Raw genomic sequence first — 57,671 nt, 5'->3', positions numbered from 1 at the left:
GACGATCTCCGCCTCCAGCAGCTCCATCTGAACGGAGTGCGAGGCGTAGTCCACGTTCACCCGACGGGCATCCACACCCGCCGCAGCACACACCGCCATGAACTCGTCCAGCCCGGCGGCCTCACCCGAAACCACCACCGACTCGGGCCCGTTGACGGCCGCGACACCCACCCGGCCCTCGAACCCGGCCAGCAGCTCCTGAGCAGCCGAAGCCGAAGCGAACAGCGAGACCATCCCGCCCGAACCCGCCACCCGCGCCAGCGCCTTCGCCCGCAACGCAACCACCCGCGCCGCATCCTCCAACGACAACGCCCCGGCGACACAAGCGGCGGCGATCTCACCCTGCGAGTGACCCACCACCGCCGACACCGTGACACCCATCGAACGCCACAACGCCGCCAGCGACACCATCACCGAGAACAACACCGGCTGCACGACATCCACCCGCTCCAACAGCGCCGCATCAGCCAGCGCCTCCTCAAGCTCCCAGTCCACAAACGGCCGCAACGCAGCCGAACACGCAGCGATCGACTCCGCGAACACCGGCGAAGCCGCCAGCAACCCCGAAGCCATCCCCACCCACTGCGACCCCTGCCCCGGGAAGACCAACACCACCCCACCATCACCGACCGCCCGCCCGGTCAGCTGCCGGTCACCGAGCAGTACGGCCCGGTCCTCCAGCACCGCCCGACCGCGCACCAGCGCGGCCGCGACCGCCTTGTCGCCCGCCACCCCGGAGAACCGCGCCACCTGCGCGGCCAGCGCCGCCTCGCCGCGCCCGGACACCACCAGCGGCAGCACCGAGGCCTCGACCACCGGCGGCACCGCCTCGGCCGGCTCGCCGTCGAGGACCGGCGCCTGCTCCAGGATCACGTGGGCGTTGGTCCCGCTGATCCCGAAGGAGGACACCCCCGCCCGGCGCGGCCGCCCGGTCTCCGGCCAGGCCACGGACTCCGTCAGCAGCTCGACCGCGCCCGCCGCCCAGTCCACGTGCGAGGAGGGCTCGTCCACGTGCAGCGTCTTCGGCAGCAGGCCGTTCCGCAGCGCCAGCACCATCTTGATCACACCGGCCACCCCGGCGGCGGCCGCCGTGTGCCCGATGTTGGACTTCACCGACCCCAGCCGCAACGGCTGATCAGCCGAACGCCTCTGCCCGTACGTGGCGAGCAGCGCCTGGGCCTCGATCGGGTCGCCCAGCGGCGTGCCGGTGCCGTGCGCCTCCACCGCGTCGACCTCGCTCGCCGCCAGTCCGGCGTTGAGCAGGGCGCGGCGGATCATCCGCTGCTGCGACGGGCCGTTGGGCGCGGTCAGGCCGTTGGACGCACCGTCCTGGTTGACCGCCGAACCGCGCACCACCGCGAGCACCCGGTGCCCGAGCCGCTGCGCGTCGCTCAGCCGCTCCACGAGCAGCATGCCGACGCCCTCCGCCGGGCCGAAGCCGTCGGCCCCGGCGGCGAAGGCCTTGCAGCGGCCGTCCTCGGCCAGGCCGCGCTGGCGGCCCAGGTCGACGAAGATGCCGGGCTGGGACATCACGGTGACACCGCCGGCCAGCGCCATCGAGCACTCGCCGCGCCGCAGCGACTGGACGGCCAGGTGCAGCGCGACCAGCGAGGAGGAGCAGGCCGTGTCGATGGTCACCGCCGGGCCCTCCAGGCCCAGGCTGTAGGCGATCCGGCCGCTGGCCACGCTCAGCTGGTTGCCGGTCAGCAGGTAGCCCTCGTGCTCGCCGGGGGCGGCGTGCATCGGCGGGCCGTAGTCGGGGGCGAGGGAGCCGATGAAGGTGCCGATCTGCTCGCCGCGCACCGAGTCCGGCGCGATGCCGGCCCGCTCCAGGCTCTCCCAGGCCGTCTCCAGGAGCAGCCGCTGCTGCGGGTCCATCGCGACGGCCTCGCGCGGCGCGATGCCGAACAGCCCGGCGTCGAACTCGCCGGCCTCGTACAGGAATCCACCGGCCCGGACGTAGCTGGCCCCGGCCCGCTCGGGGTCGGCGTGCTGCAGGGTGGCGAGGTCCCAGCCACGGTCGGTCGGGAAGGCCGAGACGGCGTCCCGCCCGCCCGCGACCAGCTCCCAGAACTCCTCGGGTGTGCGGACCCCGCCGGGGAACCGGCAGGCCATCCCGACGATGGCGATCGGCTCGCTGCCGCTCTCCTCCAGCTCCTGCAGCCGGCGCCGGGCCTGCCGCAGGTCCGCAGTCGCCCGCTTGAGGTAGTCGCGCAGCTTCTGCTCGGTGGTCATCTGTCAGCTCCTCGGGAGTCGCCGGAACGGCGGGGCGGCACGGTGGGCCAGGGCATGGGGTCGGCGAACGGGTTCAGGAGAGCCCGAGGTCGTTGTCGAGCAGTTCGAAGAGCTCTTCGTCGCTCGCGTCGTCGAGGTCGTCCGAGGGGGCGGTGGCCGGGCCGGCGGCGGTGTCGGGGCCGGAGCCCCAGCCGGCCAGGAAGGCGTACAGCCGGGCGGCGATCGCGCCGCGCTGCTCTGCTCCCTCCGGAACCGCCCGCAGGGCGCGCTCCAGGCGCTCCAGCTCCGCGAACAGGTCACCGGCGGGCGAGCCCGTCTCCGGGGCGGCCGTGACGGGGGCCGCCGGGGCGGTGGCCTCGACCAGGTACTGGACGAGCGCCGCGACGGTCGGGTGGTCGAAGATCACCGTGACCGGCAGCCGGACGCCGGTCGCCGCGCCCAGCCTGTTGCGCAGCTCGACGGCGGTCAGCGAGTCGAAGCCCAGCTCGGTGAAGGCCCGCTCCAGGCCGATGCCGTCCGGGGAGCTGTGGCCGAGCACCGCCGCCGTGTGCTCCCGCACCAGCGAGCCCAGCACCCGCTGCCGCTCGACGGCGGGCAGCGTGGCCAGCCGCTCGGCCTGCGAGGCCTCGGTCCGGGCGGCCGGCTCCGCCGGGGTGCGGCGGGCGGGCACCCGGACCAGTCCGCGCAGCAGCGGGTTGAGCGTACCGGCGCCGGCCCGGGCCCGCAGGGCGGGCAGGTCGAGCCGGACAGGGGCGAGCACGGCCTCCTCGTGGCCGAGCGCGGCGTCGAACAGGGCCATGCCCTCGGCCTCGCCGAGCAGCGGCAGGCCGGAGCGGGCCAGCCGGTCCAGGTCGGCGGCGGCCAGGTGCTCGGTCATCCCGCCGTCCTGGGCCCACGGGCCCCAGGCGAGCGAGACGGCGGGCAGCCCGAGCGAGCGCCGGTGCTGGGCGAGAGCGTCCAGGAAGGCGTTGGCGGCGGCGTAGTTGGCCTGGCCGGGGCCGCCGAGCAGGCCCATCACGGAGGAGTACGTGACGAAGTGGGCCAGGCCCGCGTCCTTGGTCAGCTCGTGCAGGTGCCAGGCGGCGTCCGCCTTGGGCCGCAGCACGGCGTCCAGCCGCTCGGGGGTGAGCGAGGTGACGACGGTGTCGTCCAGCGCCCCGGCGGTGTGCACCACGGCGGTCAGCGGACGGGCCGACCCGGCCAGCAGGGCGGCCAGTTGCTCGCGGTCGGCGACGTCGCAGGCGGCGAGCGTCACCTCGGCCCCGGCGGCGGCCAGCTCCTCCCGCAGCTCTGCGGCGCCCGGTGCCTCGGCGCCCCGGCGGCTGACCAGCAGCAGGTGCCGGGCGCCGTGCCGGGCGACCAGGTGGCGGGCGGTCAGGGCGCCCAGCGAGCCGGTGCCGCCGGTGATCAGCACGGTGCCATCCGGGTCGAGGGCGGGCCGCTCGGCGGCGGCCGTGGCCCGGGCCAGCCTGGGCGCGAGAGCCTGCTCGCCGCGCAGCGCGAGCTGGGCTTCGCCGGAGCCCAGGGCGGCGGCCAGCCCGGCGGGCGCGGGCGCGTCGGCCCCGAGGTCGAGCAGCACGATCCGGCCGGGGTGCTCGGACTGCGCGGAGCGCAGCAGGCCCCAGACGGCGGCGGCGGCCAGGTCGACCCTGGTGTCCTCGGTGCCGGTGCTCAGCGCGCCCTGGGTGACCACGACCAGGCGGGCGGCGTCGAGGCGGTCCTCGGCGAGCCAGCTCTGGACGAGTTCGAGGGCCCGGTACGCGGCCGAGCGGACCTCCTGCGGCGGCCGGGCGCCGGGGGCGGCGGCCAGCGCGTAGGCGATCACGGTGCGCTCGGTGGCCGCCCGCTCGCCGTCGGGGGCGAGGGACTGCGCGAAGGTGTCGAAGTCCGGGTAGTGGTCGGCGTGCAGGCCGACCTGGGCCAGGGCCGGGACGAGCGCGAAGCGGTCGGCGCCGAGCAGCGTCCAGGAGTCGGCGGGCAACGTCCGGCCCGGCCGGGCGGACGGTACGGGCTGCCAGTCGAGGCGGTGCAGCGGCAGCCGCGCGGTGCCGGCGGCGGCCAGCGCACCGGCGGCGACCTGGCGGAAGGTCAGCGACCGCACCTGGGCGACCGGGTCGCCCAGGCCGTCGGCGAGCAGCAGTGCGACGCTGTCCGGTCCGTCGGGGGTGATCCGCACCCGCAGCGAGGCGGCGCCCGGGGCCTCGACGGTGAAGCCGGTGAAGGCGAAGGGCAGCAGCAGGCTGTCCGAGCCGTTGGTGGCGAGCAGCGCGGCGTGCAGGGCCGCGTCCAGCAGAGCCGGGTGCAGCGCGTAGTCGGCCGCGCCGGCCCGGTGTTCGGCGGGCAGCGCGACCTCGGCGTAGATCTCCTCGCCCAACTGCCAGGCTGCTCGCAGGCCTTGGAAGGCGGGGCCGTACTCGTAGCCCCGGGCGGCCAGTGCCGCGTACCCGGCCTCGACGTCCAGCGGCGCGGCCTCGGCGGGCGGCCACTCGGCCAGGGCGCCGGGGGCGGCGAGCGGTGCGGGGGTGGCGGTGATCAGCCCGGTGGCGTGCCTGGTCCAGGCGGCGGTGAGCTCGCCACCGTCCGGACGCTCGGCCGAGGAGTGCACCTCGACGGTCCGTTCGCCCTGCACGCCGTGGGCGCCGACCCGGACCTGGACGCGGACCTCGCCCTCTTCGGGGATCAGCAGCGGTGCCTCCAGGGCGAGTTCCTCGACGGCCTGGCCGCCGAGCAACTGCGACGCCTGCTGGATGAGTTCGAGCAGCCCGGTGCCGGGCAGCAGCACCGTCCCGGCGGCGGCGTGGTCGGCCAGCCAGGGGTGGGTGCGCAGCGACAGCCGGCCGCTCAGCAGGGCGCCGTCCCCGGCCGCGAACGGCACGGCGGCGCTCAGCAGCGGGTGACCGAGGGCGACCAGGCCGAGGTCGGCGGGGTCACCGGCAGCGGACTGCCGCAGCGGCGGCCAGTGGTCCTGCCGCTGGAAGGCGTAGGTCGGCAGCTCGACGTGCTGACGGTCCGTCACCAGACGTCCCCAGTCGACGTCGGCGCCGCTCACGTAGGCCTGGGCGAGCGAGCGGAGGAAGCGGTCGGTGCCGCCTTCGTCGCGCCGCAGGGTGCCCACGGCCGTGCCGGGCAGGCCGAGTTCGGCCAGGGTGTCCTCGATGGCGGGGACGACCACGGGGTGGGCACTGACCTCGATGAAGGTCCGGTGCCCGGCCTTCGCCAGCTTCTCCACCGCGTCCTGGAACAGCACCGGGTACCGCAGGTTCTCGTACCAGTACTCCGCGTCCAGCTCCGGCCCGGAGAACCACTCACCCCGGATCGTCGACAGCAACGGCACCGAACCCGTCCGCGGCGTCACACACGCCAGCGCCGCCTTCACCTCCGCCTCCACCGGCTCCACCTCCGGCGAGTGCGACGGGAACGCCGCCGCGATCCGCCGCGCCCGCACCCCCTCCACCTCGCACAACGCCAACAACTCGTCCAGCTTCCCGAACTCGCCCGACACCGCCACCGTCGCCGGACCGTTCACCGCCGCCACGTACAACCGCCCCCCGACCCGGGCCACCAACTCCTCCGCCTCGGCCCGGGAGGCGAACAACGACACCATGCTGCCCACATGCACGATCTGGTCCATCACCCGCGCCCGCAGCACACTGATCCGCGCCGCGTCCTCCAACGACAGCACACCCGCCACATGCGCCGCCGCCACCTCACCCTGCGAATGCCCGATCACCGCCGCCGGCTCCACCCCCACCGACCGCCACAACGCCGCCAGCGACACCATCACCGCGAACAGCACCGGCTGCAGCACCTGCACCCCGGCGAACTCCGCACCATCCCCCGCCAGCACCTCCGCCAGCGACCAGTCCACCAACCCGCCCAGCGCCGCCTCGCACGCCGCGATCGACCCCGCGAACACCGGCGAGGAAGCCATCAACTCCCGCGCCATCCCCACCCACTGCGTCCCCTGACCCGGGAACACGAACACCGGACGCCCGCCACCAGCAGCAACACCCCGAACCAGCCCCGGCGACTCCACACCCGCCGCCAACGCCTCCACACCCGCCAACAGCTCCGGCAGCTCACCCCCCAGCACCACCGCCCGGTGCTCGAACACCGAGCGCGAGCGCAGCAGTGAGCCCGCCACCGCCGCCGGGTCATACCCGCCGGCCACCGCCGCCAGCCGACCAGCCTGGCCGGACAGCGCGGCCTCGCCACGGCCGGACAGCAGCCACGGCGTCAGCGGCATCGACATGAGCGGAGCAGCAGTGGCTGACGGCACGTCGGCATCCGGTGCCTGCTCGATGATCGCGTGCGCGTTGGTGCCGCTGATCCCGAAGGAGGACACCGCCCCGCGGCGCGGGCGCCCGGCCTCCGGCCAGGCGCGGGCCTCGGTGAGCAGGCGCACGCCACCCGTCGTCCAGTCCACCCGGGAGGTGGGGGCGTCGACGTTGAGGGTGCGGGGCAGTACGCCGTTGCGCAGGGCCAGCACCATCTTGATCACACCGGCCACACCGGCGGCGGCCTGGGTGTGGCCGAGGTTGGACTTGAGCGAGCCGAGCCAGAGCGGCTGCTCCTCCGGGCGGCCCTGGCCGTAGGTGGCGAGCAGGGCGTTGGCCTCGATCGGGTCGCCGAGCTTGGTGCCGGTGCCGTGCGCCTCGACCACGTCGACCTGGTCGCCGGCGAGTCCGGCGTCGGCCAGGGCCTGGCGGATCACCTTGCGCTGGGCGAGGCCGTTGGGGGCGGTGAGGCCGTTGGAGGCGCCGTCCTGGTTGACGGCTGAGCCCCGGACCACGGCGAGCACCGGGTGGCCGAGCCTGCGGGCATCGGAAAGCCGGGCGACAAGGAGCATGCCGACGCCCTCGCCCCAGCCGGTGCCGTTCGCCGACTCGGCGAAGGCCTTGCAGACGCCGTCGGGCGAGAGCGCCTGCTGGCGGCTGAGCTCCACGAACATGCCGGGGGTCGGCATCAGTGCAGCGCCGCCCGCGAGCGCGAACTCGCACTCGCCGCGCCGCAGCGCCTGGACGGCCAGGTGGAGGGCGACCAGCGAGGAGGAGCAGGCGGTGTCCACGGTCAGTGCCTGGCCCTCGAGGCCGAGCAGGTAGGCGATCCGGCCGGAGGCGAGGCTGATCGAGGCCCCGGTGAGGCGGTGGCCGTCGGTGCCGTCGCCGGATTCGTGGAGCCGGGGGCCGTACTGGGCGTCGGTGGCGCCGACGAAGACGCCGGTACGGGTGCCGCGCAGCTCGGCCGGGCGGATGCCGGCCCGCTCGATCGCCTCCCAGGAGGTCTCCAGGAGCAGGCGCTGCTGGGGGTCCATCGCCTGCGCCTCGCGGGGCGAGATGCCGAAGAAGCCTGCGTCGAAGCCCGCGATCCGGTCGATGAAGGAGCCGTGCCGGGTGTAGGAGGCGCCGGCGGCGGCCGGGTCGGTGTCGAAGAGCCGCTCCAAGTCCCAGCCACGGTCGGTCGGGAACTCCGAGACGGTCTGCCGCTCGCCCGCGATCAGCTCCCAGAGCTGCTCGGGGGTGCTGATGCCACCGGGGAAGCGGCAGCCGATGCCGAGGATGGCGATCGGCTCCTCGGGCGCCGAGGCCCGGTGCACCGTGACGGGCTCGACCTCCGCCGTGCCCGTGCGGGCGGCGTCCAGGTGCCGGGCCAGCGCGGCGGGGGTCGGGTGGTCGAAGGTGACGGTGGTCGGCAGGGTAAGGCCGGTCGCCTCGCTCAGCTGGGTGCGCAGGCGGACGGCGGTCAGCGAGTCGAACCCGAGGTCGCGGAAGGAGAGTTCGGGGTCCACCTGCTCGGCGGCTTCGTGGCCGAGCAGCGCGGCGGCGTGTGCCCGGACCAGCGCGAGCGAGTCCCCCACGGCGGGTGCCGCCGGGGGCGTGGCCGCGGTGGTCTCGGCGTCGTACCAGTGGCGGCGGCGCTGGAAGGCGTAGTGCGGCAGGTCGGCCCGGCGGCCGCCGCTGCCCGCGAGCAGCGCGTCCCAGTCGAGCGCGGCGCCTCTCGTCCAGGCCCCGGCGACGGCGGTGAGCAGCGTGCGCAGCTCCGGCTCGTCGCCGTGCAGCAGCGGGAGGGCGAGCGTCTCGTCCGGCACCAGCGCGGAGAGCACGGCGTCGGGGCCGAGCTCCAGGAAGGTCCGCACCCCCTGCTCCTGCAGCGCGGCCACGCCGTCGGCGAAGCGGACGGCCTCGCGGACGTGCCGCACCCAGTACTCGGGGTCGGTCAGGTCGGCGTCCAGCGAACCGGTCAGGTTGGAGACCACCGGAATGCGCGGCGCGTGGTAGGCCAACTCCTGTGCCACCGACCGGAACTCGTCGAGCATCGGGTCCATCAGGGCGGAGTGGAACGCGTGGCTGACGGTGAGCCGCTTGACCTTCCGCCCGTCCGCGCGCCAGACGGCCGCGAGCACGGCGATGTCCTCCTCGGCGCCCGAAACCACCACGGAATCGGGCCCGTTGACCGCCGCGATGTCCACCGACCCGGCCAGCGCCCCGCGTACCTCCGCCTCGCTCGCCTGCACCGCGAGCATGGCGCCGCCGGCCGGCAGCGCCTGCATCAGGCGGCCCCGGGCGGCGACCAGACGGCAGGCGTCGGCCAGCGACCAGACGCCCGCGACGTACGCCGCCGCCAGCTCGCCGATCGAATGGCCGGCCACGAAGTCCGCTGTCACGCCCCAGGATTCGACCAGCCGGTAGAGCGCCACCTCGAGGGCGAACAGGCCCGCCTGGGTGTAGGCGGTCTGATCCAACAGCCCCGAAGCGTCCTCGAACAGCACCTCGCGCAGCGGCCTGCCGAGGTCGAACTGCGCACACACCTCGTCCAGCGCGGCCGAGAAGACCGGATACGTCTCGGCCAGCTCGAGACCGGCGCCCACCCGCTGGCTCCCCTGGCCGGAGAACAGCAGCGCGAGGCGCTGCTCCTTGGCCGCCGTACCGCTCGCCACGCCGGCCGCCGGCAGTCCGGCCGTCAGCGCTTCGAGGCCGCGCAGCAGCTCCGCTCCGTCCCGCCCCACCACGACGGCGCGCTGCTCGAGGGCGGCGCGGGTGCCGGCCAGCGAGCGGGCCAGGTCGGCCGGGCGGGCTTCGGGGTGCTCGTCCAGGTACGAACGCAGCCGCGCGGCCTGCCCGCGCAGCCCCTCCCGGCCCCGACCGGAGAGCGGCCAGGCCAGTATCCGGCCCTCCGGCTCGACAGGCTCGGGTGCCACGGGTGCCACGGGTGCCTCGGCCAGCACCACATGGCAGTTGGTCCCGCCGATGCCGAACGAGCTGACGCCCGCCACCAGTTGCCGCTCCTCCCGCGGCCAGGGGCCCAGCTCCTGCTGCACCGTGAGCCCCAGCTCGGCGAACGGGATCTCCGGGTTGGGCCGCGAGAAGTGCAGGCTCGCCGGGATCTGGCGATTCGCCAGGCTCAGCGCGGTCTTGATCAGCCCGACGATCCCGGCCGCACCCTCCAGGTGCCCCAGGTTGGTCTTCACCGAGCCGACCCGCAGCGCGTCCGCAGCGCCCCGGCCGGCGCTGATCGCGCCGCCGAGCGCCACCGCCTCCAGCGGGTCGCCCTTGGGGGTGCCGGTGCCGTGCAGTTCGACGTACTGGACGGCGGAGCGCTCCACGCCCGCCCGGGCGCAGGCGGCCTCGATCACCGCGCGCTGGGCGTCGGGGTCGGGCACGGTCAGGCCCTCGCCGCCGCCGTCGTTGTTGACGGCGCTGCCGAGCACCAGGCAGTGGATCCGGTCGCCGTCGGCCAGCGCCGCGCTCAGCGGCTTGAGCACCACCAGCGCGCCGCCCTCGCCCTTGACGAAGCCGGCCGCGTCCGCGTCGAAGGTGCGGCAGCGGCCGTCGGGGGCCAGTGCACCGGCCCGCGCGGCTCGCAGCAGGCCGTCCGCCGCGAGGTTGAGGTGCACGCCGCCGACCAGGGCGACCCGGTTCTCGCCGCGCCGCAGGCTCTGGCAGGCGAGGTGGACGGCGACCAGCGAGGACGACTGGCCGGTGTCGACGGTCATGCTCGGGCCGCGCAGGCCGAGCGTGTAGGACAGGCGGTTGGCGAGCAGGCCGCGGGCCAGGCCGGTGAAGGCGAACGGGCCGACGGCGTCCAGCCCGGCGCGGGCCTGCAGCATCGCGTAGTCGTCCAGGATCGCGCCGACGTACACGCCGACGTGCTGGTGGCGCAGCGCGTCCGGGGCGACCCGGGCGTCCTCCAGTGCCTCCCAGCCGAGTTCGAGCAGCAGCCGCTGCTGCGGGTCCATCGCGGCGGCCTCGCGCGGCGAGATCCGGAAGAAGGTGTCGTCGAAGCGGTCCACCTGGTCGAGGTAGCCGCCGAACGGCGGGCAGTCGGCGGGCAGCGCGCCGCCGAAGCGGTCGGCGGGCGGGGCGGTGACGGCGTCCACGCCATCGCGCAGCAACTGCCAGAGCTCGGCGGGCTGCTGGGCCCCGGGCACCCGGCAGGCCATGCCCACCACGGCGATCGGTTCTTCGGGGTGGCCGGCATTGATTTCGGCGACGGTGCGGGACTCTGGCCGAGTATTCGTCATTACCCTTTTCCAACCCCTTCGGCCGGTCACCGGAAACGCCGGAACCAACACCCGTGCGAGTAAGCCCGATGCGATAGACGGCCTCACGCTACTGAGCCGCCCATAGGCGTCCAACCCCTAGACCCCCCTGGCGAGTTCTCCTGGTTGACGAGCTGTTCGGGGCTGCGATATCCCCTAGGACGAGGGAGTGTGACCTCCTACTCCGAGGTCCGTGAATTCCCGGATCGGCCGCGTGGGCGCGGTAATTCCCCCCACGCTCCGCCGACGCCCCCAGATCACCGGAAAGCCTGCCGGCGCCCTCTCCCGGGTCCGGCCGAGTGGGAGAAGCGACCGTGCCACTGAGTGCAGAACCGACCACCGATCAGCAGGTGCTCGCCGTCGGCCCCGAGGACCCGCGCTACGCGGACCTCACCCGTGGCTGCAACCAGCGTTTCATCAGCAAGCCGGACAAGGTGTACCTGATCCGTTCCACCGCGGACGCCGTGCAGGCCGTCCAGGAGGCGGTGGACACCGACCGGCGGATCTCCGTCCGCAGCGGCGGCCACTGCCAGGAGCCGCTGGTGGACAGCGAGGAGGTGCGCGCCCTGCTCGACATGTCCGAGCTGCGGGCGGTCGCCTTCGACGCCGAGCGCCGCGCCTTCTCCATCGAGCCGGGCCTGACCCTGGGCGAGATGTACCGCACCCTCTACAAGCAGTGGGGCGTCACGCTGCCCGGCGGCTCCTGCCCGTCGGTCGGCATCGGCGGCCACATCGCGGGCGGCGCCTACGGGCCGCTCTCCCGCCGCCTGGGCTACCTGGTGGACTACCTGTGCGCCGTCGAGGTCGTGGTGGTCGACGCGGACGGCACCGCCCGCGCGGTGATCGCCACCGACGAGGCCGACGACCCCGACCGCGAGCTCTGGTGGGCCCACACCGGCGGCGGTGGCGGCAACTTCGGCGTGGTGACCAGGTACTGGCTGCGCACCCCGGGCGCCCGGGGCACCGAGCCCGGCGAGCTGCTGCCGCACCCGCCGCAGTCGGTGCTGCTCGGCTACGTGGTCTGGCCCTGGGAGGGCATGGACGAGGACAACTTCTGCCGCCTGGTGAAGAACTTCGTCACCTGGTACGAGCGCAACAGCGGCCCCGACTCGCCGTACCTGGACCTCTACAGCGGTCTGCTGCTGCCGCACCGCTCGGCCGGCGGCATCATCATGAACGTCCAGATGGACGCGGGCGCGCCGAACGCCGCCGAGCTGTTCCGCAAGTTCGGCGAGGCCGTGCTCGAGGGCGTCACCGTCATGCCGGTCGTGGTCGAGCAGCGTGAACTGCCCTGGTACCGCGCCACCCTGTGGAACGGGCTGTACACCAGCGGCGGCCTGGAGACCCAGCGCTCCAAGGTGAAGGCGGCCGACATGCGGGCCCGCTACACCGACGAGCAGGTGGCCACCAGCTACCGCTACCTGACCAGCACCGAGTACGCCAACCCGTCCACCGCGCTGATGTTCGTCGGCTTCGGCGGCATGGTGAACGAGCGCGAGACGGACGCCACCGCGATCCCGCAGCGCGACTCGATCCTCAAGCTGGTCTACTCGGCCTCCTGGATCGACCCGGCCGAGGACGACAAGCACCTGACCTTCGTCCGCGAGTGGTACCGCGACGTGCACGCGAGCACCGGCGGCGTCCCGATCTCCAACGGCATCACCGACGGCACCTACATCAACAACCCCGACCGGGACTTGATGGACCCGCGGTGGAACGCCTCGGGTGTGCCCTGGTACACCTTCTACTACAAGGACAACTACCCGCGCCTGCAGCGGATCAAGGCCGCCTACGACCCGCGCGGTGTCTTCCGCCACGCGCTCTCCATCGAGCCCGCGAACTGACGGAGAGACCGAAAGGGCGCCGGTCCCCAGCGGGGCCGGCGCCCTTTCGGCGTCTGGCAGGCATCAGGTGGCGGGCCGGCGCACCAGCGAGAACAGCTCGGGCCCACGCGTCTCCAGCCGCTGCTGGGCGACCTTGCCCAGCCACCAGCAGAGCAGCGCGCCCCAGCCGATGCCCACCGGCACGGCCAGCCACTCCAGCGCACCGGAGCCGGCCACCGCGCCCGTGATCAGCAGCGCCACGGCAGGCAGCGTCGCGACGAGGGGCAGGATGATCAGCATCAGGTTGACCTTGACCTGGCGCGGCGGGGTCGGGCCGCCGTCGGCCGAGAGCGGGAACATGGTCAGCACCGAGACGAGCAGCAGCACACCGGTGCCGCCGGCGATCAGCGTCGGCTCGGCGGCCAGCACCCACGGCCAGGCCCAGGTCTGCCCGCTGATCGCGGTGAGCACCACGGTCAGCAGCAGCCCGACCGGGCCGACCACCAGGAACCAGGCCCACTGGCGGCCGCGCACGTCCGCCCGCTCGACCTGCGGGGTCACCAGGGTGAGCCAGAGCGCGGAGCCGTCGTCACCGTAGAGGTTGGTGGAGCAGGCCGCCGCGATGATGGTGAACAGCAGCCCGGCGAACGGCAGCATGATGGTGCTGCCGCTGAGCGAGGGGATGATGCAGGCCAGCACGCCGACCAGGAAGGAGATCATCAGCTGCAGGCTCCTCAGCATCGACCGGGAGTACAGCCGCAGCTCCTTGCCGATCACGGCGCCCATCGGGGTGGACGGCAGGATCGGCTTGCGCTCCTTCTGCGGGGTGCGCCGGGCCTTCGAGCCCTTGGACCTGCCCTTGACCGACATGGTCAGGCGGCGCTGCAGCAGCGGCGGCCAGACAGCCACCAGCACGCCGATCAGCACCACCAGACCGCCGACGGCCAGCAGCACGATGCCCCAGTCACCACGCCCGGCGGCGTCCACCGCCACCGAGCCCCAGCCCGAGGGTAGCAACCGCACCAGGTGCGAGAGCACCGGGGACTGACCACTCGTCAGCTTCTTGGCGATGAACGGCACCAGCGCGGAGGCCAGCGAGAGGCCGGTGATGACCAGCGCCACCAGCATCGAGCCGAAGTCGCGCCCGCGCCGGGAGGAGATGGTCGGGCCCATCACGCCGATCGCGACCGTGGAGGCGACCACGGCGAGCACCAGCTGCAGCAGCACCGCGAGCACGCCGACCAGCGCGCCGGCCACGCCGGACTGCGCGCCGTAGGCGATCAGTCCGCCGAAGGCGATCAGGCTGAACACCAGCGAGACGTTGGCGAAGGCGGCGCCGAGCATGGCGTTGGCCAGCTTGCGGGCCGGGATGGGCAGCAGCTTGAAGTAGTCGAGCCGCAGGGTGCTGTCGTCACCGGCGAGCACCGGGCCGGTGACCCAGCCGAGCAGCCAGCCGAAGCTCAGGGTGGCCAGCACGTCGGCCCCGGCGCCCGGGCGGGCGTAGTGCACCAGGCCGGTGACGAAGGAGCTGCCCGCGAGGAACAGCACGAAGACCACCAGCGCCAGCGTGCCCCACAGGCGCTTGCCCTGGGTCTGCTTGCGGGTGATCGCCCCGCGCATCTGGATCAGGACGCCAACCATGCCAGCCCCTCCGCGCCGCCCGTACGGGCGCCGACGATGTGCACGAAGGCGTCTTCCAGGGTCTGGCCGCCGCGCACTTCGTCGAGCGCGCCGTACGCCTCGACCCGGCCCTTGGCGATCACCGCGACGTGGTCGCAGAGCCGCTCGACCAGGGCCATCACGTGGCTGGAGAAGACCACGGAGCCGCCGGAGGCGACGAAGCGCTGCAGGATGGTGCGGATGGTCGCGGCGGAGACGGGGTCGACCGCCTCGAACGGCTCGTCCAGGATCAGCAGCTTGGGGCCGTGCAGCAGGGCGGTGGCCAGGGTGATCTTCTTGCGCATGCCGGTGGAGTAGTCCACCACCACGGTGGTCTCGGCCGAGTCGAGTTCCAGGACGCGCAGCAGCTCGTCCGCGCGCTGCTCGACCAGCTCACGGTCCATGCCGCGCAGCAGGCCGAGGTAGGTGAGCACCTCACGGCCGGTCAGCCGGTCGGGCAGGGCCATGCCGTCCGGCAGCACGCCGATCAGCGACTTGGCCGCGACCGGGTCGCTCCAGACGTCCTTGCCGAAGATCCTGGCCGTGCCGCCGTCGGGGCGCAGCAGGCCGGTGGCCATCGACAGCGAGGTGGTCTTGCCGGCGCCGTTGGGGCCGACCAGCCCGAAGAAGGAGCCGCGCGGCACCACCAGGTCGATGTGGTCCACGGCGACGTTGTCACCGAACTGCTTGAACAGTCCGGAGAACTCCAGTGCGGGCGCCTGCTCGCTCTGCTCCAGCGTCTCGGTCGCCAACTCGGTCTCCTTGTGCGGGGCGGCCTGCTCGTGCCGCTCTGTCAGTTTCATGGGCCGGTCTCCAGCTCGTCCAGCATGCGCATGTCAGAACAATCCTTCGGGCATGCCGTTCCCGGCGGCCTACCCCTACCCCACATGCGCAGGCGCTTACGCTCCATGTATAGCCCTCGGCGTCCATGCTGCCACCCCGCCGATCGGCGTTTCGGCACCCCTAACCCAGAAGTAGGGGTAGCCCCACCGTACGCATCGGTAGCAATCGGACAGCAGCGCGGCGGCTAGGGGGCCGTGCAGGGGTGTGGGGCGCTCGACGGGCCTGGTTACGGTACCCGCGTACTCATCCCGCACACCCCATCAGGAAGCCGAGGACCATGGCCGAACCGCGCTCGACCACGGCCGCGTCCCCGTCGTGGCGCATCACCGACCGTGAGGGACCCGGCTCGCCCGGCGCCATCCTCGCCGTCGACTTCGCCGCCACCGGGCGCGCCGACGCCGGATTCGGCCAGCTGGTCCCGCAGTTGGGCACCGGCCTGGCGCTCTGGGAGACCCTGGTGCCGCCGCCCGGCGAGGAGCAGGGGCTGACCGGCGAGGGCTACCTCGACCGCTGGACCGCCCAGCTGCGCGAAGGCCCGCAGGTGGCGGCCGTGTTCGGCTACTGCGCCTCCAGCGTGTTCGCCCTGGCACTGGCCGATCGGATCGGCGCCTGGCAGGCCAAGCCGCCGGTGGTGCTGTTCGACCCGACCGCGATCAACGGGCCCAGTGTGCTGCGCTACGGCTTCGGCCGGGTGATCGACTCGCTGGCCGCCGTGCTCGGCGCCGAGGCGGTGGCCCAGGCCCGCGCCGAGGCCGCCGCCGCGACCGAACGCACTCCCGAACTGCTGCCGCTCACCGAGGAGTTCCTGCGGATCTACCGCGCCGCCGGGCAGGCCGCGTTCGAGCAGCTGGGCCTCGGGACGGACCGCGCCGAGGAGCTGGTGTCCTGGTTCCGCGGCTACCTGCACTACGTGGTCGCCGCGAGCTCGCTGAGCGTCTCACCCGACCTGACCGGCGTCACCACCGTGCGCGCCAACGACCTCCCGGCCGGTTTCCTGCAGGCCCCCCGGGTCCTGAACTTCGACGTCGAACACACCGGCCTCCTGGCCCACCCCGAGGTCGCCCGCGCCGTCGCCGAGCTGCTCGCCTGAGCCGCCCGCCGAGCGCGCACCCCATCCACACCGAGGAGAACCGGATGCCCACCGCACCCTTCGACCAGGCCGACCTCGACCTGGTCGCGCAGGCCCTGACCGCACTCCCCCAGGTGGCGAGCGCGCGGGTGTCCAGCGAGCTCACCCCGGCGGGCGAGCCGCAGCTGACCGCCCATGTGATACCCGCCGAGCGCAGCGCCGACGAGCGCGAGCCGGAGGTGGAGCAGAAGCGGGTGGACGAGTGGCAGCGGATCTACGAGTGGGTCTACGGCGAGCTCCCGGCCTCCGGCGGCTTCGGCGACAACTTCGTCGGCTGGCACAGCAGTTACACCTCCCTGCCGATCCCGCTGGACGAGATGCGCGAGTGGCGGGACGCCACCGTCGAGCGCGTCCTCTCCCACCGCCCGCGCCGGATCCTGGAGATCGGCGTCGGCACCGGCCTGCTGATGGCGGGCCTCGCCCCGCACGTCGAGCAGTACACCGCCACCGACTTCTCCGCCACCGTGATCGCCACCCTCACCGGCCAGCTCGCCGCCGTGCCCGAACTGGCCGACCGGGTCGAGCTGTTGGTCCGTGAGGCGAACGACTTCAGCGAACTCGTCCAGGGCCACTACGACCTGGTGGTCATCAACTCGGTGATCCAGTACTTCCCGAACGCCGCCTACCTGGCCGAGGTGATCACCGGCGCGCTGAAGATGGTCCGCCCCGGCGGCGCCGTCTTCGCGGGCGACCTGCGCAACCTGCGCCTGCTGCCGAGCTTCCGCACCGCCGTGCTCGGCCGCGGCCTGCTCGACCGGCCGGGCCCGGCCGAGGCACTCGCCGCCGTCCGGCAGAGCAGCCTGAACGAGCGCGAACTCCTCATCGAGCCCGACTTCTTCGCCGCCGTGCGCCGCGACTGCCCCGAGGCCGGCGCGCTGGACGTCCGGCTCAAGCGGGCCGTGCACCACAACGAGCTGAGCCGCCACCGCTACGACGCCGTGCTCTACCGCTCCCCCGCCCCGGCCCTCGACCTGGACGGCGCCGAGCAGTTGGACTTCGACGGCCTGGCCGACCTGCGCAAGCGCCTCACCGAGGACCGGCCGGCCCTGGTCCGGGTCGCCTCCGTACCCAACCTGAGGGTCCGTCACGAGGCCGCTGCCGCCGCCCTGCTCCAATCCCTCTCCCCCGTCGAGGAGGTGCTGGGCGAGCTGGAGACGGCCGAGGGCACCGACCCGGAGGAGTTCCACCGCCTCGCCGAGGAGCTCGGCTACCGCGCCGCCGTCACCTGGGCCGCCTCCGGCGCCCCGGACGAGATGGACGTGGTGCTGGCCCGCGACAGCGACCCGGACGCCGCCGTCCCGTTCCGCCCGACCGGCCCGCTCGACCTCCCGTACACCGCCTACGGCAACGACCCGGCCCGCAACGCCGCGGCCACCGCCTTCGCCACCACCCTGCGCGGCCGGCTCGCCGCCACCCTCCCGCCGCACCTGGTGCCCGCCACCATCGTCCTCGACTGACGCTCCGAACACCTGGAGCTAGGAGTCCCGTTGAAAGAGATCATCAGCGCCGCCCTCGCCGCGGACGCCGGCGCCAGTGACTTCGCCGCCCTCGCGGTGCCCGAGTCCTACCGCGCGGCCGTCCTGCTGAAGGAGGAGGCCGACATGTTCGCGGGGATGGCGAGCGCCGACAAGGACCCGTCGAAGGCCCTGCACATCCAGGAGGTCGCCACCCCCGCCCCGGAGGCCGGCGAAGTCCTGATCGCGGTGATGGCCAGCGCCGTCAACTACAACACCGTCTGGTCCTCGATCTTCGAGCCCGTCTCCACCTTCGCCTTCCTCGAGCGCTACGGCCGCACCGGCGCCACCGGAGCCCGCCACGACCTGCCGTACCACGTGGTCGGCTCCGACCTGTCCGGCATCGTGCTGCGCACCGGCCCCGGCGTGAACCGCTGGAAGCCGGGCGACAAGGTGGTCGCGCACTGCCTCTCGGTCGAGCTGGAGAGCCCCGACGGCCACGGCGACACCATGATGGACCCGGAGCAGCGCATCTGGGGCTTCGAGACCAACTTCGGCGGCCTGGCCGAGCTCTCCCTGGTCAAGGCCAACCAGCTGATGCCCAAGCCGGCCCACCTCACCTGGGAGGAGGCCGCCTGCTCGGGCCTGGTCAACTCCACCGCCTACCGCCAGCTGGTCAGCCGCAACGGCGCCGGCATGAAGCAGGGCGACAACGTGCTGATCTGGGGTGCCAGCGGCGGCCTCGGCTCCTACGCCACCCAGTACGCCCTGGCCGGCGGCGCCACCCCGATCTGCGTCGTCTCCTCCCCCGAGAAGGCGGAGATCTGCCGCGCGATGGGCGCCGAGGCGATCATCGACCGCAGCGCGGAGGGCTACCGCTTCTGGAAGGACGAGCACAGCCAGGACCCACGCGAGTGGAAGCGCTTCGGCGGCCGCATCCGCGAGCTGACGGGCGGTGAGGACGTGGACATCGTCTTCGAGCACCCCGGCCGGGAGACCTTCGGCGCCAGCGTGTACGTCACCCGCAAGGGCGGCACCATCGTCACCTGCGCCTCCACCTCGGGCTTCACCCACGAGTACGACAACCGCTACCTGTGGATGTCGCTCAAGAGGATCGTCGGTACCCACTTCGCCAACTACCGCGAGGCCTGGGAGGCCAACCGCCTGATCGCCAAGGGCAGGATCCACCCCACCCTGTCCACCGTCTTCCCGCTGGAGCAGACCGGCGCCGCCGCCCGCGAGGTGCAGCTGAACCGGCACGCCGGCAAGGTCGGCGTGCTGGCCCTGGTGCCGCGCGAGGGCCTGGGCGTGGACGACCCGGAGCTGCGCGAGAAGCACCTGCCGGCCGTCAACCGCTTCCGGACCGCTCCCGGGCCCATCTCATGACCGCGGCCGTCGGCATCCTCGCCACCGGCTCCTACCTGCCCGCCGACCGGGTCTCCAACCAGGTGGTGGCCGAGCGGGCCGGGGTCACCGAGGAGTGGATCCTGCGCAAGACCGGCATCCGCGAACGCCGGTACGCCGCCGAGTCGGAGGCCACCTCCGACCTGGCGGTGGAGGCGGCCCGGGCGGCGCTCGCCCGGGCCGGGATCGGCCCCGAGCAGGTCTCGCTGATCGTGGTCGCCACCTCCACCCCCGACCAGCCGCAGCCGGCCACCGCCTGCCTGGTCCAGCACCGCCTCGGCGCCGTCAACGCGGCCGCCTTCGACCTCAACGCCGTCTGCAGCGGCTTCGTCTTCGCCCTGGCCACCGCCGCCCGGCTGCTGCCCGAGGCGGACGGCACGGTGCGCGGCCACGCCCTGGTGATCGGTGCCGACACCTACTCCCGGATCATCGACCGCGCGGACCGCCGCACCGCCGTGCTCTTCGGCGACGGCGCGGGCGCCGTCGTGCTCGGCCCCGTCCGCCCCGGCCACGGCCTGCTCGGCACCCGGCTCACCAGCCGCGGCGACCGGGCCGACCTGATCCGGGTCGAGGCCGGCGGCAGCCGCCTGCCCGCCTCGGAGAAGACGGTGGCCGAGGGGCAGCACTGGTTCCGGATGGAGGGCCGCGCGGTGCGCGACTTCGTCGCCGCCGAACTGCCGGGCGCCGTACGGGAGATCCTCGACCGGCACGGCGTGAGCGCCGGCGAGGTCGACCACTTCGTGCCGCACCAGGCCAACGGCGTGCTGCTCGGCGAGATCCTGCCGAGCCTCGGCCTGGAGCTCGCCCAGATCCACCTCGAGGTGGCCGAGCACGGCAACACCAGCGCCGCCTCCATCCCGCTCGCCCTGGACGCCGCCCACCGCTCCGGCGCGCTGCGCGACCGCGACCTGGTGCTGCTGGCCGGCTTCGGCGGCGGCATGACGCTCGGTACCGCCCTGCTGCGCTGGGACGCCAGGGCCGCCACCCAGACCCCAGACAAGGACGCCGAGGAATGACCGCAGCCACGCTCCCCCCGGCCCTGCGCACCGCGGCCGTCCTCGGCCTCGGCACCGTCGGCGCCGCCCTGGCCCGCTCGCTGGCCGAGGCGGGCGTCCGGGTGACCGGCATCGACCCGACCGCCCCCGCCGTGCCGGGTGTCACCGTCACCACCGACCCCGGCGCCGTCGCGGGCGCCGACCTGGTCGTCGAGGCCGTCCCCGAGCGCTTCGAGCTCAAGGCCGAGCTGCTCCGGCGGGCCGACCGGCTCTGCGGCCCCGAGACTGTGTTCGCCACCACCACCAGCCTCTCGGTGACCAAGGTGGCCGCCGCGGGCGGGCGCCTACCGCGCACCGTCGGCCTGCACCCCGTCGGCCACGCCCCCGAGGGCGGCGCGGTCGAGGTGGTCACCACCCCCGTCACCGACCCGGCGCTACGCGAGTACGCCGAACAGCTGGTCCGGGGCCTCGGCCGCACTCCCGTCTCCTCCTGCGACCGGCCCGGCTTCGTCGGCCTCGGCCTGCTGATGACCTACCTGGGCGGCGCGATCTCGCTCCACGAGCGCCGCTACGCCTCCCGCGAGTGCATCGACGCGGCGATGACGCTGGGCTGCGGCCTGCCGCGCGGCCCGCTCGCCCAGCTCGACCTGATGGGCCTGGACACCGCGCTCGACACCCTGACCGGCCTGCACGAACTCACCGGCGAGGCCCGCTTCCTGCCGCCGCCGCTGCTCCTGCACATGGTCACGGCCGGCCTGCTCGGCGTGAAGTCCGGCCGCGGCTTCCACCACTACCCGGCCGGCGCCGTACAGGCCCCGGCCGCCGCCGAGGCCACCGTGCGCCCGGTCCAGCGGGTCGGCATCATCGGCTCGGGCACCATGGCCGCCGGCATCGCCGAGGTCTTCGCCCGCTCCGGCTTCGACACCGTGCTGGTCGCCCGCACCGAAGTCCGCGCCAAGACGGCGCTCGACCGGGTGGCCGGCTCGCTCGAGCGCGGTGTCAAGCGCGGCAAGATCGGCGCCGAGACGGCCCGCGCGGCACTCGAACGGCTCACCGGCGCCGAGGAGTTCGAGGCGGTGGCCGACTGTGACCTGGTGATCGAGGCCGTCGCCGAGGAACTCCCCGTCAAGCGCGAGGTGTTCCGCAGGCTCGACCAGGTCTGCCGCCCCGGCGCGCTGCTCTCCACCACCACCTCCAGCCTCCCGGTGGTCGAGTGCGCCGCCGCCACCTCGCGCCCCGAATCCGTCCTCGGGCTGCACTTCTTCAACCCGGCGCCGGTGATGCGCCTGGTCGAGGTGGTCGGCACCGTACTCACCGCCGACGACGCCCTGGCCACCGCCCGGCAGCTCTGCACCCGCCTGGGCAAGCACCCGGTCACCATCTCCGACCGGGCCGGATTCATCGTCAACTCCCTGCTCTTCCCCTACCTCAACGCCGCCGTCCGCCTCCTGGAGGAGCACCGCGCCACCCCCGAGCAGATCGACACCGTGATGACCGCCGGCTGCGGCTACCCGATGGGCCCGCTCACCCTCCTGGACGCCATCGGCCTGGACGTCTCCCTGCAGATCCAGCACAGCCTGCACGACGCCTTCCGCGACCCCTCCCTCGCCCCCGCCCGCCCACTCGAACAGCTGGTCGCCGTCGGCCGCCTGGGCCGCAAGACCGGCCGGGGCTTCCACTCCTACTGACCGGGCCACCGCGTAGGGGCTGTCACCGACAGCCCCTACCGGCTCCGCCGGACCAGCCTCGCGACCGGCCGCGCCATCGTCCTTCGCCGCACCGCCTGGGGCAGAGTGACCTCCAGGACAGCACCCCGCACCGTGGAGGACTCCCCTTGCCCCCGATCACCTTCACCCCCGGCTCCCCGAACTGGCTGACCCTCGCCGCCCCCGACCTCGCCGCCGCCGCCGAGTTCTACCGCACCGTGCTCGGCTGGCGGTTCGACCCCGCCACCGGCCTCTTCGCCCTCGACGGCCGCGCCGTCGCGGGCGCCGCCCGTCCCGGCGCCGAGGCCCCCACCTGGCACGTGCACTTCCACACCCCCGACGCCGACGCCACCTCCGAGGCCGTGGTCCGGGCCGGCGGCACCGTCCGCACCGCACCGGCCGAGGTGCCCGGCCTCGGCCGCACCGCCCACTTCGCCGACCCCTCCGGCGCCACGTTCGCCGTCCTGCAGCCGGTCGGGCGCGCGGGCTTCGACGCCGTCGCCACCCCCGGTGCCCTCAACCGCACCGAGCTCTACACCACCGACGCCGCCTCCGCCCGCACCTTCTACCAGGCCGTCTTCGGCTGGCAGCTCACGGAGAAGCCCTTCCCCGGCCTGCTCTACCTCGGCTTCGCCCCGGCCGAGGAGAGCCACCCGGCCGACCGCGGCGGCATCATGCAGCTCCCCCAGGCCAACCTCGACGCCGGCTCCACCCCCGAGTGGCACCCCTACTTCACCGTCACCGACTGCGACGCCGCCCTGGCCGCCGCGGCGGAGGGCGGCGCCGTCGTCCTCATCCCGGCCATGGACGTGCCCACCGTGGGCCGGATGGGCATGTTCGTCGACCCCCAGGGCGCCGTCCTCGCCGTCCTCCAGCCCTGAACTGCCGTGCGAACTCCGTCAGGTTCGCATACCGCCTGACCGGCCGGTCGCTATAGCCTCGGAGCCGCCAACCGTGCCCCCGACCCGTAGGAGCGGAAGAATGAGCGAGCGTCAGAGGTTCCTCGAGCCGGTCACCCGGGAGAACTGCGCCGTCGTCCTGGTCGACCACCAGGTGGGCCTGCTGTCCGGCGTCCGCGACATCCCGCTCAGCGAGCTGAAGCACAACGTGGTGGCCCTCGCCCGCGCGGCGGCCGCGCTCGACATCCCCCTGATCGTCACCACCACGGCGGCCGACAGCATGTGGGGCCCGACCTTCCCCGAGCTGGTCGAGGCCCTGCCGGCCGGGCAGAAGATCCTCAACCGCAGCACGGTCAACGCCTGGCACGACGACAGTATCCGCGAGGCCGTCCAGGCCACCGGCCGCCAGAAGCTGATCTTCGCGGGCGTCTCCCTCGAGGTCTGCGCCGCCCTCCCCGCCATCGCCGCCACCGCCGACGGCCACGACGCCTACGTGGCCGTGGACGCCTCCGGCACCTTCAACCACACCAAGCGCGAGACCGGCCTCCTGCGCATGCAGCAGGCCGGCGTCATCGTCTCCGACTACGCCACCCTCATGGTCGAGGCCCTCGCCGACAACGCCTCCCCCGAGGCATGGCCCGTCTACGCCGCCCTCGACATCCCCTTCGCCGTCCTGGTCGGCCAGATCTCCGCCGCCCACCGCAACTAGATCGGCGTGTCTGTAACGGGCCGGTACCAGCTCCGGAACCGAAGCTGGTACCGGCCCTTCGGCGTGGTCGGACGGGTGTAGCGTCGACGTCAGAACAGTTCTCCAACTGGGGGGTCCCATGCGTCACTTCCGCACTCTCGCCGCAGCCACCACGATCCTGGCCGCGGCCGGACTGGCCGCGTGCGACGGTCCCAAGCCCGCTTCCAGCACCTCCAACGCCGCCGCCTCGAGCGCCGCCTCCGTGCCGATGGTCAGCGTGGCCGACGCCATGTCGCAGACCACGAAGGCCACTTCGCAGTACACCTCGGTCAAGCTCAAACTGTCCGAGAAGGTCAACGCCCAGGGCCAGGACGTCGACGTCACCGGCTCCGGCACCGTGTCCTGGCAGCCGGTCGCGATGGACATGACGATGACCGTGCCCGGGCTCTCCGCGGAGTTCGGCGGCGACGGCTCGATCCGTACGCTGATGAGCGGCACCACCATGTACATGAACATGGGCGACGCCGCGGCCGCCAAGTCCGGCGGCAAGCACTGGATGAAGCTGGACCTCACCTCGCTCGGCACCGCCGGCCAGGCGCTGGCCGACCAGATGAACAGCAGCTCCGGCAACGACCCGGCGACGCAGCTGAAGCTCTTCACCTCCTCCCCCGACATCAAGCGGGTGGGCCAGGAGTCCGTGAACGGCGTCCAGTCCACGCACTACACCGGCACGGTCGACCTCACCAAGCTCGCCGCCCAGCAGGACGCCTCCCTCAAGTCCCTGCTCACGCAGTCCACCAAGCTCGGCCTCAGCTCGATGAACCTCGACCTGTGGGTCACCGACAAGGGCCTCCCGGTCCGCATCCACGAGTCCACCCCGGCGACGGCCACCACCAAGTTCGACGTGACGGTCGACTACTCCGACTACAGCACCACCCCGGTCACCGTCACGGCCCCGCCGGCCAACGACACCAACGACCTCGGCGCCATGCTCAAGGGCATGCCCGGCACCCCCAAGTGACACCCGGGCAGGACCAGGCCCGCGGCATCGGCCTGGTCCTGCTCGTCCGGTACCTACTGCCGGCCCGGCACCTCGGACCGCGTCCGAGCACCGTCGCCCCGAGCACCATCGCCCCGAGCACCGTCGCCCCGAGCACCGTCGCCCCGAGCGCAGTCGCCCCGAGCACCATCCACCCGCACCAGTAGCGCCTCACCCCGCCGGCTCTGTGCCCCGTTTCGCCCGGTGGGCGGCGACCCGGACCCGCGTGCCGCACGCCGTCGAGCAGTAGCGCTGCGGCTCCCGCCGACCGGTGTCGATGAAGTACCGCCCGCACCCGGGCGCCGCACAGCGGCCCCAGGCGCAGTGGCCGCGGTCGCCGAGCCAGAGGGCCAGCGCCAGACCGGCGACGCCGAGCAGCCACTCCGCCGGGGCCGCCCCGTCCGGGGTGCGGGTGTGCACCGCCCACGGACGGCCCGGCAGCCGGGTCAGGCGGGGCCGGCTCGGGTAGCGGTCGAGCAGCGCGTTGATCGCCTCCGCCGCCCGGTCCTCGTCCTTCTCGCCGAGGATCGCCGCGATCTCCCCGACCGCTTCGCGGAGCCGCGCCGCCGAGGCCGGCCCCAGCTCGGGCCCGCCGTGCTGCGTCACCACCGCCTGCAGCCCGGCCAGGCCCACCTCCGGCTGGTCCCGTACCAGGTTGGCCAGGTCGGCCAGGAAGTACAGCCCGCGCGGACCGTCCTCGGCGTACGCCATCAGCCACTCCCAATTGATCGGCGGTCACTCACCACGCAATGGTAACGTCAAAACGCAGAGTAGACGTTACGACGAGAGGTCACCGTGACACCGCCGCCCCACACCCCCGTCCTGATCGCCGGCGGCGGGCCCGTCGGCCTGACCCTGTCGCTGCTGCTCACCCACCACGGCGTCGACCACCTCCTGGTCGAAGCCAGGTCCACCACCTCCCACCACCCCAAGGCCCGTGGCATCTCCGCCCGTTCGATGGAGATCTTCCGCCGCCTCGGCCTGGAGGGCGCGATCCGCCAGGCAGGCCTGCCCGCCGACCAGGTCTTCTTCTACCGGGGCCGCGACCTGACCGACCCCGACTTCGTCCGCACCGGCCTGCCCGAGCAGCCGGGCGCCGAGGCCAACACCCCCACCCCGGGCCTGATCTGCTCCCAGGACGCGCTCGAACCCCTCCTGCTCGACCGCGCCCGACCGCACACCCGCTTCGGCACCCGCCTGCTCTCCTACCGGCAGGACACCGACGGCATCCGGGCCGTCCTCGAAACGGACGGCTCCCGCTCCGCCGTGCACGCGGACTGGCTGGTCGGCTGCGACGGCGCGGCCGGCACCGTCCGCACCGCCGCCGGCATCGGCCTCGAGGGCCCGACCGGCCTCGGCCGCTACCTCAGCATCCGGTTCGAGGCGCCGCTCGGCCCGGTGGTGGCCGACCGCGCGAGCGCCTCCTACTTCCTCACCCCGCCGGGCCGGGGCGGCTTCCTGGCCGTCGACAACGACCGGCACTGGATCTACCAGTACCCGCTCGACCCGGCCGCCGAGCCGCCCTCGGACCTCGCCGCCCTGATCCGCACCGCCGCCGGCCTCCCCGGCCTCGACGTGACGGTCCACGACACCATGACCTGGCGGATGGACGCCCGCCTCGCCACCGCCTACCGTCACTCCCGCGTCCTGCTCGCGGGGGACGCGGCCCACGTCATCCCCCCGACCGGCGGCCACGGCATGAACACCGGCATCGGCGACGCCGACAACCTCGCCTGGAGACTCGCGTACGTCACCACCGGCCGCGCGCCCGAGTCGCTCCTCGACGGTTACGACGCCGAACGCCGCCCGCTCGCCCGCCAGGTGATCGACATCTCCACCGCCAACGCCGCCCAGCGCTCCGGCTACCGCATCGACGACGAGCTGCTGCTGACCGCCGACTACCACTCACCCACCCCGCTGGACCTCACCGGCTACCACCCCTCCGGCCGCCCGGGCACCCGCCTGCCCCACCTCCCCCTCACCCCGGGCGCCTCCACCCTCGACCTGGTCGGCCCCGACTTCACCCTCTTCACCCCCACGGCCGTCCCCGCCCCCGTCCGCGTGATCGCCACCGACTCCTGGCCTCCGGCCGCCCGTGCCCGCTGGCACGAACTCCTCGGCCCCGCCACCACCCTCCTGGTCCGCCCTGACGGCCACATCGCCTGGCGCACCGAGGAGCCGCCCACCGCCCTCCCGGACGTCCTCGGCCGCACCCCCGTCCGCCACACCCTGCCCGGCCTGCGACGATGACCGGGTGATCCAGGGCGAAGAGCACAGACCGGCAGGCCACCTCGGCGGCTTCCCGATGGTCGGCCGCGAGCCGGAGCTGGCGCGGCTGCTGTCCGAGCTGCGCGAGGCCCCCGCCGTCGTGCTGGTCGAGGGCGAGGCCGGAATCGGCAAGACCCGCCTGGTCCATGAGGCCTCGGCGGCGCTGCGCGCGCAGCGCCGCCAGGTGCTCACGGGGCTCTGCCACCCGCTGCGCGAACCGTTCCCGTACGGGCCGGTGGTGGACGCGCTGCGCAAGGCCGACCTCACTGACGCGCCGGCCTTCCCACCCACCACCGGCGCCCTGGCCCCGCTGCTGCCCGACCTCGCCGACCGCCTGCCACCCGCCCCGCCGGCCGCCGACCCGGCCGGACAGCGCTTCCAACTACTGCAGGCCGTACGGTCGTTCCTGACCGCCCTCGGTCCGGTCACCCTGATCGTGGAGGACCTGCACTGGGTGGACGAGACCACCCGTGAACTGCTGCTGCTCCTCGCCCGCGACCTCCCGCCGCAGCTCGGCCTGGTGCTCACCTACCGGGCCGAGGACCTGCCACCGGGCAGTGGCGTACTGGGCTCGGCCTACCGTCGGCCGCCCGGTACGGCCGGCTCCCTGATCCGGCTCGGCCCGCTGCGCGAGACCGACGTGCGGGAGCTGGCCGCCGCCGCGCTCGGCGGACAGGCCACCGGCGCGCTGGTCGCCGCCGTGTACCGCCGCAGCGAAGGCCTGCCGCTGGTGGCCGAGGAGGATCTGCGCTCCCTCGCCGAGCACGCCGCCACCGACGACCCGGCGGGGCTGCTCCAGAACGTGCCGCACGGCCTGCACGAGGTGGTCACCGAGCGCCTGGCGAGGCTGTCTCCGCAGGCCGTCGCCGTCGCCCGGGCGGCGGCCGTCCTGGCGGCACCGGCTCCCGAGCCGCTGCTGACCGCCCTGGCCGGCCTCGCCCCGGACCAGGGCGCCGAGGCAGTGACCGAGCTGCTCGGCGCAGCGGTTCTCCACGAGCCGGAGCCAGGCACGTACGACTTCCGCCACGTCCTCGCCCAGCAGGTGGTCCACCAGCTCGTCCCCGGCCCGGCCCGGGCGCGGCTGCACGGCCGCGCCGCCGAGCTGCTCCAGGGCCTCACCCCGGCGCCGCTGGTCCGGATCGCCCACCACACCCTCGCCTCCGGCGACCGGGCGGGCTGGCTGCTGCGGGCCCAGGAGGCCGCCGAGCAGGCGCTCGCCGTCCGCGACGGCGGTACGGCCGCGCCGCTGCTGCGGAGCCTGCTGGAGCGGCCCGAGCTGGCCGGCGAGGCGCGCGCCCGGGCCGCGCTGGCCCTGGCCGGAATCGCCGCCTACGGCATCGACCTGCGCGCCGATTCCGGGCTGCTGGGCCGGCTGGTCACCGATCCCGGGCTGCCGCCGGAGGTCCGTGGCGAGATCCGGCTCCGCCTGGGCCTGGGCATGCTGAACGAGACCGCCGACCCCGCCGGATTCGCCGAGGTCGAGCGGGCCGTGGACGAGCTGGCGGCCTGCCGCCCCGAGCGCGCCGTCCGGGCGATGGCCGCCCTCGCCCTGCGCGACGGCGCGGGGCCCGCGTACACCGGCGCCTGGCTGGCCCGGGCCGAGCGGGCCGTCGGCGAGGGCGGCACCGAGGAGCTGCGAGCAGCCGTCCACGCCACCCGGCTGACGCTGATGACCTGTCGGGCCGATCCGAGCCTCTGGGGACTGACCGACCGACTGCCACGCCGCACCGAGGACCGGGAAGTCCTCCGGCAGACGGCACGCGCCCTGCAGAACGTCGCGGACACCGCCTGCTACCTCGGCCACGACCGCCGGGCGGCCGCCCTGGCGACCGAGGCCGGGCAGGCCGCCGCGCGGGCCGGCCACCCGATCGTGGAGTACCTGTCCGGTGGCACGCTGCTGCGCCTGGACGCGTTCGCCGGGCGGTGGGACGGCCTGGCCGACCGGCTCGGCCGACTGGTCGCCGGATACCCCACCGCCGTCGCCGTGCATGCCGAACGGGCGCTGCTGACCGGCCTCCTGGCCACGGCCCGGGGGCAGCACGCCCGGGCGCTCAAGCTGTTCGGCGAGGCGGCCGGCATCAGCGCCGACCTGCTGCTGGTGGGCCTGGAGCTGCGGGCCGCCACCGGCCTGGCCGCAGCCCACCTGGCCCGGGGCGAGACCCTCCGGGCCTGGCCGGTCGCCGCACGCGCCCTCGCGACCACCCGCCGCACGGAGGCCTGGCCCCGGGCGGCCGGACTGCTGTCGGTCGCGGTGGAGACGGCCCTGGCCTGCGGCCGCCGCGAGTCGGCCCGGCTGCTCGCCGCCGAGGCGGCCCGCGGCCTGGACGGCCGGGACTGCCCGGCGGCCGCCGCCGACCTCGAACTCGCCCGCGGCCTGCTCTGCCAGGACACCGAACCATCCGCCGCCGCACGGCACTTCAATCAGGCGGTGGAGCTCTGGCGGCAGATCGGGCGGCCGTACGAGACCGCCCGTGCTCTCGAGCGCCAAGGCTCCGCCCTCCGGCGGCACGGCGCCGGTCCGCTCACCGAGGCGCTGACCCTCTTCACCGGCCTCGGCGCCACCGCCGACGCCGCCCGCTGCGGGCAGACCCTGCACGGCCTCGGCGTGGCCCGCCGAGGGCCGGGCCGCCCGGCGTACGGCAGCAGCCTGTCGCCGCGCGAGCACCAGGTCGCCGGGCTCCTCGCCGACGGCGCCGCCAACCAGCGGATCGCCGAGACCCTGTTCCTGTCACCCCGCACGGTGGAGCACCACGTCGCCAACGTGCTGCGCAAGCTCGGCACCACCCGGGCGCAGCTGCCGGGCGTCTACCCGGGCCGCCCGGAATGACCATCGCCCGGTGCCGGTCGGGGGCTCCGACCGGCACCGGGCGTCGGGCAGCCACGCTCAGACGGTGGTCCACTGCTGGTTGGGCTTGTCGCTGCCGCAGGTCCACTGGACGACCGGCGCCCCGGCGGTCCGCGAGCTGCCGGAGACGTCCAGGCACAGGCCGCTGTTCACGGACACCAGCTGGTGGGCGCTGCTCCCGGGCACCGGGGCCATCCGCCACTGCTGGTTGGCCTTGCCACTGCCGCAGGCCCACTGGATGACCTGGACGCCCGTGCTGGCGGAGGCCCCGGGGACGTCCAGGCACTTTCCGCTGTTGGCCGCGACCAACTGGTAGGTGTCGGCGGCGACCGGCACCAGCTGCCACTGCTGGTTGGCCTTGCCACTGCCGCAGGTCCACTGGTCGATCAGGGCGTTGTCGGCGGTGGAGGCACCGGTGACGTCCAGGCACATCCCGCTGTTCACGCTGACCAGGCTGCCCACGGCCGGGCCGGCCAGCGGGGTGACGGTGAGGTTGGCGAAGTCGGCGTTCTGGAATCCGCCGACGCCGAGGCCGAGCTGCCCGGCCAGGTGGCTGTAGTCCGTCACCGAGGCGACCTGCACGTGGTCGACCGAGGCGGTGATCGACGGCCCCTGCATGGCCAGCGTCAGGTTGTGCCGGCTGCCCGCACCGGCACCGGAGTAGCTGCCGGTGGCCAGGGTGGTGTCGGCGCCGGAGCTGTTCTCCGTGTACAGGGTCCAGGTGCCGGCGGTGGTGATCTGGAAGTGGTAGGCGGAGTGGTCGTGGTCGATGTGGTCCAGGCGCCCCAACAACTCTGCCGAGCCGGCCTGTTCCAGCACCACGTCCACGGCGGCCTGGTAGCTGGTCCAGTTCGGGTCGCCGAACAGGGTGAGCGGGGTGTAGCCCATGTCGGTGTGCCACGGGATCGGCGCGGTCGTGAGGACCTGGCGCAGACAGTTCGCCGTGCCGACGGCGGCCGGGCAGGGGGCGGTCTCGAACGCGCCGGCCCAGTCGTGGAAGTACGGTCCGGCCGCGCCGGTGCGCGCGTTCGTGAGGTCGGCCGTGTACGGCAGCGGGAAGGCCGCCGCGGCGGGCGGTACGGCACTGCCCTTGGCCTGGCCGGTGGTGGTGGTGACCGTGTAGAGGTAGCCCGGCTGCAGGGTGAGCGAGTAGGCGCCGCCCTGCGGGGTGACGTCCTGGGTGTGCGTGAACCACCGGCTCGGGTCGGCCGAGGCCATGTCGGTCGCCCAGACGTGCAAGGTACCGGTGGACAGGCCACCCGCCACCTTGAAGTTCACCGTGGTCGCCGCCGGAGCGTCCGTGGTCTCGATGACGGTGCTGTAGTCCTGGCCGGACTTGAGGGTGACGTAACTCCCGCTGTGCGCGTCACCGTTGACACCGGCACCGGCCAGGTAGCCGCTGCCGCCGTCCAGGTACTGCCAGCCGGGCTTGGCGAACTGCGTGGTGTGGGCCATCGCCCAGATGTCCTGGCCGACGGAGTAGGAGCCCGACCACGGCTGATCCGCCCGCATCAGGCCCGCGTCGTAGTACGGCAGGTGGGCGGGCCAGGAACTGACCAGCGCCCACTTGAGGTTGGCGGTGATCCGCGCGTCCACGTACTCACGGTTCATGTTCCGGGCCAGTGCCGTCGGATTCGACCCGTAGCTGTCGTTGTCGTCCTCGGACTGCCACAGGGGCTTGCCCAGGCCGAGGGCGGTGCCGTTGCCGGGGCAACCGGTGTACACGGGGGTGGAGTGCCAGCAGACACCGTGCGCGCCCACCACGGCGACGGCCTTGTTGAACGCCTGGTCGGTGGCGAGGTCGGTGGCGGCCGACCAGTTCGGGTCGTCGGTGTCGGCCGCCACCAGCTTGGTGCCGGTGTGGCCGCTCGCGTCCAGGGCGGTGCGCAGGTTCTCGAACCAGCCCTTGTCGTAACCGATCTCGTTCCAGCCGCCGAGGTAGCCGACGCTGAGACCGTGCCCTTGGGCGCAGCCGAGCCAGTTGGTCAGGTAGGTGATGTTGTCCTGGGACCACATGCCGCCGTTGAACCAGCCCGGCCCGGCCCACTCCAGTCCGTAGAAGGTGATCGCGGGGTTGCGCAGCTGGGCCTGTTCCATCAGCCACCACTCGTAGCCGCGGTTGCAGTCGAGGTCGGTGCGGCTGCGCATGTGGCTCGGCTCGGGCCCGTCGCTGGAGTTGGCGTCGGCGCCGATCTCCACCTTCAGGATCTGCAGGTTGGCGCCGTACCCCGGTCTGAACAGGTAGTCCAGGATCTGCGAACGCTGCGGTTCGGGGTAGTCGACCAGCAGGCGGGAGGTCGCACCGCCACCGCTGATCGCTCCCATACCGTCGAAGATCCGACCGGCCGAGGTGCCGTCGAGCGTCACCGTCTGGGTGGCGGCGACGGCGGACGAGGGCAGGACCAGGGTCGCGAAGGCGAGCCCGAGACCCGCCACGACAGTGGCCGCACGGCGCAGGGGATTGGGTCGACATCTCATCGGGCCTCCGGGCAATGTGAACAGACTTGACCAAATGTCACCACTCTTCAACGTGGCGCCTCACAGGAAACCGGCGGTTCATCTCGCCGTCAAGAGCGCGAAACGCGCGGATCACGAAGCATGCCACCTAAGAAAATCCATGTAATTGACTAGGTATCGCCCCGTGCCCGCATTGACCACCGGCCTGCCGCCACCTACCTTTCGACTCCGATCGCATCTGTTGAGTTATGAGCGATCTGGCCTCGAATGAAAGGCATCCCCCCAATGCACCGGCCTCTCCGGACGGCGGCGGCAGCCGCCGTCCTCCTCCTGTTCGGCTCCCTCACCACCGCTCCCGCCGCCATCGCCGCGCCCCCCACGACGGTGTCCACTCCGATCACCGTGGACGGCCACTCCGCCGGCCGCGTCTTCGACGGTGTGGGCGCCGCGAGCGGCGGCGGCGGCAACTCCCGCCTGCTGATCGACTACCCCGAGCCCCAGCGCAGCCAGTTGCTCGACTACCTCTTCAAGCCCGGCTACGGCGCAGGCCTGCAGTCGCTGAAGATCGAGATCGGCGGTGACACCAACTCCACCGACGGCGCCGAGCCCAGCTACCAGCACACCAAGGGCACGGTGGACTGCGGCCAGGGCTACGAGTGGTGGCTGGCCGAGCAGGCCAAGGCCCGCAACCCCGACATCAAGCTCTACGGCCTCGCCTGGGGCGCGCCCGGCTGGATCGGGGTGAACGACCCCGCCAACCCCTCGCCCGGGAAGCCGTACTTCTGGTCCCAGGACATGATCGACTACCTGGTGGGCTGGTTCGGCTGCGCCGCTCAGCACAACCTGCCGGTCGACTACATCGGCGGCTGGAACGAGCGCGAGTACGACGCCGCCTGGTACAAGAAGTTCAAGGCCGCACTGGTCGCGAGCGGCCACGCCGCCACCAAGGTGGTCGGGGCGGACAGCTACGACTGGGGCCTCGCCTCGGCGATGGCCGCCGACCCGCAGCTGAACGCCGCGATCGACATCGTCGGCATGCACTACCCCTGCGGCTACCTGGGCGCGATGTCCACCTGCAACAGCACCCCGGCCGCCCAGGCCCTCGGCAAGCCCATCTGGGCCAGCGAGAGCGGCTCGCAGGACTACAACTCCGGTGCCCCGGCGGTCGCGCGGGCGGTCAACCGCGACTACATCGACGGCCGGATGACCTCCTTCATGAACTGGCCGGTCATCGCCGCCCTCTACCAGAACCTGTACTTCTCCACCGACGGCCTCTCCCTCGCCGCACAGCCCTGGTCGGGCAACTACTCGATCGGCCAGACCACCTGGGCCACCGCGCACACCACCCAGTTCACCAAGCCCGGCTGGCAGTACCTCGACTCCGGCAGCGGCTACCTCGGCGGGAACCGGGCCAACGGCAGCTACGTCTCGCTCAAGTCCCCGACCGGCGGCGACTACTCCACCGTCATCGAGACCATGGACGCCACCGCCGCCCAGACCGCCACCTTCACGGTGACCGGCGGCCTGCCGACCGGCCAGGTGCACGTGTGGTCCTCCGACCTGGCCACCCCCGACCAGTCCGACGACTTCGTCCACCAGCAGGACCTCACCCCGGCAGGCGGCTCGTACACGCTGACCCTGCAGCCCGGCCACCTCTACACGGTGAGCACCACCACCGGCCAGGGCAAGGGCACCGCCACCTCCCCGGCCGCCGCGCCGCTCCCCCTGCCGTACGCGGACAGCTTCGACACCCCGGCCGCGTCCACCTCACCGAAGTACTTCGCCGACATGAACGGCGCCTTCCGGACGGTGAGTTGCGCCGGCGGCCACTCCGGCACCTGCCTGCGCCAGATGGCCCCGAGCGCCCCGGTCAACTGGACCGACGAGGCGAACAAGGCGCCCTACACCATCATGGGCGACAGCAGCTGGGTCAACTACACCGTCACCGCCGACACCCTGTTCGAGCAGCCCGGTGCCACCGAGGTGCTCGGCCGGGTCAACCAGCAGGGCCGCAACGACAACGGGCTCAACGCCTACCATCTGCGGCTCAGTGACACCGGTGCGTGGTCGATCCTCAAGAGCGACCTGAGCTGGAACTTCACCACCCTCGCGGCCGGCACCGTCACCGCTCCGGGCCTGAACACCTGGCACCGCCTCGCGCTCACCATGCAGGGCTCTACCCTGACCGCCGCGATCGACGGGCAGAGCGTCGGCGCCGTCACCGACCACAGCTTCACCTCCGGCATGGCCGGCCTCGCCCTGACGGGCTACCGGACCCAGCAGTTCGACAACCTCGCCCTCACCCCGGGCACCGGCACCGGCTCCTTCACCGGCCCGGTCGCCTCCGGCGTCACCGGCAAGTGCCTCGACGCCTTCGGCGGCTCGAAGGCCGACGGCACCAAGGCGATCATCTGGAGCTGCGACAGCAACGACGCGGCCCAGACCTGGACCTGGGACAACGGGCAGCTGAAGTTCGGCGGCACCTGCCTGGACGTGACCGGCGCGGCGACCGCAAACAGCACCCTGGTCGACCTGTGGACCTGCAACGGGGGCGCCAACCAGCAGTGGACCCCGCAGGCCGACGGCTCCTTCAAGGGCGTCCAGTCCGGCCGCTGCCTGGACGACCCGGCCGCCAGCACCACCGACGGCACCCAGCTGATCATCTGGGACTGCAACGGCGCGGCCAACCAGCGCTGGACCCTGCCGTAAGCCCCCCGGTGGCCCTCGACCGGGCCGAGGGCCACCATCTCCCCGCACCCCGCGTAGACACCCCGCGTAGACATCACGCGTAGAGCCCCTTGACCAGGCACTCAGCCCGGCTCTAGGTTCTTGCCGCATCATGCGCGCCGGGACTGCGGAGGAGGCGACCCTCGCCCTCCCCACCCGGCTGATCGAGGGGGAAGTACCCGCATGCTCGACAAGAGCCGTTCGAAGTCCGTGGCCCTGCTGGCGATCGGCGTCCTCGCCGGTGGCGCCTTCGCGGGTGGCGGGCTGGCGATCGCCGACGCCAAGGCGCCGCGCACGGACCGCCAGATCACCAACATGACCAACGAGGTCGCCAACATCAAGGCGTACTACGGCGACACCGTGGACGCCCAGGGCGAGCACTGGCCGTCGGCGGACAGCAACTACGCCAAGCAGGTCGCCGACATCGAGAAGGACGCCAAGCGCTTCCTCGCCGACAAGGCCCGCAACACCCGCGGCCCGAAGAAGGCCATCGTGCTGGACGTGGACGACACCTCGCTGTCGACCTACAACTACGAGCTGGAGACGACCTTCGTCTACAACCCGGCCAGCAACTCGCAGTACATCGCCACCAAGAACATGCCGGCCGTCTTCGGCATGAACGACCTGGCGACCTGGGCCCAGCAGCAGGGCTACACGGTGTTCTTCATCACCGGCCGCCCGGAGGCACAGCGTTCCGACACCGCCCGCAACCTGGCCGCCGTCGGCTACCCGTCGGCCGACCAGGAGCACCTCTTCCTGAAGAACAAGGCCAACCCGCCGGCCTACCTGGCCTGCGGCTCGACCTGCACCACCATCGAGTACAAGTCCGGCACCCGCGCGCACATCGAGTCGCTCGGCTACCGCATCGTCGCCGACTTCGGCGACCAGCAGAGCGACCTGACCGGTGGTCACACCGAGCGCACCTACAAGATCCCGAACCCGATGTACTACATCCCCTGATCCCGGTCGTGACCCCGGTCGTCCCCGACCGGGGTCACCTCCCGGACCTCCTGCAGCAGCCCCCAGGTGAAGTCCGCCGTGCACGGGCGCACCCGCCCGTCCTCCCCCGCCGCCGCGAAGTCCAGCTGGAAGCGGTTCGGCGCGCTCCCCTCCCTCGGCACGGCGGGCGCGAACGCGGCGCCCACGTCGTCCACCACGCAGCTCCACGGCAGCAGATCGGCGAGCGTCCGCAGAGCCGGCGCCCCGGCCGCCCGGACCAGCCACTCGTTCAGCACCGGCGCACCGAACTCGGCCGGGCCGAGCAGCACCTCGAAGCGGAGCTCCGGCCAGAGCGGCAGCTCCCACTGCCACGCGGTGCAGCCGAGATCACCGACCTGCCGCGCCACCGCCGCCTCCGGCGCGCCGAGCACCGCCCGGTGCCGCGCCCCGCCCCGCGGGAAGCCGGGCGCCCGCACCATCGCCTGCCAGCGCCGGTTAGCCTCCCGCATCCCCGCCCGGTCCTTCCCGAGCCGCCGCACGGCGTCCTCCACCAGGCCGGGCTGGAAGTCGGCCATCCGCCGCAGCAGTACGAGCTGGAACTCCGTCACCCCGAAGCCGTTGATCGCCATGCCCAGGAGGCTACGCGCCGCCGCGGTCCGCGAGGACGAGCGCGACCAGCTCCCGGCGGCTGCGGACGCCGAGCCGGTCGAAGACGGCGGTGAGGTGCTCCTGCACGGTGTTGGCCGAGATGCACAGCTCGGCGGTGATCTCCCGGGTCGAGCGGCCGCGCAGCACCAGGGTGGCGACCCTGCTCTGGGCCGGGCTCAGCCCGTAGGCGAGCAGCAGCAGCGAGGAGCGCTGCGCGGGCGGCGCGGGCTCCACGATCACCGCCGTCTGCGGCGCGGGCGGCCCGGTGAGCCGGGTGGCCCGGACGGTCCACCACCCGCCGTGGCGGTCCCGCACCCGCGCCACCGGCGGTGACGCCTGCTCCAGCTGGTCCAGCCGGGCGGCCACCGCACAGACGGCGTACGGGAGCTCACCGCCGGGCGGGAAGCCGGCCGGGTCGAGACGGGCGAGCCAGTCGCGGGCCTCCACGCTCGCCGAGCGGAGCTCCGGTCCGGGGTCGAGCACCAGGACCCCGGGGGCCGGGGCACCAGGCTCCGAGGCGGGGCCGGTCAGCCCGAGGGCGACAGCCTGCCGCAGGCCCTCGGCGAGGTGCGGGGCGAGGGCCCGCAGCACGGCGAGGTCCTGCTCCCCGAAGCCGGCGGCCGCCGGCTCCCGGTGCAGGCACAGCACGCCCCAGCAGCTCCCGCCGTGCCGCAGCGCCACCCGGAGCTCGTCGCCGAGCCCGAGCGGCGCCATGATCTCCCGGGAGCGGGGGCTGGCCGCGAGGTCGCCGCGCGTCGCCCGGCCCAGGGTGGCGACGGGATCGTCCGCGTCCGCCAGTTCGGCGAACTTGTTGACGTCCGCCCGGCCGTACTCGTTCTCCAGGAACCGCGCCGTCTCACCCGCCAGCGGCTCGTCCGCCGCGGCCCAGGTGAACAGCAGCGAGGCGGGGTCGACGGCGGCGAAGAACACCGCCTCCGCGGGGACCAGCCGGCGCAGCCTCGGCAGCACGTCCGCACGCAGCGCGGCCGGACCGAGCCCGGCGTAACAGCGGGCGACAAGTCCGGCCGTCCGGCGATCGGTCACTGACATCGCCATGGCTCCGACGCTACTCCTGGTCCGAAACACACGCCTCAGGCCAGCCCCAGCTGGCGCAGCAGGCCGTACTCGTCCAGGCGGCCCCAGCGCTCGACGATCCGGCCGTCCCGGAGCCGGAAGATGTTGATCCCGGGGAGCCTGAGCGGCCGCCCGGTGGGGGCGACGCCGAGCAGCTCGCCCTGGTGGGTGCCGCTGGCCGTGAAGTGCTCGACCACCAGGTCGCCCTCGGCGACGAGCAGGTCCTGGTCGCTGTGCCAGTCCGGGCAGGCGGCCCGGAACAGCGCCCCGGCCCGGCGCATCCCCTCCCGGTCGGCACCGGCCCCGAACGGCGGGTCGTTGTTGACGAAGTCCTCGGCCAGGTATGTGTCCACGGCCCCCAGGTCGCCCTGGCTGAAGAGCGCGTCGATGAATGCGGTGACGGTCTGCTTGTTCTGCTCGATGGTGTCCATACCGGCAGTCTCCGACCGTGCCGGAGCGGCCGGTACCCCAGAAGTCTGGGGTTTCCCGACGCCGCCCAACAGGTGAATCCGGCCGGCCGCCGGGCCCGGCGGAGCCGGTACGACCCGCCGGTGTGGGTACATGTCCTGTCGGGGGTCGTGACTGGGGAGGCGGGCAATGCGAGCGGCCACACGTCTGCTGACCGCCGGGCTCGTCCTGCTCGCCGCCGCCTGCTCCACCGGCGCCCCGGCGCCCTCCGGCCAACCCCTCCCGGCTCCGACCGTGACCACCACCCCGCCGCCGTCCCCCGCTCCGTCCCCCACTCCGACCCCGCCGCCCACCCCGGCCTTCACCGACCGCCAGCTCGCCGGCCAGCGGGTCATCTACTCCTACTCGGGCGACACCCCGCCGGCCTCCCTGCTCGACGACATCCGGGCCGGCCAGGCCGCCGGAGTGATCTTCTTCGGCCCGAACACCGCCGACCCCGAGCGGTTCGCGGCCGCCGTCGCCCAGCTGCGCGCAGCCCAGCAGGAGAGCCCGGTCCGGCTCCCGCTCCTGCTGATGACGGATCAGGAGGGCGGCCTGGTCCGCCGCCTGCCCGGCGCGCCCGCACTCTCGGCCCGGCAGACCGGTGAGGCCGAGGACCCCGTCGCCGCTGCCCGCGAGGCCGGCACCGAGGCCGGGCAGAACCTCGCCGCCCACGGCCTGAACGTCAACCTCGCCCCCGTCCTGGACGTCTACGACCGGCCCGGCAACTTCATCGACCGCCCCGAGCGCTCGTACGGCCGCGACCCGGCCCAGGTCGCCGCCCTGGGCGGGGCGTTCGTCACCGCCCAGCAGGCCACCGGCGTCGCCGCCACCGCCAAACACTTCCCCGGCCTCGGCACCGCCCCCGCCGGCCGCAACACCGACACCGGCGAGGTGACCCTGGACGCCTCCGCCGCCCGCCTCGCCACCGTGGACGAGGCCCCCTACCCGGCGGCGATCGCGGCCGGCGTCAAGCTCGTCATGGTCAGCTGGGCCGTCTACCCCGCCCTCGACCCGGACCGCCCGGCCGGCCTCTCCCCCCGGATCGTCCGCGACGAACTCCGCCACCACCTCGGCTTCCAGGGCGTCACCATCACCGACGCCCTGGAAGCCGGAGCCCTCAGCCCCACCTCCCGGCCCACCCCCTCGCCCGACCCCACCGAAACCGCCACCCACGCCGTATCGGCCGCCCTCGCCGGGATGGACCTCCTCCTCTGCTCCGCCCAGACCCCCGCCCAGGCCGAGACCGCCACCACCGCCCTCACCACCGCCCTCACCACCGGCCACCTGGACCGCCCGGACTTCCTGGCAGCCGTGGCCCGCGTCAACGCCCTCCGCTCCACCCTGAATTGACCTGCCGAGCCGCAGAAAGTCCGGCCGGACAGGCCTTAGCATGCGGGGGTGAACCTCTCACAGCTCGGCGAGCCGATCCGGCCGATGGTCCGTGTCCACGGCGGGTTCGCCAACCGGATGTACCGCCTCGACACCGACCAAGGGTCGTTCGCGGTCAAGGAGTTGAACCTGGCCGACCGCCGCACGCCGTACCGCGCCGGGGACGTGCTCCGGTTCGAGCGGGCGGCCTTCGCCGCCGGCGTGCCGATGCCGGAGCCGGTCTCGGCCGAGGGCGGCACGCTCGTGCACCGGTGGGTCGACGGGGAGAAGGTGCCCGAGGCGCCGGTGTCGGCGGCGTTCGCGTTCGAGACCGGCGAGATCCTCGCGCGCATCCACGCGCTCGACGTCCCGTGGCCCGAGGAGCCGGCCGAGGGGCCGACGCCGCGGGACTGGCCCGAGCTGGCCGCTCGGGCGGTGGCGACCGGGCAGCCGTGGGCCGACGAACTCGCCTCCCGCGTCGAGGCGTTCCTCGCGATCGCCCGCTTCGTCGACACCTGCGAACGGCCGGGGCCCGTCGTGCTGAGCCACGGGGACATCCAGCCGTGGAACCTGCTGGCCCGGGCGGGCCGGCCGGTGGTGCTCGACTGGGAGCTCTCGGGGCCGCTCGACCTGTCGGGCGAGCTCGGCTCGACGGCGCTGAGCCTCGCCAAGGGGCCCGGCTTCGACGGCATCGACCCGGCCGTCTTCCGCTCCGTTCTCGACGGCTACACCGCGGCGGGCGGCGTGCTGCCGCCGTCCGGCCCGAGCTGGTTCGGGTCCATGACCGGCGGCTGGCTGGGGCACACCAGGTGGAACCTCCTGCGCTGCCTCGCCGGGGTCGAGGCGAGCACCGGCCCCGGCCTCGCGCTCTCGCACGAGGCCGTCCGCAACGGCCTGCGCGGCCTCCCCGAGCTGCTCGGCCGGCTCCCGGAGCTCGAGGCGCTGCTCCCGTAGCGGCGGGGCCAGAGGCCCCCGCCTCGGTCAGGCGGTGCGGAGCCGGTCCGGCACGGCCCACCACTGGTCGGGCCGGTCCACCACCGGGGCGGTCAGGCCCTCGCCGCGGACCCGGGCCAGCCGCAGCAGGTACGCCGCGATCCCGGCGGCCCCCTGCATCCAGCCGGTGCCGGGCGGCAGCAGCGGCGGGTCCTGACGGTGCTCCAGGAACTGCCAGCGCGCGCCCGAACCGTCCCGGACGGCCCGCTCGACCAGGGCGTCACCCATCGTGTGCGCCCCGCGCAGAAGCGTTTCGGCGTACGCCTGGTCCGCGCTGTCCTGGGCGGCGTCGAGCAGGATGTCCCCGACCCCCGCCGTGCCGCAGCACCGCCCGTCGTTGTCCCAGAAGCCGGGCCGCAGCCGCTCCGGGAGCCCGGAGGTGAGCACCGAGTGCAGGCAACGGCGGCGCAGCTCGGCGACGCCGACCCCGGAGACCTCGCCGACCCCCGCCCGGGCGAGGGCGGAGAAGAGGTGGGAGGTCCCGGCGGGGCCGTGGCACCAGGTGTAGGTCAGCGGCTCCACGTCGCGGGTGGACGGCGGGATGGTGTGCGGCACGACGAACCCGCCGTCGGCCAGGGAGCCGACGGTCAGCAGGTGCTGGGCGCCCTGCACGGCGGCGGCGACGAAGTCGGGGCGGCCGAAGGCCGCTCCGGTCACGGCCAGCGCGGCCGCGACCCCGGCGGTGCCGTGCGCGTAGTTCGGGCTCCGGGAGGGGGCCTTGGGGAAGATGCCCCAGTCCAGCCCGGCCTCGGTGCGGTCGGCGGAGCGCAGCAGCGACTCGCCGCCGGTCACCGCGATCGCCTCGGCGTGCTCGCCGCCGGCCCAGACCGCCGCCAGCATCACCCCGGCGGTGCCCACGATCAGGTCGAGCAGCGGCCCCCGGTAGCCCGGTTCGATCTCGAGCGTGGTGTCCCAGCCCTCCGGGGTCGCCAGCTCCGCGAGCCGCGCCAGCGCGGCCTGCTCGGCGCCGGGCGCGAGCAGGCGCAGCGCCGTGGCGTCCCCGGCCAGTCCGTCGCAGAGGGATGGTTCGACGCGGCTCGCCACCTGGCGGGAGAGCCGGGCCACGATCGCGTCCGCGAGGGCCTGCTCCTCCTGGGACAGCGGACGGTACCGGGCGATCTCGGCCAGCACGGGGGCCAGCCCGCCGATCCCGGCGTACACGCTGTCGCGGTCCTCGGCGGGCCCCTCCCGCCAGCGGTCCTCGGTCACCTTGTCGGGCAGCCAGGGGCCGTCGTCCTCGCGAAGCTGTCCGAGCACCCAGGCCCAGGCGGCTTCCCCCGTCTCACGGTACACATCAGTCACCGGCATCGCGCCAGGCTACTACCGTCCGCTCGCGGCCTGGTGCGCAAGGGCGGAAAGCGGCGTAACCGGCATGGGCGCTGGGCAGCCTGGCAACCCGTCGGAGCTTCGACGGCGAGCCGTCCGACCACCTGACGAGAGGACCTCCCTCCGCCTCGGCCGCTCCGCCGGCGCCGCTCCAGCCACCGCAGCCCTGCCCCTCGCCCCGGCGGGGCCCGGCCTCGCGGGCGGCCTCCCCGAGACCGTCACCGGCTCCCCGGGTGGGCCAACCCCACCAGCGGTGGACCTGGCTAGTCGGCGATGCCGAGCGGGTCCGCCACCTCCGCCAGCAGCTCCGGGCCGTTGGTGCCCACCCGGTTGACCGCCGTCGACACCGCCCGCACGGTCACCTCCCCGTCGGCGGGCAGGTGCAGCAGCCGGTGCAGCTCGGCCCGGTCGGAGACCTCGGGGTCGAGCCACAGCCCGAGGTCCTCGGGCGCGATGACCACCGGCATCCGGTCGTGCACCCGGCCGGCGCTGTCGGTGGCGTCGCGGGTGAGGATGCAGGCGGTGGCCAGCCAGGCGGCCGGGTCGTGCTCCGGCACCGCGTCGTCCCGCCAGAACTCGTACAGGCCGGCCATCAGCATGACGCCGCCGGTGGTCAGGAAGTACGGCTGCTTGAACGCCTTCCGGCCCTCCGCGGCGGCCACCTGGCGCCACTCGAAGTAGCCGTCCGCCGGGAGCACGCACCTGCGCTTGGCGAAGGCCTTCCGGAAGGACGGCTTCTGGTCGGCGGTCTCCGACCTGGCGTTGATCAGCCGCGCCGCGCCGGAGGCGTCCTTCGACCAGGACGGCACCAGCCCCCAGCGCAGCGGCCGCAGCCGGCGCGCGAGCTCCCCGGTCTCCTTGTCGACCCGCTCCAGGAGCGCGCTCACCGGGTCGGTCGGCGCCACGTTCCAGCTCGGCGCCAGGGTCTCGGCCGAGTCCCAGCCGAACTCGCCGAGGAGTGAGACCAGGTCCGCCGGGGTGGTGGTGGAAACGAAGCGCCCGCACATTTCCCTATACCGTCCGCGTGTTGAAGGGCTGCGGAAGGAGTGTGTGGTGAGCGCTTGGCGTGTGTTCTGGGTCGGTTCGGACTGGGTCGGGCGTTCCGGTGCGCCCGAGTTGGAAGGGGCCGGGGTAGGGATGCGCGTAGGGGACGCGGTGTTCGTGTCGCCGGACCATCGGATCGATCCGGGGCTGTGCCGGTACGGGCAGTCGGCGGTCTTCCGGAAGTTCACGACGGAGACCCGCCGGAACTACGCGGGTGACCTGGTGCTGCTGCTGACGTTCCTGACCAGCCGCAGGCGGCACTGGACGCAGGCGCGGGACCAGGACCTGAAGGACTTCAAGGACTGGCGGTTCAGCGCGCCGCAGAACCCGGGCCGGGTCGGGGCGTCGAAGTCGAACCGGGAGCTCGCGGCGTTCGCGACCTTCTTCAAGTGGGCGCACAAGAACCAGTATGTGCCGGTGAGCCCGGTGACGGTGCGCGACGCCGTCGGGATGGACGGGGCGGTGCGCGAGGTGCTGGAAGACCTGGAGCCGGTGCGGCCGGCCGCGGGCATGCACTGGCTGACACCCAGGGCGTGGCGGCTGTGGATCGACATCGGACTGCGGGGGCAGACCGCGCAGGGACTGGTCGAGCCGGGGTGGCTGGGCCGCCTGGAAGACCGCAATGTGGCGTTCAGCCGCTTGGTGGTGTCGTCGGGGCTGCGCAGGCAGGAGGCCGGGTCGCTGCTGACGTTCGAGACCCCGCACCAGCGCCTCGGGGGCAGCCGGTACTGCTACGGACGGGTGGCGGCCGAGGCGACGCGGGCAAAGGCCGCCCGGACGTATTACGCGTCGAGCGAGTCAACGCGCGACATCGAGTCGTACGCCGAATCCTCCCGGGCCTGGGCGGTGCGCAAGGCTCAGGCCAAGGGCCGTTACGAGCGTGTCGCCGGCTTGCGGTCGGTCAGCGAGGTGTCGCCGGGGCCGCGCCGGGTGGTGTGCTGGGTGGAACGGGACGGGACGCGATGCCGGCAGGCGCTGGACCGGCTGACCTGGCAGGACCGGACACTGCTGTACACGGAGGGCTCCCAGGGGCCCGAGCCGCTGTGGCTGTGGCTCAACGAGGCCGGCCTGCCGTTGAACCCGCATTCGTGGGACGCGGTGTTCAGGACAGCGAACCTGCGCTGCCAGGCCGCGCTGGAGCCGCCGGCGGGCATCCGGGCGGATCCGCACCGGCTCTACTGGCCGTACGCGACAGTGCAGGCCGGGCGGCACAGTTTCGCGCTGAAGATGCTGGTGACGCTGAACCAGCTCCTGGACCGGCGGTTCGGTCTGACCGCGCGCGAGCGCCGGTACTACGGGCTCCTCCTGGGCGATCCGTGGCAGATGGTGCAGGGGCTACTGGGGCACGCGACCCGGCAGGTGACGGTCGAGCGGTACCTGGCGCCGGTGCGGCACCTGGACCTTGCCGCCCTGTTGCGAGAGGCCGAGAACCCTCAGGGCGACGAGGCCTTCGACCTGGACGAGGTGTTCGCGAAGCTGGCACGGGAGAGCGACGGCATCCAGGACATCGACGTGCGGATGACGCCTGCCCCGGCGGCGGTGGCCGAGTGAGCCGACCGGGGCGCTCGGCCTCGCTTCCACCGCCCGGCCACACCGCGCCCGAGCCGCTGGAGCCGGTCGACGGCCTGGTGGTGCACCACCGCAACCGCTCCGGCGCCGTCCGGGACTTCGACTTCGCGGCCCTTCCCGGCACCGACGAGCTGCGACGCTCCCTGGCCGTGCTGTTCGCCGCCCGCTCTCGCGGCTGGGGCTCGCACGCCAGCGCCGAGAAGGTGTTCCGGCAGGTGCGCGTCTTCGCGGTGTTCCTGTCGGAGCAGAACCGGCCGCTGTCGGATCTGGACGTGCTGAGCGCCTCCGCCGTCGACGCGTGGTGGCTGGCTCTCAAGAGCAACCAGGGCGGCCGGGAGACCTTCCTGCACGTGAGCGCCCTGCTACAGGAGGACGCCCGGCTGCGGGAGGGACGGGTGGCCCAGGCGCTCGCCCGCCGGGTGCCGCGGCTGCCCGCCGAGGCGGAGTCCTACGAGGCGGCCGAGCTGGACGGGATCAAGGCCTGCGCGAGGCGGCAGTTCCGGGCCGCGTGGCTTCGGATCCGGGAGAACGCCGACCTTCTGCACCAGTGGGAGAACAGCGGCTTCGCACCAGGCACCCCCGAGAACAGCCTGGGCAAGGCCCTGGACCTGATCGCCCGTACCGGCGACCTCCCCCGGTACGGCAACGGGAACGTGCGGGCCTGGGCCGAGCGCGCGGTCGGCGGCTCGTCACCGGAGGTGACGTGGAAACGCCTGTTCCTGGACCGTATGGAGGCGACCGCGCTCGGCGTGCTGCTGATGGCGGAGTTCGGGTGGAACCTGGCGGTGATCGACGTGATGCCCACGCCCCGCGCGACACCTGACCCGGGAGCGGACGGACACCCCACCTACAAGATCCAGGCCTGGAAGTACCGGGGGAAACGGTTCGAGGCGGAGAACGTCACCGACACCGGCGCGGGATCGCCTGGCCGGTTGATCACCCAGGCGCTGGAGGCCACCCGCTTCGCCCGCACCCTCGCCCACGAGCTCGCACCGGAAGTCGACCGGTTCATCGCCTGGCGCCCGCACAGCATCGGCTGGCCACCCATCAAGCATGAGCGGCTGACGGCCGTCGGCCCGCTGCGCTTCGGCGTCGACCGGGCCGACGCCGTGCGCTGGGGGAAGTTGTCCGGCACCGGCTCGCCGTTCCGCCGTGGCCGCCGCACTGTGGTGGTCGACCGCGGAGAGCCGGCCCAGCACAGCCAGGACACGCACGAGCGCCGTTACGTCCTGCCCGACAAGCGTGTCCAGCGTGAGGCCGCTCCGATCGTCGCGGCCGGCGCCGCTGCCGCACTGCGGCACGCCCGCCGGACGGTGCGCCTCGCGGCCCAGCTGGTCGACAAGCGCTCCCCGGGGCACGGGGAGACGGCCACGGCCGACTGCTCGGACGCCTTCACCGGCCCCGCTCCACTGCCGGGCGGCGGCTGCGGCGCCTCGTTCCTGCTCTGCCTGGGCTGCGAGAACGCCCGTGTCCACGCCGACCACCACCCCCGCCTGGCCCTCCTGCACCAGGCCCTGACCAACGCCCGGTCCGCCGTGCCGACACCGGCCTGGGAATCGCGCTGGGGTGATTCCTTCGCCCGGCTGGAGGACCTGCGGCGCAAGGTCGGCGATCCGATCTGGCAGGAGGCCCGTGCCCGGATCAGCGACCGCGACCGTGCCATCGTTGACGACCTGCTGAACGGAGACCTCGCCCTGTGACCGCTCCCCTGGAAGCCGATCTGGAGCTGGCGCCGGCACCCGGTCCGGACACCCTGGTCGTCCCCTCCCGCCTAGTCGTCCCGCGGCACGCTCACCTCAACAGTCGCTATGGCGATCCGGCGTGGAGCCTCGCCCCGCTGATCGACGACCCCAGCAGCCTGCTACGGAGCATCATCTGGGCGTCGTTCCCGCAGGACCTGCGTGAGGAACTCCGGCTGATTACCTGGACCTTCCTCAACGGCGAGCTGCCGAACACCTTCGTGCGAGCCCGTGGACGCCGGATGCGGACCCGCATCGCCGTGGCCACGACGGTGCAGACCGTGGGGATCTGGCGGCGGCTGGCCGTGTGGCTGGACGGACAAGGCGTCCGGACCCTGGCCGACTGCGACCGCGACCTGCTCGGGCAGTACGCGCCATCGCCCCGGTCGTGAACGCCATCCGTGTCCTGGAGCGGCTGGTCCCCGAGGGCGCTCTGCTCTTCGACGCTGCGGTTCATGACCCGGCCCGCGCCCGCACACGCTCCGGCTCCCTCGGCTCGAACGCGATCCGGGACAGGATCGACGCCTTCGTCGTCTGGGCGAACACCGAGGCATCCCGCCACGACCTGCCCGGCCAGAGGATCCCCCCGGACCCGCACGGCAGGATCGGCACCGCCCGGTTCCGCCGCACCCTTGCCTGGCACATCGCCCGCCGCCCGGGCGGCCTAGTCGCCCTCGCCCTCCAGTACGGGCACGTGCGCACCGCCCTGGACACCGACGAGTCGGGCCGCTACGGCACCCGCAGCCGCAGCGGCATCCACCGCCTCGTCGACATCGAGACGGCCATGGCCACCGCAGATGCGGCCGCCGACCTCGCCGAGCGGTTCCACCAAGGCGAGGGCGTCTCCGGGCCCGCCGCCCGTAAAGCTCTCCTGCGGGCCACCACCGGCCCCCTGTTCCAAGGCGGGCTGGTCAAGCGCGACTTCCCCCTCAAGCACGAACTCGCCCGCCGCCACCTGGCCCGGGAGGGCAGTGTGCTGTTCGACAACCCGCACGCCCTGCTGCTGTGCCTCTACCAACGCGACCGGGCCTTGTGCCGCGACGACGAACAGCTCGCCGCGCCTGTCCTCGACCGGTGCGTGCCCGGGTGCGGGAACATCGTGCGCACCGACCAGCAGGCTGCCGCCCTCCACCAGCGGGCCGACCAGCTGGACCACCGGGCCGGGCTCCTGCCCGCGCCAATCGGCGACCGCCTTCGGGCCAACGCGGTGAAACTCCGCGCCTGGGCCCAGGACCACGACCTCACCCGTTTCACCGCCGAGGAGAACCCGACGTGAGCCCCACCCCCGACGAACGCGACCGCATCCGCGCCGCGATGAACCGCATCCTCGCTGGCACCCCCGAACGATCCAACGGCGCCCTGACGATTGTCGCCCTGGCCATCGAAGCCGACGTCCCCAGAAACGCCCTGACCCAACGCCACCTGGACCTGAAGAACGAGTTCTACCAACAGGTCAAGGCGCGGACCGGCACCAGCGAGGTCGAGACGCGCCTCCGCGCGAAGATCGTCACCCTCAAGACGACCATCGCGAACAAGAACACCGAGATCGCTCGCCTCAAGGCCGACGTGACCGGATTCCTCGCGGAAAACACCCGGCTCACGCTCGAAACCCAGGAACTACGCGACGTGCTGAACGGCAAGACAGCCAACGTCACGCCACTTCGGCCCGGCACAGGCCGCTGACCGGCTGTGGACTGCACATGTGCTGGCCAACCATCACCCACTGGGCGCCCAACCTGGCTGAGCGGGAACACCTGCTGCAGCAGGCGGCCCGACTCAACCCCCTTCCGGGGGTTCAGCAGTACCGGTCCAGGCGGGTGCACCGGCCGGGCGTGTGGTTGGGCCAGGGGCGGCGGGCCTGGTCGGAGGCGGCGTCGCGCAGGTGGTCGAGCGCGGTGCCGCCGGGGTAACCCCGGAAGTCGGCGTACCAGGACCGGCGGTGGTACTCGTTCCAGTAGCTCACTACACGGCGCTCGGTGCGGGCGAAGAACTCCGGATTGTCCACCACGAACCGACCGTACACGGACCTGCCTTCAGATCCCGGCGCCAGCAACTCCCGGTAACCGTCCCGGAGATCGGTCAGGATCTCCAGCACATACTCGCCGAGCAGTTGCACGGTATAGGGCACCACCCACGGGGCCGTGGAGGTAAGGAGCTGCGCGAGGTGGCGCTGTCTGACCCGGCCGTCGTGGTGGCGGGTGTAGAGACAGTGCAGCAGCTGACGCTGCTGCGGCGGGAGCAGCTCGACCTTGGTGGATGGCAGTTCCCCGTGGTAGATCCGCGAGGGGATGGCAAGGTCCTCCGCTCCGACCCGGACCGCGAAGGTGCAAGAGCGGTGCTTCGCCTCCGGGAGGAGTGCGAGCACGGCGCGGACATCGGCTGCGAGCTCGTGCGGAAACGCCTCGACCAGGGACTCCCGGCCGTCGCCGTCCGCCTGCTCCGCCTCCCGCTCGACCGGGCCTCCGGTCCCTCGCGGCATTCCGACGGCCCCGGGGACGTGGCGTTCGGCGACGGCCATCGCCAATCTCCGTAGCTTGGTGAAGTAGGAAGCGCAGTAGGGCTCGTGCATCAGGGGTATAGCCTTGTCGAGGGCGTTGATGGAGCCCCAGAGCTCGCCCGTCCAGGTCTCGTCGAGCGTGCCTTTCAGTTCGCGGTCGACGAGGCCGGCCACCCAGAGGTCCACGAGGACGAGGTCCGCCCCGGCCAGCTCGGCACCCTGGAAGCCCGGCGGGAACCGCATGTGCCGGTGTTCGTCCCGCAGTCGGACCAGGGAGTCATCGTCCGGGTCCGCTGGCTCTGCCGCTGGCCCGAGAAGTGCGGCCACTGCGTCGAAGACGGCCCGGACGCTGGTGACAGCGGCGCTGGGGTGAAACGCGGCGCTCGTCCGCACGCCCCTGGCGAGATCGCCTGGCAGCGCCAGCGCTCGGTCCAGCGCACCGGCGAGGTCCGCCTTGAGGTGGCCCTCCGCAGCGGCCCGCTCGACCAGGTCCGGCAGCGGCCCGCGGTCGGCCAGCCGCTCGGTGAGGGCGAGTTCCAGCGCGACCAGCGAGTGGGTGACCGCAACGGTGGCGAACTCGTACCGGTAGAAGGAGAACCGGAGCAGTTCACGGCTGGTCCCCAGGGCGCTCATCACGGCCATCGGTGCGTTCGCGGGCACGACCAGTCCGGCGATCAGCTCCTCCATGTCCTCGAAGTCGGGGACGAGGAATTCGCTGCGCGGGTCCGGCGGCGCCAGGCGGAGTGGGCCACGAGAAGTGGTCAGGGAGTTCACCGGTGCAGTCTGGCCGCCGGGGGCGGCCGTGGCCAGCGGATTTCCGGCACCGGGAGGTGACCTCCCCGGAACCAGCGGAGGTTGGCTTCATAGCCGGCACCGGCCTGACCCTCGACACCCCAACGTCACCCCTGGCAAGCCAAAGTCAGCACTGCAGCTTCAGAGGGTGGCTCCGCGTCATAGATACCTACCGATCGCGACTTGGGCCACCCGCCCTCGGGACAAGCTCAGCCCAACATACTGACTGGACAGGGAAGCACATGGGCCCACTCTCCCACCACCACGCCTCCCCGGTCGGCAACCACGCGCCGCAACCGCTGACGGATGCTCAAAGTTGCAGCTTTGACTGTGAGTCTTGACATGAATACGCATGACCAGTGCACTGGTTGCGCACTTCTCCTCGGCCCCCGACGCAAGGAGCTCACCGTGCCCCGCCCCAGCATGCCCCGGCCCAGGCTCACCGCCGGCGCCCTGTCCGCGGCCCTGTCGGCCGCGCTGGTCGTCCTGCCCCTGACCGCCACCGCCACCGTCGCGCACGCCTCCCCCACCGCCACCTCCGGTGACGGCCGGGCGCTTGCCGTCACCCCGCCGATGGGCTGGAACGACTGGGCCCACTACCAGTGCGGCATCACCGAACAGACCATCACCTCCAACGCCGACGCCCTGGTCTCCACCGGCCTGGCCGCCAAGGGCTACTCCACCGTCACCGTCGACGACTGCTGGATGTCCACCACCCGGGACTCGAGCGGCAACCTGACCGCCGATCCGGCGAAGTTCCCGCACGGCATGGCCTGGCTCGGCTCCTACCTGCACTCCCGCGGGCTGAAGTTCGGCATCTACGAGGACGCCGGCTCCAGCACCTGCGGCGGCTACCCCGGCAGCGGCCTGGGCAGCCACGGCGAGAGCGCCCACTTCGCCCAGGACGCCGCCACCTTCGCCGCCTGGGGCGTCGACTACCTCAAGCTCGACGGCTGCAACCTGTACACCGCCCCGGGTCAGACCCAGGAGCAGGCCTACCGCCAGGCGTACGACGCGCAGGCCGCCGCGCTGCGGGCCAGTGGGCGGGACATCGTCTTCTCCGAGTCCGCGCCCGCTTACTTCCAGAGCGGCGAGTGGGGCAACCAGGGCTGGTACGACGTACTCTCCTGGGTCGGCCAGGACGGCCAACTCTGGCGCGAGGGCTACGACATCGCCACCTACGACGCCTCCCGCCCGACCACCAGCCGCTGGTCCAGCGTGCTCGGCAACTACGGCTACGACCGCTGGATCGGCTCCTTCGCCTCGCCCGGCGACTGGAACGATCCGGACTTCCTGATCGCCGGGGACGGCGGCCTGACCGACGAGGAGGCGCGCAGCCAGGTCGCCCTGTGGTCGATGGTGGCGGCCCCGATGATCCTCTCCTCCGACGTCGCCCACCTCACCCCCGCCGGGCTGGCCGCACTCGGCAACACCGACCTGATCGCCCTCGACCAGGACGCGCTGGGCCGGCAGGCCGCCGTGGTGTCCAGCACCTCCGCCACCGACGTGCTGGCCCGGCCGCTCGCCGGCGGCGACCGCGCGGTCGCGGTGCTGAACCGCACCGGCAGCGCCCAGACCCTGTCCGTCCCGCTGGCCAACGTGGGGCTGCCCGGCTGCACTGTCACGGCCAAGAACCTGTGGACCGGCCAGAGTTCGGCCGTCTCCGGCTCGCTGAGCCAGAGCGTCCCGGCGCACGGCACCGCCGTGTGGCGGCTCACGCCCGCCGCCGGCTGCGGCCAGGCTGTCCCCACCGGTCAGCTCACCGGCAACGGCGCCAAGTGCGCGGACGACAGCGGCAGCGGCACCGCGGACGGCAACCCGGTGATCCTCTACGACTGCACCGGCAACGCCAACCAGCGCTGGGTCAAGGCCGCCGACAGCACCGTCCGTACCCTCGGCAAGTGCCTGACCGCGAACGGGAGTTCCTCGGGCAGCCCGGTGGTGCTCAGCACCTGCACCGGCAGCAGCCTCCAGCAGTGGACCGCGACCGCGGACGGCACCCTGACCACCGCGGGCCTGTGCCTGGACGTGACGGGCGGCGGCAGCGCCAACCTCACCAAGCTGGAGCTGTGGAGCTGCGGCAGCCACCAGGCCAACCAGTACTGGTCCCTGCCGGTCTGACCGTCAGTTCACCCTGCGCCTACTTCGCCACCGCAAGGCGCAGGGTGAACCTGGCCCCGCCCAGCGGGCTCTCGCCCGCCTCGAGCGAACCGCCGTGGGCGCGGGCGATCCAGGAGGCGATGGAGAGACCGAGCCCGGTCGACCCCGAGCCGCTGCGGAAGCGCTCGAAGAGCGAGCCGGCCAGCTCGGGCGGGATGCCCGGGCCCGCGTCGTCCACGGTCAGGGTGCCGTCCGCCGCGACGGTGAGCCGGACTTCGGCCGGCTCGCCTGGCGCGTGCCCGTGCGCGAGCGCGTTGCCGAGCAGATTGGCGACCGCCCGCCGGAGCAGTTCGGGGTCGGCCTCGACCACGGCCGGCTCGGTGTGCACGGTGACGCGGTGCCCGTCGGCGGGCGTCTCGTCGGCCACGGCCTCGGCCAGCTGGTCCAGTCGCAACGGCTGCCGGGCGAGCACGACCACCCCGGCGGTGAGCCGGGCGCGGGTGAGCAGGCCGTCGACCAGGTCGCCCATCCGGGCCGCCAGCCGTTCGGTCCGCTCCAGGGCGGCGTCCCTGGTCGGGCCGTCGCCGTGCCGGGCGGTCTCGGCGAGCAGGCGCAGCGAGGCCGCCGGGGTCCGCAGGTCGTGGGCCGCGTCGGCGAGGAAGGCCTCCTGCTGCTGGAGTGCGGTGAGGGCAGGCCGGACCGCTCGGCGGGAGAGCAGGTGACCGGCGGCGGCGGAGAGCGCGAGCAGGCCGGCGCAGCCGGCCGCGAGCAGCTCCGCGAAGTCCCGGTGGGCGGCCCGGTCGGTGCTGAGGTCGGCCACCGCGACGACCGTCCCGCTGACGCCCTCGCCCTCGCCTCCGCCGAAGACCTCGGCCGCCAGGCGCAGCGGGCGGCCGTCGCTGCCCCGGCCGTCGGTGAGCCCCCAGTCCTCCTGCTCCACCGCGGCCGCGGAGACCCGCTGCAGGTCACCAGGGCCGGGGTGCACGCAGGGCTTGGGCGGGGTGTAGGCGGGCGTGAGCTTCTCGCCCTCGCTGGTCAGCACGTACAGCGCCGGGCAGCCGGTCTCCACGTACTCGCCGACCGAGTGCGCGTCGAGCACGCCGTTCTCGTCGAAGGCGAGGCCGGAGACGGCCTGGGTGACCTGCAGCTTGAGTTCGCCGTCGGTCTGCCGGCTCCGCGAGACGCCGTCGTGGTGCACGGCCAGGGCGGCCAGGCAGACCAGGCCGACCGCGCTGGTCAGCGTGTAGAGCGCGGTGAGCCGCCGGCGCATGCGGCGGGTCCGGGCCTCGGCCGGGGTCCGCGCCGCCTGCCGCCGCCACCGCGGCTTCACCGGCCGGCCTCGGCCAGGCGGTAACCGGTGCCGCGGACGGTGTGGATCAGCTGGGGGTCGCCGAGCTTGCGGCGCAGCTGGAGGATCAGGACGTCGACCACGTTGGAGTTGGGTTCGGCCATCTCGTCCCAGCACTTCTCGATGATCTCGGTGCGGGTTACGGCCTGGTCCGCGCGGGTGGCGAGCAGCTCCAGGACGGCGAACTCCTTGCCGGTGAGGAAGAGCAGCAGTCCGGCCCGGCGGACCTGGCGGCGGGCGGTGTCGATCTCCAGGTCCGCCACCCGGTGCACGGGCGGCCGGACGGTACCGGCCCGGCGGCACAGGCTGCGCACCCGGGCGACCAGCTCGGGCGCGGCGAACGGCTTGACCAGGTAGTCGTCGCCCCCGGCATCGAAGCCCTCGACCCGGTCGGCGACCTGGTCCTTCGCGGTGAGGAACAGCACCGGCACGGCCCGGCCCGCCCGGCGCAGCCGCTGCACGTAGTCGACCGAGTCACCGGCGGGCAGCATCCGGTCGAAGACCGCGCAGTCGTACTCGGTGACGCTCAGCGCCTCGTCGGCCGCCGGCAGGTCGGCCACTTCGTCGACCGCCAGACCGCCGCCGCGCAGGGCAGCGGCCACGGCGAACCGCAGGTCCTCATCGTCTTCGATCACCAGTACGCGCACGGCGGCCAAGGATAGCCGCATCCTCCGGCCCGGGCCCGGCTGCGCCGCCTCATCGAACCTTAAGGTCACCCCGGTCAGACTGCGGCGTGCCCGACGACTCCAGGAGACCGTGCCGCCCGTGAGCATCCGCACCACCACCCACCGCGCCGCCGTCGTGACCGCGCTCGTCGGCCTGCTGCTCTCCGCCCTGGTGACCACGGCCTGCGAGGCCGGGAAGACCCCCGGCCCGGCGCCGACGGCCGCTGCGGCGCACACCCTCACCCTCGCGGTCACCCCCTCCGCCGGCGCCGAGCAGAGGCGGCTGGGCACCGAGTTCCACCCCGACGACGCCCAGCCGACCGGGCTGTACCTGCCGCCGCACTCCACCCTCACCGTCACCACCACCCGGCCCGGCACCTCCCCCGTGCCCGAGCTGCTGGTCGGCACGTACGGGCTCGGCGGCACCGACTCCGGCACCGAGGAGGAGCCCCGGCCGTACCCGCTGCGGGAGGCGGCCACCGAGGTGTCCGACCCGGTCGGCGGGCTGCTGTACGTCCGGTACACCCGGGACGGCAGGGAGTCGGCGCCCCGGATCACGCTGCGCTTCGGGGCCGCGGCCCGCGCCGTGCCGTACCACGTGCTCGGCCGCACCCCGGCCGCCCGGTGGCGGCCGGCGCTCGACCGGGCGGCGGGTGTCCCGGTGGCCCAGCTGGTCTCGGACCACCTGGTGCTCACCGTCGCCCTGGCTTCGGCCCGCCGCAACAGCGCCCAGGACCCCGACGCGCTGCTGCGGGCCTACGAGCGCCTGCTCGCCACCGAGGACGCGGTCAGCGGCCTGGGCGGCAAGGACCCGCGCGACGCCCGCAGCCCGCTGCGCTACTTCGTCTCCGAGGGCCGGGCCGGGATCAACCCCAACGCGTACGTCACCCGGGTCTGCTACCCCGCGGACTCGATCGACGAGGTGCTGAACGTCCACTCCCTCGAGGAGAGTTGGGGCATGTGGCACGAGCTCGGGCACATGCACCAGCAGTCGTCCTGGACTTGGGACGCCACCACCGAGGTGACCGTCAACGTCTACAGCCTCGCCGTCCAGCGCAGCCTGGGGCAGCACAGCCGGCTCGGCCAGGACGGCACGCCCGACGCCGTCCGCGCCCACCTCGCCAAGCCCGGAGCCGACCGCGAGTACGACGCGAAGGACGGCGACCTCTTCGTCCGGCTGGCCATGTTCGAGCAGCTGCGCCTCGCCTTCGGCGAGGACTTCTACCCCGAGCTGCACCGTCGGACCCGCCGCGCGCAGCCGGCCGCCGACCCCGAGCAGTACCTGGTCCTGAGCGCCTCCCGGGTGTCCGGCCGCGACCTGAGCGCCTTCTTCACCGCCTGGGGCGTCCCGCTGACCGCCGAGACCAAGGCGGAGCTTGCCGCACTGCGCCTGCCCGCACCGGACCGCTCCCCTTCCACCCTCGGCGTCACGGAGGTTTCGTGACGCCCCGCCTCATCCTGACCGTAACTCTTGTGCCGCCCCAGGGAGTTGCCCATACTTCCGGTCAGCGCCTGTCAGGAGCAGCTCACCCGCCGTCGTTCCGGTGAACGGCGGCGGGTGTCCGCGTACCACCTGGCCGCGCCTCACGGCCCCCAACCCTCAGGGGCCTCTCACTCCCAGGAGGAGAACGGTGAGGACCAAGCGCACCACCCCCCACACCCTCGCGAGCCGCACCCGCCTGCTCGCCCTCGCCCTCGGCCTGCTCACCGCCACCGCGGTCGCCGCGCCGAGCGCCGTCGCCGCCCCCGCCCCCGTCTTCGGGCCCGACCGGCTGGCCGCCGTCAGCGCCGCCGTGCTGGGGGCCGACGTCGGCGGCACCGCCTGGTACACCGACCAGGCCACCGGCCGGGTCGTGCTGACCGTCGACAGCACGGTGTCCGCCGCCGCGCTCGCCAGGATCACCCGCGCCGCCGGCGCCGACGCGGCCGCGCTGACCGTCCGGCGCACCTCCGGCACCTTCGCCCCGCTACTGGCCGCGGGCGACGCCATCTACGGCGGCGGCTACCGCTGTTCGCTCGGCTTCAACGTGGTCAGCGGCAGCACCTACTACTTCATCACCGCCGGGCACTGCGGCAACGTCGCCAAGACCTGGTACACCAACTCGTCCCAGAGCACCCTGATCGGCCCGACCATCGGCTCCACCTTCCCGGGCAGCGACTACGCCCTGGTCCGCTACGACAACACCTCGCTCAGCCACTCCGGCGGCTTCTCCTCGGCACCGAACGCGTACGTCGGCGAGTCGGTCAAGCGCACCGGCTCCACCAGCGGCACCCACGGCGGCACCGTCACCGGCCTGAACGCCACCGTGCACTACTCCAGCGGCGGCACGGTCAAGGGCCTGATCCAGACCAACGTCTGCGCGGAGCCCGGCGATTCGGGCGGCCCGCTGTACGACGGGGCGAAAGCGCTGGGCATCACCTCGGGCGGCAGCGGCGACTGCAAGACCGGCGGCACCACCTTCTTCCAGCCGGCCAACGCGGCGCTCGCCGCCTACCACGTGAACCTCGTCTGAGCGGGAGCACCGTGCCGATCACCAGAACCGCCGGGCGCGCGGCCCTCGCCGCCGCGCTCGGCGTCCTCCTCCTGACCGCCGTCCCCGCCCACGCCATCAACTCCTACAACGCCACCCCGGCGCCCGAACGCACCGAGGTCGGCGCCCTGGTCGTGCAGTGGGACGACGACGCCGACCCCGCCACCCCGGACCGGGTGGACTGGATGTGCTCGGGCACCATGCTGGACGGCCGCACCTTCCTCACCGCCGCCCACTGCACCAGCGACTGGCCCGCCGGCGCCCGCTTCTACGTCTCGCTCGACCAGGACGTGCAGTCCGAGCTGGACGCCGCCCGGGCCGCGCACCCGGGTGATCCGGCGGCCGTCGCCGCGGCCGTCGCGGTCGAGGGCGCGGCCCACCAGGACCCGGCCTACCCCGGCCCGGCCGGGGACCCGCACGACATCGCCGTCGTCCAACTGCCCGCCGCGCCCGTCGCGGCCCGCTGGCACTTCACCCCGGCCACCCTGCCCACCGCCGGCCTGCTCGACTCGCTCGGGCCGCAGGGCCTCAACGCGACCGCCTTCACCGTGGCCGGCTACGGCACCGAGGAGGCACAGCGCGGCCCCGGCGGGCTGACCCACCCGGGCGGCGGGGTGCGGATGAAGGCGCCTCTCACCTTCGACGCCCTCAACAACCCCTGGGTCCGCCTCGCCATGACGGCCCCGCAAGGCAACGGCGGCGCCTGCTACGGCGACTCCGGCGGCCCGAACTTCGCCACCGTCGGCGGCCGGTTCCTGCTGGTCGCCACCACCATCACCGGCGACGGCCCGTGCTACGCCACCAACGTCGCCTACCGCCTCGACACCCCGGCCGCCCGCACCTTCCTGGCCCCGTACGTGACCCTGCCCTGACCCGCGCCACCGGCGGGCCGCCGACCCGGATCGGCGACCCGCCGTGCTCCGGCACTCACGCGCCCGCGGCCAGCGACAGTCCGGCGACCAGCATGGTGGCCGCGACCAGCACGTCCAGCACCCGCCAGGAGGAGGCCCGGCGGAAGAGGCCGGCCAGCAGTCGGGCCCCGAAGCCCAGCGCGGTGAACCAGCAGAGGCTGGCCAGCGCGGCGCCGAGCCCGAACAGCCAGCGCAGCGCACCATGGGCGGCCGCGACGACGCCGAGCAGCAGCACGGTGTCCAGGTAGACGTACGGGTTGAGCCAGGTCATCGCCAGGCAGCTGAGCACCGCCCGCCGCCGGGACCGGCCGGCCGACCCGTCGCCCTCCAGCCGGGCAGCCCGGAACACCCTTCGGCCCGCGATCACCGCGTAGCAGAGCAGGAACACCGACCTCACGAGTTCACCCTGAGTAACCATGCACGAGGTTGTCGGTCAGAGGGGGAGTGGAGGAAACGACGCCGGCCAACCGTGCCACCTCGGCCTGTACTTCGTCCGGAGCCTTGGCAAGATCGAGGAGAGCCGTGTTGGCAGGGGGAACAGTAAGCCCTGATTCGATCGCAAAGAATTTCGCCGCTGGATGATCTTGTCCCAGCCGACCGATCGCTCCGCCGAAGGAGTGGCCGATGGTGACGACGAGGGTGCAGCGCTGGCTTGGGCTTTACCCCGTGGTGTGGACACTTCTGAGAAGCGGATCTTCGGGTCCGTGGAGAGGATGTCCTCATCGGTACTGCGAGGTACTCGGGGGAGTTCAAGCGGGACGCGGTCGCGCTGGTGGAGTCCAGTGGACGCCGGGTCTCGGCGGTGGCGCGGGAGCTGGGTGTCAACCCGGAGTCCCTGCGCCAGTGGGTCGCGCGGTCACGGGCCGCAGCAGCCACCTTGGGTGCGGGCGGTGAGGGCCCGTTGACCCCGGCCGAGCGCGAGGAACTGCGCCGGCTGCGCAGGCAGGTCCGTGAGCTGGAGCTGGAG

The 57,671-nt window shown here is 73.4% G+C and carries 39 protein-coding genes and 2 pseudogenes (1 of these 41 running past the window's edge); 26 read left to right on the top strand and 15 right to left on the bottom strand.

Annotated elements, in window-relative coordinates:
• A pseudogene (locus tag ABT095_RS27955) lies at positions 1 to 2,217 on the bottom strand (type I polyketide synthase); its annotated part reaches 6,855 nt to the left of the window's first position; the annotation flags it as partial.
• 91 nt (positions 2,218 to 2,308) lie between these two features.
• Positions 2,309 to 10,756 (bottom strand): type I polyketide synthase, encoded by an 8,448-nt coding sequence (locus ABT095_RS27950; RefSeq protein ID WP_350532298.1) that lies wholly within the window; start codon positions 10,754 to 10,756, stop codon positions 2,309 to 2,311.
• Positions 10,757 to 11,088: 332 nt separating this feature from the next.
• On the opposite strand from ABT095_RS27950, the gene ABT095_RS27945 reads away from it, so the two are divergent.
• Positions 11,089 to 12,618 (top strand): FAD-binding oxidoreductase, encoded by a 1,530-nt coding sequence (locus tag ABT095_RS27945; RefSeq protein ID WP_350532297.1) that lies wholly within the window; start codon positions 11,089 to 11,091, stop codon positions 12,616 to 12,618.
• Positions 12,619 to 12,681: 63 nt separating this feature from the next.
• Here the strand turns inward: ABT095_RS27945 and ABT095_RS27940 are convergent, their stop codons facing one another.
• Entirely contained in the window at positions 12,682 to 14,238 is a 1,557-nt protein-coding gene (locus tag ABT095_RS27940) for a hypothetical protein (protein ID WP_350532296.1), read from the bottom strand.
• Positions 14,223 to 15,059 carry an ABC transporter ATP-binding protein gene (locus ABT095_RS27935; protein WP_350532295.1) on the bottom strand — a complete coding sequence of 279 codons (837 nt, stop codon included), beginning with the start codon at positions 15,057 to 15,059 and terminating at the stop codon, positions 14,223 to 14,225. The genes ABT095_RS27940 and ABT095_RS27935 overlap by 16 nt, the downstream gene beginning before the upstream one ends.
• Positions 15,060 to 15,376: 317 nt before the next feature.
• On the opposite strand from ABT095_RS27935, the gene ABT095_RS27930 reads away from it, so the two are divergent.
• The 9 genes from ABT095_RS27930 (at position 15,377) to ABT095_RS27890 (ending at position 24,580) form a co-directional block, all read left to right on the top strand.
• On the top strand, positions 15,377 to 16,189 hold the full coding sequence (locus ABT095_RS27930) for a hypothetical protein (protein WP_350532294.1): 813 nt from the start codon (positions 15,377 to 15,379) through the stop codon (positions 16,187 to 16,189).
• A 44-nt stretch (positions 16,190 to 16,233) separates the two neighbouring features.
• Complete coding sequence (locus ABT095_RS27925; protein ID WP_350532293.1) at positions 16,234 to 17,685, top strand: methyltransferase; 1,452 nt, start codon at positions 16,234 to 16,236, stop codon at positions 17,683 to 17,685.
• 30 nt (positions 17,686 to 17,715) lie between these two features.
• The gene (gene ccrA / locus ABT095_RS27920) at positions 17,716 to 19,068 is read left to right on the top strand and encodes a crotonyl-CoA carboxylase/reductase (RefSeq protein ID WP_350532292.1); all 1,353 of its coding nucleotides are present in this window, start codon (positions 17,716 to 17,718) and stop codon (positions 19,066 to 19,068) included.
• Positions 19,065 to 20,102 carry a 3-oxoacyl-ACP synthase III family protein gene (locus tag ABT095_RS27915; protein ID WP_350532291.1) on the top strand — a complete coding sequence of 346 codons (1,038 nt, stop codon included), beginning with the start codon at positions 19,065 to 19,067 and terminating at the stop codon, positions 20,100 to 20,102. Before ccrA ends, ABT095_RS27915 begins: the two co-directional genes overlap by 4 nt.
• The gene (locus ABT095_RS27910) at positions 20,099 to 21,769 is read left to right on the top strand and encodes a 3-hydroxyacyl-CoA dehydrogenase family protein (RefSeq protein ID WP_350532290.1); all 1,671 of its coding nucleotides are present in this window, start codon (positions 20,099 to 20,101) and stop codon (positions 21,767 to 21,769) included. The genes ABT095_RS27915 and ABT095_RS27910 overlap by 4 nt, the downstream gene beginning before the upstream one ends.
• Before the next feature lie 146 nt (positions 21,770 to 21,915).
• Positions 21,916 to 22,668 (top strand): VOC family protein, encoded by a 753-nt coding sequence (locus ABT095_RS27905; RefSeq protein ID WP_350532289.1) that lies wholly within the window; start codon positions 21,916 to 21,918, stop codon positions 22,666 to 22,668.
• A 100-nt stretch (positions 22,669 to 22,768) separates the two neighbouring features.
• Complete coding sequence (locus ABT095_RS27900) at positions 22,769 to 23,395, top strand: isochorismatase family protein (RefSeq protein WP_350532288.1); 627 nt, start codon at positions 22,769 to 22,771, stop codon at positions 23,393 to 23,395.
• A 118-nt stretch (positions 23,396 to 23,513) separates the two neighbouring features.
• Positions 23,514 to 24,395: an SCO4651 family lipoprotein gene (locus ABT095_RS27895; RefSeq protein WP_350532287.1), complete on the top strand. Its 882-nt coding sequence runs from the start codon at positions 23,514 to 23,516 to the stop codon at positions 24,393 to 24,395.
• Complete coding sequence (locus ABT095_RS27890) at positions 24,392 to 24,580, top strand: hypothetical protein (RefSeq protein ID WP_350532286.1); 189 nt, start codon at positions 24,392 to 24,394, stop codon at positions 24,578 to 24,580. The genes ABT095_RS27895 and ABT095_RS27890 overlap by 4 nt, the downstream gene beginning before the upstream one ends.
• 4 nt (positions 24,581 to 24,584) lie before the next feature.
• Here ABT095_RS27890 and ABT095_RS27885 read toward each other — a convergent pair whose 3' ends face one another.
• The gene (locus tag ABT095_RS27885; RefSeq protein WP_350532285.1) at positions 24,585 to 25,124 is read right to left on the bottom strand and encodes a CGNR zinc finger domain-containing protein; all 540 of its coding nucleotides are present in this window, start codon (positions 25,122 to 25,124) and stop codon (positions 24,585 to 24,587) included.
• An 84-nt stretch (positions 25,125 to 25,208) separates the two neighbouring features.
• Between ABT095_RS27885 and ABT095_RS27880 the strand changes: the two genes are divergently transcribed.
• Positions 25,209 to 26,663 (top strand): FAD-dependent monooxygenase, encoded by a 1,455-nt coding sequence (locus ABT095_RS27880; RefSeq protein ID WP_350532284.1) that lies wholly within the window; start codon positions 25,209 to 25,211, stop codon positions 26,661 to 26,663.
• Positions 26,664 to 26,667: 4 nt separating this feature from the next.
• The gene (locus ABT095_RS27875) at positions 26,668 to 29,508 is read left to right on the top strand and encodes a helix-turn-helix transcriptional regulator (RefSeq protein ID WP_350532283.1); all 2,841 of its coding nucleotides are present in this window, start codon (positions 26,668 to 26,670) and stop codon (positions 29,506 to 29,508) included.
• A 57-nt stretch (positions 29,509 to 29,565) separates the two neighbouring features.
• Here ABT095_RS27875 and ABT095_RS27870 read toward each other — a convergent pair whose 3' ends face one another.
• A complete protein-coding gene (locus tag ABT095_RS27870) occupies positions 29,566 to 32,004 on the bottom strand; it encodes an RICIN domain-containing protein (RefSeq protein ID WP_350532282.1) in 2,439 nt (812 codons plus the stop codon).
• Positions 32,005 to 32,268: 264 nt separating this feature from the next.
• On the opposite strand from ABT095_RS27870, the gene ABT095_RS27865 reads away from it, so the two are divergent.
• Entirely contained in the window at positions 32,269 to 34,692 is a 2,424-nt protein-coding gene (locus ABT095_RS27865) for a ricin-type beta-trefoil lectin domain protein (protein ID WP_350532281.1), read from the top strand.
• A gap of 201 nt (positions 34,693 to 34,893) precedes the next feature.
• A complete protein-coding gene (locus ABT095_RS27860) occupies positions 34,894 to 35,670 on the top strand; it encodes an HAD family acid phosphatase (RefSeq protein ID WP_350532280.1) in 777 nt (258 codons plus the stop codon).
• On the opposite strand, the gene ABT095_RS27855 is transcribed toward ABT095_RS27860, so the two are convergent.
• From ABT095_RS27855 to ABT095_RS27845, 3 genes are read right to left on the bottom strand one after another with little or no spacing between them, the layout of a single operon-like run.
• Positions 35,658 to 36,278, bottom strand: a complete 621-nt coding sequence (locus tag ABT095_RS27855) for a hypothetical protein (RefSeq protein WP_350532279.1) — start codon at positions 36,276 to 36,278, stop codon at positions 35,658 to 35,660. The genes ABT095_RS27860 and ABT095_RS27855 overlap by 13 nt on opposite strands.
• A gap of 10 nt (positions 36,279 to 36,288) precedes the next feature.
• Entirely contained in the window at positions 36,289 to 37,353 is a 1,065-nt protein-coding gene (locus tag ABT095_RS27850) for a helix-turn-helix transcriptional regulator (protein WP_350532278.1), read from the bottom strand.
• Between the two features lie 35 nt (positions 37,354 to 37,388).
• Positions 37,389 to 37,802, bottom strand: a complete 414-nt coding sequence (locus ABT095_RS27845) for an ester cyclase (protein WP_350532277.1) — start codon at positions 37,800 to 37,802, stop codon at positions 37,389 to 37,391.
• Positions 37,803 to 37,968: 166 nt separating this feature from the next.
• Between ABT095_RS27845 and ABT095_RS27840 the strand changes: the two genes are divergently transcribed.
• Complete coding sequence (locus tag ABT095_RS27840) at positions 37,969 to 39,171, top strand: glycoside hydrolase family 3 N-terminal domain-containing protein (RefSeq protein WP_350532276.1); 1,203 nt, start codon at positions 37,969 to 37,971, stop codon at positions 39,169 to 39,171.
• A gap of 48 nt (positions 39,172 to 39,219) precedes the next feature.
• Positions 39,220 to 40,143 carry a phosphotransferase family protein gene (locus ABT095_RS27835; protein WP_350532275.1) on the top strand — a complete coding sequence of 308 codons (924 nt, stop codon included), beginning with the start codon at positions 39,220 to 39,222 and terminating at the stop codon, positions 40,141 to 40,143.
• Between the two features lie 27 nt (positions 40,144 to 40,170).
• Here the strand turns inward: ABT095_RS27835 and ABT095_RS27830 are convergent, their stop codons facing one another.
• Together ABT095_RS27830 and ABT095_RS27825 are read right to left on the bottom strand one after the other, a co-directional pair.
• The gene (locus ABT095_RS27830) at positions 40,171 to 41,490 is read right to left on the bottom strand and encodes a lanthionine synthetase LanC family protein (protein ID WP_350532274.1); all 1,320 of its coding nucleotides are present in this window, start codon (positions 41,488 to 41,490) and stop codon (positions 40,171 to 40,173) included.
• Between the two features lie 281 nt (positions 41,491 to 41,771).
• Complete coding sequence (locus ABT095_RS27825; RefSeq protein ID WP_350532273.1) at positions 41,772 to 42,515, bottom strand: SOS response-associated peptidase; 744 nt, start codon at positions 42,513 to 42,515, stop codon at positions 41,772 to 41,774.
• Positions 42,516 to 42,561: 46 nt separating this feature from the next.
• Between ABT095_RS27825 and ABT095_RS27820 the strand changes: the two genes are divergently transcribed.
• Genes ABT095_RS27820 through ABT095_RS27800 form a run of 5 tightly spaced genes read left to right on the top strand, consistent with a single transcriptional unit; the run spans position 42,562 to position 47,543 of the window.
• Entirely contained in the window at positions 42,562 to 44,103 is a 1,542-nt protein-coding gene (locus ABT095_RS27820) for a site-specific integrase (RefSeq protein ID WP_350532272.1), read from the top strand.
• Positions 44,100 to 45,821 (top strand): hypothetical protein, encoded by a 1,722-nt coding sequence (locus ABT095_RS27815; RefSeq protein ID WP_350532271.1) that lies wholly within the window; start codon positions 44,100 to 44,102, stop codon positions 45,819 to 45,821. The genes ABT095_RS27820 and ABT095_RS27815 overlap by 4 nt, the downstream gene beginning before the upstream one ends.
• Positions 45,818 to 46,252 (top strand): hypothetical protein, encoded by a 435-nt coding sequence (locus ABT095_RS27810; RefSeq protein WP_350532270.1) that lies wholly within the window; start codon positions 45,818 to 45,820, stop codon positions 46,250 to 46,252. The genes ABT095_RS27815 and ABT095_RS27810 overlap by 4 nt, the downstream gene beginning before the upstream one ends.
• Complete coding sequence (locus tag ABT095_RS27805; protein ID WP_350532269.1) at positions 46,249 to 47,136, top strand: hypothetical protein; 888 nt, start codon at positions 46,249 to 46,251, stop codon at positions 47,134 to 47,136. The genes ABT095_RS27810 and ABT095_RS27805 overlap by 4 nt, the downstream gene beginning before the upstream one ends.
• A complete protein-coding gene (locus tag ABT095_RS27800; protein WP_350532268.1) occupies positions 47,133 to 47,543 on the top strand; it encodes a hypothetical protein in 411 nt (136 codons plus the stop codon). The genes ABT095_RS27805 and ABT095_RS27800 overlap by 4 nt, the downstream gene beginning before the upstream one ends.
• Positions 47,544 to 47,655: 112 nt before the next feature.
• Here the strand turns inward: ABT095_RS27800 and ABT095_RS27795 are convergent, their stop codons facing one another.
• Positions 47,656 to 49,131, bottom strand: coding sequence for a hypothetical protein (locus ABT095_RS27795; protein ID WP_350532267.1), 1,476 nt, complete (start codon positions 49,129 to 49,131; stop codon positions 47,656 to 47,658).
• 426 nt (positions 49,132 to 49,557) lie between these two features.
• Between ABT095_RS27795 and ABT095_RS27790 the strand changes: the two genes are divergently transcribed.
• On the top strand, positions 49,558 to 51,270 hold the full coding sequence (locus tag ABT095_RS27790) for a ricin-type beta-trefoil lectin domain protein (protein ID WP_350532266.1): 1,713 nt from the start codon (positions 49,558 to 49,560) through the stop codon (positions 51,268 to 51,270).
• 19 nt (positions 51,271 to 51,289) lie between these two features.
• Here ABT095_RS27790 and ABT095_RS27785 read toward each other — a convergent pair whose 3' ends face one another.
• Complete coding sequence (locus tag ABT095_RS27785) at positions 51,290 to 52,579, bottom strand: sensor histidine kinase (protein ID WP_350532265.1); 1,290 nt, start codon at positions 52,577 to 52,579, stop codon at positions 51,290 to 51,292.
• Positions 52,576 to 53,244, bottom strand: a complete 669-nt coding sequence (locus tag ABT095_RS27780; RefSeq protein WP_350532264.1) for a response regulator transcription factor — start codon at positions 53,242 to 53,244, stop codon at positions 52,576 to 52,578. The genes ABT095_RS27785 and ABT095_RS27780 overlap by 4 nt, the downstream gene beginning before the upstream one ends.
• A 118-nt stretch (positions 53,245 to 53,362) precedes the next feature.
• Between ABT095_RS27780 and ABT095_RS27775 the strand changes: the two genes are divergently transcribed.
• From ABT095_RS27775 to ABT095_RS27765, 3 genes are all read left to right on the top strand, one after another.
• On the top strand, positions 53,363 to 54,706 hold the full coding sequence (locus ABT095_RS27775) for a M60 family metallopeptidase (protein WP_350532263.1): 1,344 nt from the start codon (positions 53,363 to 53,365) through the stop codon (positions 54,704 to 54,706).
• Positions 54,707 to 54,893: 187 nt separating this feature from the next.
• Positions 54,894 to 55,775: a S1 family peptidase gene (locus ABT095_RS27770; protein WP_350532262.1), complete on the top strand. Its 882-nt coding sequence runs from the start codon at positions 54,894 to 54,896 to the stop codon at positions 55,773 to 55,775.
• Positions 55,776 to 55,786: 11 nt separating this feature from the next.
• Positions 55,787 to 56,665: a trypsin-like serine protease gene (locus ABT095_RS27765; protein WP_350532261.1), complete on the top strand. Its 879-nt coding sequence runs from the start codon at positions 55,787 to 55,789 to the stop codon at positions 56,663 to 56,665.
• A gap of 55 nt (positions 56,666 to 56,720) precedes the next feature.
• Here ABT095_RS27765 and ABT095_RS27760 read toward each other — a convergent pair.
• Positions 56,721 to 57,101: pseudogene (locus ABT095_RS27760) on the bottom strand (LysE/ArgO family amino acid transporter); the annotation flags it as partial.
• A gap of 324 nt (positions 57,102 to 57,425) precedes the next feature.
• Between ABT095_RS27760 and ABT095_RS27755 the strand changes: the two are divergent.
• The coding region (locus ABT095_RS27755) for a transposase (protein WP_350532301.1) at positions 57,426 to 57,671 on the top strand (246 nt) is incomplete at its 3' end.

It is taken from the genome of Kitasatospora sp. NPDC002227, assembly GCF_040296285.1.
Classification (GTDB): domain Bacteria; phylum Actinomycetota; class Actinomycetes; order Streptomycetales; family Streptomycetaceae; genus Kitasatospora.
The sequence above is the reverse complement of the archived record's forward strand: the minus strand, read 5'-3'. Positions and strand labels throughout refer to the sequence as shown.

Excerpts from the sequence above, each read along its gene's own strand:
- ABT095_RS27855 (WP_350532279.1), bottom strand. The coding sequence starts at position 36,278 with ATGGCGATCAACGGCTTCGGGGTGACGGAGTTCCAGCTCGTACTGCTG.
- ABT095_RS27840 (WP_350532276.1), top strand. The coding sequence starts at position 37,969 with ATGCGAGCGGCCACACGTCTGCTGACCGCCGGGCTCGTCCTGCTCGCC.
- ABT095_RS27915 (WP_350532291.1), top strand. The coding sequence starts at position 19,065 with ATGACCGCGGCCGTCGGCATCCTCGCCACCGGCTCCTACCTGCCCGCC.
- ABT095_RS27885 (WP_350532285.1), bottom strand. The coding sequence starts at position 25,124 with ATGGCGTACGCCGAGGACGGTCCGCGCGGGCTGTACTTCCTGGCCGAC.
- ABT095_RS27925 (WP_350532293.1), top strand. The coding sequence starts at position 16,234 with ATGCCCACCGCACCCTTCGACCAGGCCGACCTCGACCTGGTCGCGCAG.
- ABT095_RS27850 (WP_350532278.1), bottom strand. The coding sequence starts at position 37,353 with ATGGCGATGTCAGTGACCGATCGCCGGACGGCCGGACTTGTCGCCCGC.
- ABT095_RS27935 (WP_350532295.1), bottom strand. The coding sequence starts at position 15,059 with ATGAAACTGACAGAGCGGCACGAGCAGGCCGCCCCGCACAAGGAGACC.
- ABT095_RS27860 (WP_350532280.1), top strand. The coding sequence starts at position 34,894 with ATGCTCGACAAGAGCCGTTCGAAGTCCGTGGCCCTGCTGGCGATCGGC.
- ABT095_RS27830 (WP_350532274.1), bottom strand. The coding sequence starts at position 41,490 with ATGCCGGTGACTGATGTGTACCGTGAGACGGGGGAAGCCGCCTGGGCC.
- ABT095_RS27950 (WP_350532298.1), bottom strand. The coding sequence starts at position 10,756 with ATGACGAATACTCGGCCAGAGTCCCGCACCGTCGCCGAAATCAATGCC.
- ABT095_RS27940 (WP_350532296.1), bottom strand. The coding sequence starts at position 14,238 with ATGGTTGGCGTCCTGATCCAGATGCGCGGGGCGATCACCCGCAAGCAG.
- ABT095_RS27900 (WP_350532288.1), top strand. The coding sequence starts at position 22,769 with ATGAGCGAGCGTCAGAGGTTCCTCGAGCCGGTCACCCGGGAGAACTGC.
- ABT095_RS27845 (WP_350532277.1), bottom strand. The coding sequence starts at position 37,802 with ATGGACACCATCGAGCAGAACAAGCAGACCGTCACCGCATTCATCGAC.
- ABT095_RS27930 (WP_350532294.1), top strand. The coding sequence starts at position 15,377 with ATGGCCGAACCGCGCTCGACCACGGCCGCGTCCCCGTCGTGGCGCATC.
- ABT095_RS27870 (WP_350532282.1), bottom strand. The coding sequence starts at position 32,004 with ATGAGATGTCGACCCAATCCCCTGCGCCGTGCGGCCACTGTCGTGGCG.
- ABT095_RS27895 (WP_350532287.1), top strand. The coding sequence starts at position 23,514 with ATGCGTCACTTCCGCACTCTCGCCGCAGCCACCACGATCCTGGCCGCG.
- ABT095_RS27825 (WP_350532273.1), bottom strand. The coding sequence starts at position 42,515 with ATGTGCGGGCGCTTCGTTTCCACCACCACCCCGGCGGACCTGGTCTCA.
- ABT095_RS27865 (WP_350532281.1), top strand. The coding sequence starts at position 32,269 with ATGCACCGGCCTCTCCGGACGGCGGCGGCAGCCGCCGTCCTCCTCCTG.
- ABT095_RS27910 (WP_350532290.1), top strand. The coding sequence starts at position 20,099 with ATGACCGCAGCCACGCTCCCCCCGGCCCTGCGCACCGCGGCCGTCCTC.